Source organism: Verrucosispora sp. WMMD703, from assembly GCF_049178935.1.
Lineage (GTDB): Bacteria > Actinomycetota > Actinomycetes > Mycobacteriales > Micromonosporaceae > Micromonospora > Micromonospora sediminimaris.
This window is the reverse complement of record NZ_JBMHMM010000004.1, coordinates 3,647,983-3,704,444: the sequence shown is the minus strand read 5'-3', so window position 1 is coordinate 3,704,444 and position 56,462 is coordinate 3,647,983. Positions and strand designations below refer to the sequence as shown.

The 56,462-nt window shown below is 72.0% G+C and carries 53 protein-coding genes (2 of these 53 only partly in view); 28 read left to right on the top strand and 25 right to left on the bottom strand.

Annotated elements, in window-relative coordinates; translation table 11 throughout:
- Window positions 1–1,055: the 3' portion of a WD40/YVTN/BNR-like repeat-containing protein gene (locus ACN26Z_RS17515; protein WP_421462354.1), read on the top strand. 61 nt of this gene lie to the left of the window's left edge; only the last 1,055 of its 1,116 coding nucleotides appear in the window; its start codon lies beyond the left edge, outside the window; it ends in the stop codon at window positions 1,053–1,055.
- On the top strand, window positions 1,052–1,354 hold the full coding sequence (locus ACN26Z_RS17510) for a MoaD/ThiS family protein (protein WP_282238364.1): 303 nt from the start codon (window positions 1,052–1,054) through the stop codon (window positions 1,352–1,354). The genes ACN26Z_RS17515 and ACN26Z_RS17510 overlap by 4 nt, the downstream gene beginning before the upstream one ends.
- A gap of 6 nt (window positions 1,355–1,360) precedes the next feature.
- On the opposite strand, the gene ACN26Z_RS17505 is transcribed toward ACN26Z_RS17510, so the two are convergent.
- From ACN26Z_RS17505 to ACN26Z_RS17490, 4 genes are read right to left on the bottom strand one after another with little or no spacing between them, the layout of a single operon-like run.
- Window positions 1,361–1,987 (bottom strand): response regulator transcription factor, encoded by a 627-nt coding sequence (locus ACN26Z_RS17505; protein ID WP_396885160.1) that lies wholly within the window; start codon window positions 1,985–1,987, stop codon window positions 1,361–1,363.
- Window positions 1,984–3,174 (bottom strand): sensor histidine kinase, encoded by a 1,191-nt coding sequence (locus tag ACN26Z_RS17500; protein ID WP_421462351.1) that lies wholly within the window; start codon window positions 3,172–3,174, stop codon window positions 1,984–1,986. Before ACN26Z_RS17500 ends, ACN26Z_RS17505 begins: the two co-directional genes overlap by 4 nt.
- A 4-nt stretch (window positions 3,175–3,178) precedes the next feature.
- Window positions 3,179–3,634, bottom strand: coding sequence for an ABA4-like family protein (locus ACN26Z_RS17495; protein ID WP_421462349.1), 456 nt, complete (start codon window positions 3,632–3,634; stop codon window positions 3,179–3,181).
- Window positions 3,631–4,644, bottom strand: a complete 1,014-nt coding sequence (locus ACN26Z_RS17490; protein ID WP_282238368.1) for a hypothetical protein — start codon at window positions 4,642–4,644, stop codon at window positions 3,631–3,633. Before ACN26Z_RS17490 ends, ACN26Z_RS17495 begins: the two co-directional genes overlap by 4 nt.
- A 466-nt stretch (window positions 4,645–5,110) precedes the next feature.
- On the opposite strand from ACN26Z_RS17490, the gene ACN26Z_RS17485 reads away from it, so the two are divergent.
- The 3 genes from ACN26Z_RS17485 (at window position 5,111) to sigJ (ending at window position 8,227) form a co-directional block, all read left to right on the top strand.
- A complete protein-coding gene (locus ACN26Z_RS17485) occupies window positions 5,111–6,160 on the top strand; it encodes a cellulose binding domain-containing protein (RefSeq protein ID WP_421462347.1) in 1,050 nt (349 codons plus the stop codon).
- A 108-nt stretch (window positions 6,161–6,268) separates the two neighbouring features.
- A complete protein-coding gene (locus ACN26Z_RS17480) occupies window positions 6,269–7,228 on the top strand; it encodes a CehA/McbA family metallohydrolase (RefSeq protein WP_421462345.1) in 960 nt (319 codons plus the stop codon).
- A 114-nt stretch (window positions 7,229–7,342) separates the two neighbouring features.
- Entirely contained in the window at window positions 7,343–8,227 is an 885-nt protein-coding gene (sigJ, locus tag ACN26Z_RS17475; RefSeq protein ID WP_421462343.1) for an RNA polymerase sigma factor SigJ, read from the top strand.
- 45 nt (window positions 8,228–8,272) lie between these two features.
- On the opposite strand, the gene ACN26Z_RS17470 is transcribed toward sigJ, so the two are convergent.
- Window positions 8,273–8,890: a CG0192-related protein gene (locus tag ACN26Z_RS17470; RefSeq protein ID WP_282238371.1), complete on the bottom strand. Its 618-nt coding sequence runs from the start codon at window positions 8,888–8,890 to the stop codon at window positions 8,273–8,275.
- A 234-nt stretch (window positions 8,891–9,124) separates the two neighbouring features.
- Between ACN26Z_RS17470 and manD the strand changes: the two genes are divergently transcribed.
- On the top strand, window positions 9,125–10,354 hold the full coding sequence (gene manD, locus ACN26Z_RS17465; RefSeq protein WP_421462340.1) for a D-mannonate dehydratase ManD: 1,230 nt from the start codon (window positions 9,125–9,127) through the stop codon (window positions 10,352–10,354).
- A 252-nt stretch (window positions 10,355–10,606) separates the two neighbouring features.
- Complete coding sequence (locus tag ACN26Z_RS17460; RefSeq protein WP_421462338.1) at window positions 10,607–12,436, top strand: AMP-dependent synthetase/ligase; 1,830 nt, start codon at window positions 10,607–10,609, stop codon at window positions 12,434–12,436.
- Here ACN26Z_RS17460 and ACN26Z_RS17455 read toward each other — a convergent pair.
- Genes ACN26Z_RS17455 through ACN26Z_RS17445 form a run of 3 tightly spaced genes read right to left on the bottom strand, consistent with a single transcriptional unit; the run spans window position 12,433 to window position 14,641 of the window.
- Entirely contained in the window at window positions 12,433–13,104 is a 672-nt protein-coding gene (locus ACN26Z_RS17455; protein WP_282238373.1) for a lysoplasmalogenase, read from the bottom strand. The two genes, ACN26Z_RS17460 and ACN26Z_RS17455, sit on opposite strands and share 4 nt — an antisense overlap.
- On the bottom strand, window positions 13,101–13,928 hold the full coding sequence (locus ACN26Z_RS17450) for a sterol desaturase family protein (protein ID WP_421462336.1): 828 nt from the start codon (window positions 13,926–13,928) through the stop codon (window positions 13,101–13,103). Before ACN26Z_RS17450 ends, ACN26Z_RS17455 begins: the two co-directional genes overlap by 4 nt.
- On the bottom strand, window positions 13,925–14,641 hold the full coding sequence (locus tag ACN26Z_RS17445) for a FadR/GntR family transcriptional regulator (protein ID WP_282238375.1): 717 nt from the start codon (window positions 14,639–14,641) through the stop codon (window positions 13,925–13,927). Before ACN26Z_RS17445 ends, ACN26Z_RS17450 begins: the two co-directional genes overlap by 4 nt.
- Window positions 14,642–15,228: 587 nt before the next feature.
- Between ACN26Z_RS17445 and ACN26Z_RS17440 the strand changes: the two genes are divergently transcribed.
- Window positions 15,229–15,987, top strand: coding sequence for a hypothetical protein (locus ACN26Z_RS17440; RefSeq protein ID WP_421462334.1), 759 nt, complete (start codon window positions 15,229–15,231; stop codon window positions 15,985–15,987).
- A gap of 161 nt (window positions 15,988–16,148) precedes the next feature.
- Window positions 16,149–16,844, top strand: coding sequence for a hypothetical protein (locus tag ACN26Z_RS17435; protein ID WP_421462332.1), 696 nt, complete (start codon window positions 16,149–16,151; stop codon window positions 16,842–16,844).
- A gap of 122 nt (window positions 16,845–16,966) precedes the next feature.
- Here the strand turns inward: ACN26Z_RS17435 and ACN26Z_RS17430 are convergent, their stop codons facing one another.
- Window positions 16,967–18,541: a glutamate synthase-related protein gene (locus ACN26Z_RS17430; RefSeq protein ID WP_421462330.1), complete on the bottom strand. Its 1,575-nt coding sequence runs from the start codon at window positions 18,539–18,541 to the stop codon at window positions 16,967–16,969.
- A 239-nt stretch (window positions 18,542–18,780) separates the two neighbouring features.
- On the opposite strand from ACN26Z_RS17430, the gene ACN26Z_RS17425 reads away from it, so the two are divergent.
- From ACN26Z_RS17425 to ACN26Z_RS17415, 3 genes are all read left to right on the top strand, one after another.
- A complete protein-coding gene (locus ACN26Z_RS17425) occupies window positions 18,781–20,466 on the top strand; it encodes a protein kinase domain-containing protein (RefSeq protein WP_421462328.1) in 1,686 nt (561 codons plus the stop codon).
- A 48-nt stretch (window positions 20,467–20,514) separates the two neighbouring features.
- Window positions 20,515–21,243, top strand: a complete 729-nt coding sequence (locus ACN26Z_RS17420; RefSeq protein WP_421462326.1) for a hypothetical protein — start codon at window positions 20,515–20,517, stop codon at window positions 21,241–21,243.
- Window positions 21,244–21,807: 564 nt separating this feature from the next.
- Entirely contained in the window at window positions 21,808–22,401 is a 594-nt protein-coding gene (locus ACN26Z_RS17415) for a lytic polysaccharide monooxygenase auxiliary activity family 9 protein (protein WP_332906494.1), read from the top strand.
- A gap of 97 nt (window positions 22,402–22,498) precedes the next feature.
- Here ACN26Z_RS17415 and ACN26Z_RS17410 read toward each other — a convergent pair whose 3' ends face one another.
- On the bottom strand, window positions 22,499–23,683 hold the full coding sequence (locus ACN26Z_RS17410; protein WP_421462323.1) for a PucR family transcriptional regulator: 1,185 nt from the start codon (window positions 23,681–23,683) through the stop codon (window positions 22,499–22,501).
- Window positions 23,684–23,925: 242 nt separating this feature from the next.
- Here ACN26Z_RS17410 and ACN26Z_RS17405 point away from each other — a divergent pair, with 242 nt between their 5' ends.
- From ACN26Z_RS17405 to ACN26Z_RS17390, 4 genes are all read left to right on the top strand, one after another.
- Window positions 23,926–24,717, top strand: a complete 792-nt coding sequence (locus ACN26Z_RS17405; protein ID WP_421462321.1) for a hypothetical protein — start codon at window positions 23,926–23,928, stop codon at window positions 24,715–24,717.
- Window positions 24,714–25,538 (top strand): hypothetical protein, encoded by an 825-nt coding sequence (locus tag ACN26Z_RS17400; RefSeq protein WP_282238383.1) that lies wholly within the window; start codon window positions 24,714–24,716, stop codon window positions 25,536–25,538. The genes ACN26Z_RS17405 and ACN26Z_RS17400 overlap by 4 nt, the downstream gene beginning before the upstream one ends.
- A gap of 84 nt (window positions 25,539–25,622) precedes the next feature.
- Window positions 25,623–26,663, top strand: coding sequence for a mechanosensitive ion channel family protein (locus ACN26Z_RS17395; protein ID WP_421462319.1), 1,041 nt, complete (start codon window positions 25,623–25,625; stop codon window positions 26,661–26,663).
- A 199-nt stretch (window positions 26,664–26,862) separates the two neighbouring features.
- Window positions 26,863–28,254 (top strand): MFS transporter, encoded by a 1,392-nt coding sequence (locus ACN26Z_RS17390; protein ID WP_421462317.1) that lies wholly within the window; start codon window positions 26,863–26,865, stop codon window positions 28,252–28,254.
- Window positions 28,255–28,259: 5 nt separating this feature from the next.
- Here the strand turns inward: ACN26Z_RS17390 and ACN26Z_RS17385 are convergent, their stop codons facing one another.
- The 4 genes from ACN26Z_RS17385 to ACN26Z_RS17370 all read right to left on the bottom strand — a co-directional run bounded on the left by ACN26Z_RS17385 (window position 28,260) and on the right by ACN26Z_RS17370 (window position 30,514).
- On the bottom strand, window positions 28,260–28,679 hold the full coding sequence (locus ACN26Z_RS17385) for a YchJ family protein (protein WP_282238385.1): 420 nt from the start codon (window positions 28,677–28,679) through the stop codon (window positions 28,260–28,262).
- 68 nt (window positions 28,680–28,747) lie between these two features.
- The gene (locus tag ACN26Z_RS17380; RefSeq protein WP_421462315.1) at window positions 28,748–29,218 is read right to left on the bottom strand and encodes a hypothetical protein; all 471 of its coding nucleotides are present in this window, start codon (window positions 29,216–29,218) and stop codon (window positions 28,748–28,750) included.
- A gap of 66 nt (window positions 29,219–29,284) precedes the next feature.
- The gene (locus tag ACN26Z_RS17375) at window positions 29,285–29,899 is read right to left on the bottom strand and encodes a class F sortase (protein ID WP_421462313.1); all 615 of its coding nucleotides are present in this window, start codon (window positions 29,897–29,899) and stop codon (window positions 29,285–29,287) included.
- A gap of 126 nt (window positions 29,900–30,025) precedes the next feature.
- Window positions 30,026–30,514, bottom strand: coding sequence for a hypothetical protein (locus ACN26Z_RS17370; protein ID WP_093405611.1), 489 nt, complete (start codon window positions 30,512–30,514; stop codon window positions 30,026–30,028).
- 582 nt (window positions 30,515–31,096) lie between these two features.
- Between ACN26Z_RS17370 and ACN26Z_RS17365 the strand changes: the two genes are divergently transcribed.
- Window positions 31,097–31,696 carry a hypothetical protein gene (locus tag ACN26Z_RS17365; RefSeq protein ID WP_421462311.1) on the top strand — a complete coding sequence of 200 codons (600 nt, stop codon included), beginning with the start codon at window positions 31,097–31,099 and terminating at the stop codon, window positions 31,694–31,696.
- A gap of 164 nt (window positions 31,697–31,860) precedes the next feature.
- Entirely contained in the window at window positions 31,861–33,135 is a 1,275-nt protein-coding gene (locus ACN26Z_RS17360; RefSeq protein WP_282238389.1) for a lycopene cyclase family protein, read from the top strand.
- On the opposite strand, the gene ACN26Z_RS17355 is transcribed toward ACN26Z_RS17360, so the two are convergent.
- The gene (locus tag ACN26Z_RS17355) at window positions 33,129–33,665 is read right to left on the bottom strand and encodes a GNAT family N-acetyltransferase (protein ID WP_282238390.1); all 537 of its coding nucleotides are present in this window, start codon (window positions 33,663–33,665) and stop codon (window positions 33,129–33,131) included. The two genes, ACN26Z_RS17360 and ACN26Z_RS17355, sit on opposite strands and share 7 nt — an antisense overlap.
- Before the next feature lie 62 nt (window positions 33,666–33,727).
- Between ACN26Z_RS17355 and rnhA the strand changes: the two genes are divergently transcribed.
- Window positions 33,728–34,207, top strand: coding sequence for a ribonuclease HI (rnhA, locus tag ACN26Z_RS17350; protein WP_093405601.1), 480 nt, complete (start codon window positions 33,728–33,730; stop codon window positions 34,205–34,207).
- 84 nt (window positions 34,208–34,291) lie between these two features.
- Here the strand turns inward: rnhA and ACN26Z_RS17345 are convergent, their stop codons facing one another.
- Entirely contained in the window at window positions 34,292–35,179 is an 888-nt protein-coding gene (locus ACN26Z_RS17345; protein WP_421462308.1) for a pentapeptide repeat-containing protein, read from the bottom strand.
- 154 nt (window positions 35,180–35,333) lie between these two features.
- Here ACN26Z_RS17345 and ACN26Z_RS17340 point away from each other — a divergent pair, with 154 nt between their 5' ends.
- The 5 genes from ACN26Z_RS17340 (at window position 35,334) to ACN26Z_RS17320 (ending at window position 42,316) form a co-directional block, all read left to right on the top strand.
- A complete protein-coding gene (locus ACN26Z_RS17340; RefSeq protein WP_421462306.1) occupies window positions 35,334–38,123 on the top strand; it encodes a WD40/YVTN/BNR-like repeat-containing protein in 2,790 nt (929 codons plus the stop codon).
- 26 nt (window positions 38,124–38,149) lie between these two features.
- Complete coding sequence (locus ACN26Z_RS17335; RefSeq protein WP_282238393.1) at window positions 38,150–39,001, top strand: carbohydrate ABC transporter permease; 852 nt, start codon at window positions 38,150–38,152, stop codon at window positions 38,999–39,001.
- Entirely contained in the window at window positions 38,998–40,329 is a 1,332-nt protein-coding gene (locus tag ACN26Z_RS17330) for an ABC transporter substrate-binding protein (RefSeq protein WP_421462303.1), read from the top strand. Before ACN26Z_RS17335 ends, ACN26Z_RS17330 begins: the two co-directional genes overlap by 4 nt.
- Entirely contained in the window at window positions 40,326–41,363 is a 1,038-nt protein-coding gene (locus ACN26Z_RS17325; protein ID WP_421462301.1) for an ABC transporter ATP-binding protein, read from the top strand. The genes ACN26Z_RS17330 and ACN26Z_RS17325 overlap by 4 nt, the downstream gene beginning before the upstream one ends.
- 83 nt (window positions 41,364–41,446) lie before the next feature.
- Window positions 41,447–42,316 (top strand): carbohydrate ABC transporter permease, encoded by an 870-nt coding sequence (locus ACN26Z_RS17320; protein ID WP_093406082.1) that lies wholly within the window; start codon window positions 41,447–41,449, stop codon window positions 42,314–42,316.
- Here the strand turns inward: ACN26Z_RS17320 and ACN26Z_RS17315 are convergent.
- The gene (locus tag ACN26Z_RS17315) at window positions 42,282–42,833 is read right to left on the bottom strand and encodes a DUF1772 domain-containing protein (protein ID WP_421462299.1); all 552 of its coding nucleotides are present in this window, start codon (window positions 42,831–42,833) and stop codon (window positions 42,282–42,284) included. The two genes, ACN26Z_RS17320 and ACN26Z_RS17315, sit on opposite strands and share 35 nt — an antisense overlap.
- Before the next feature lie 205 nt (window positions 42,834–43,038).
- Here ACN26Z_RS17315 and ACN26Z_RS17310 point away from each other — a divergent pair, with 205 nt between their 5' ends.
- Window positions 43,039–44,457, top strand: coding sequence for an RtcB family protein (locus ACN26Z_RS17310; RefSeq protein WP_421462297.1), 1,419 nt, complete (start codon window positions 43,039–43,041; stop codon window positions 44,455–44,457).
- Between the two features lie 48 nt (window positions 44,458–44,505).
- On the opposite strand, the gene ACN26Z_RS17305 is transcribed toward ACN26Z_RS17310, so the two are convergent.
- Both ACN26Z_RS17305 and ACN26Z_RS17300 read right to left on the bottom strand, forming a co-directional pair.
- Window positions 44,506–44,928, bottom strand: coding sequence for an archease (locus ACN26Z_RS17305; RefSeq protein WP_421462295.1), 423 nt, complete (start codon window positions 44,926–44,928; stop codon window positions 44,506–44,508).
- Window positions 44,929–44,941: 13 nt separating this feature from the next.
- On the bottom strand, window positions 44,942–46,555 hold the full coding sequence (locus ACN26Z_RS17300) for an LLM class flavin-dependent oxidoreductase (RefSeq protein WP_421462293.1): 1,614 nt from the start codon (window positions 46,553–46,555) through the stop codon (window positions 44,942–44,944).
- 108 nt (window positions 46,556–46,663) lie between these two features.
- On the opposite strand from ACN26Z_RS17300, the gene ACN26Z_RS17295 reads away from it, so the two are divergent.
- Complete coding sequence (locus ACN26Z_RS17295) at window positions 46,664–47,200, top strand: MarR family winged helix-turn-helix transcriptional regulator (protein WP_421462291.1); 537 nt, start codon at window positions 46,664–46,666, stop codon at window positions 47,198–47,200.
- 92 nt (window positions 47,201–47,292) lie between these two features.
- Window positions 47,293–47,895 (top strand): MBL fold metallo-hydrolase, encoded by a 603-nt coding sequence (locus tag ACN26Z_RS17290; RefSeq protein WP_421462289.1) that lies wholly within the window; start codon window positions 47,293–47,295, stop codon window positions 47,893–47,895.
- Between the two features lie 61 nt (window positions 47,896–47,956).
- On the opposite strand, the gene ACN26Z_RS17285 is transcribed toward ACN26Z_RS17290, so the two are convergent.
- Window positions 47,957–48,649: a B3/4 domain-containing protein gene (locus ACN26Z_RS17285; RefSeq protein ID WP_282238401.1), complete on the bottom strand. Its 693-nt coding sequence runs from the start codon at window positions 48,647–48,649 to the stop codon at window positions 47,957–47,959.
- A gap of 18 nt (window positions 48,650–48,667) precedes the next feature.
- Window positions 48,668–49,279 (bottom strand): LysE family translocator, encoded by a 612-nt coding sequence (locus ACN26Z_RS17280; RefSeq protein ID WP_421462286.1) that lies wholly within the window; start codon window positions 49,277–49,279, stop codon window positions 48,668–48,670.
- A gap of 58 nt (window positions 49,280–49,337) precedes the next feature.
- Between ACN26Z_RS17280 and ACN26Z_RS17275 the strand changes: the two genes are divergently transcribed.
- Window positions 49,338–50,900: a PLP-dependent aminotransferase family protein gene (locus ACN26Z_RS17275; RefSeq protein ID WP_421462284.1), complete on the top strand. Its 1,563-nt coding sequence runs from the start codon at window positions 49,338–49,340 to the stop codon at window positions 50,898–50,900.
- Window positions 50,901–50,909: 9 nt separating this feature from the next.
- Here ACN26Z_RS17275 and ACN26Z_RS17270 read toward each other — a convergent pair whose 3' ends face one another.
- The 4 genes in view from ACN26Z_RS17270 to ACN26Z_RS17255 are tightly spaced (each overlapping or abutting the next) and all read right to left on the bottom strand, a layout consistent with a single transcriptional unit that may run on beyond the window.
- Window positions 50,910–53,294, bottom strand: coding sequence for a tetratricopeptide repeat protein (locus tag ACN26Z_RS17270; RefSeq protein ID WP_421462282.1), 2,385 nt, complete (start codon window positions 53,292–53,294; stop codon window positions 50,910–50,912).
- Window positions 53,291–55,054, bottom strand: coding sequence for an ABC transporter permease subunit (locus ACN26Z_RS17265; RefSeq protein ID WP_421462280.1), 1,764 nt, complete (start codon window positions 55,052–55,054; stop codon window positions 53,291–53,293). Before ACN26Z_RS17265 ends, ACN26Z_RS17270 begins: the two co-directional genes overlap by 4 nt.
- On the bottom strand, window positions 55,051–56,331 hold the full coding sequence (locus ACN26Z_RS17260; protein ID WP_421462278.1) for an extracellular solute-binding protein: 1,281 nt from the start codon (window positions 56,329–56,331) through the stop codon (window positions 55,051–55,053). Before ACN26Z_RS17260 ends, ACN26Z_RS17265 begins: the two co-directional genes overlap by 4 nt.
- A protein-coding gene (locus ACN26Z_RS17255) for an ATP-binding cassette domain-containing protein (RefSeq protein ID WP_421462276.1) crosses the window boundary here: on the bottom strand, window positions 56,328–56,462 show its final stretch. The gene runs 495 nt beyond the window's last position; only the last 135 of its 630 coding nucleotides appear in the window; the start codon falls outside the window, past its right edge; the stop codon is at window positions 56,328–56,330. Before ACN26Z_RS17255 ends, ACN26Z_RS17260 begins: the two co-directional genes overlap by 4 nt.

Sequence of the window (56,462 nt, the reverse complement as noted above, 5' to 3'; positions counted from 1 at the left end):
ACAGACGCGACAGCTGGACGGTCGACGGGCCGCACTTCGGCGGCTGGGAGATCTACCACCTAATCGGATCGCCGGCCGATCCGGACCGGCTCTACGCCTCCCAGTCCGGCGGCTGGTTCGGGCAGTTGATCCAGCGCTCCGACGACGGCGGACGGACCTGGACCACTGTCGACAACGACTTCGCCTACGCCGGCGACGTCGGCGACCACCTCTGGTACGACGGAACCCCGCGGCCCTGGGAGTTCAAGCGCATCTGGCACCTCGAGCCGTCCCGTGACGATCCCGACACCGTGTACGCGGGCGCGGAGGACGCGGCGCTCTACGTGTCCAACGACGGCGGCGGCAAGTGGACGGAGCTGACCGCCCTGCGTACCCACCCGAGCGGGCCGTCGTGGCAGCCCGGCGCGGGTGGCCTGTGCCTGCACACGATCATCCTGGATCCGGTCCACCAGGGTCGGATCTACACCGCCATCTCGGCGGCCGGCGCGTTCCGCAGCGACGACGGCGGCATCAGCTGGCTGCCGATCAACAAGGGCCTGCGGTCGGGGGAGATTCCCGACCAGGACTCCGAGGTCGGCCACTGCGTGCACCACATCACCCAGCACCCGTCGCGCCCCGACACGCTGTACATGCAGAAACACTGGGACGTGATGCGCAGCGACGACGCCGGCGCGAACTGGCGCGAGGTCAGCGGCAACCTGCCGTCGGACTTCGGCTTCCCGATCGCGGTGCACGCCCACGAGCCGGAGACCATCTACGTGGTGCCGATCAAGAGTGACTCCGAGCACTACCCGCCGGAGGGCAAGCTGCGCGTCTACCGCAGCCGCACCGGCGGCGACGAGTGGGAGCCGCTGACTGACGGGCTGCCGCAGTCCGACTGCTACGTCAACGTGCTGCGCGACGCGATGGCCGTCGACACGCTCGACCCCTGCGGCATCTACTTCGGTACCAGCGGCGGCCAGGTCTACCGCTCCGCCGACGGCGGCGACAGCTGGGCGCCGATCGTCCGGGACCTGCCGCCGGTGCTCTCCGTGGAAGTCCAGGTACTGCCGTGATCCGGGTCGTCCTCCCGGCTCACCTGAAGACCCTCGCCGGGGTGACCGGTGAGGTGCGGGTCGAGGTGGCCGGCCCCGGGCCGGCCACCCAGCGCCTGGTGCTCGACGCCGTCGAGGCGCGGTACCCGATGCTGCTCGGCACCATCCGCGACCGGCACAGCGGTGAGCGCCGCGCCTTCGTCCGCTTCTACGCCTGCGAGGAGGACCTCTCCAACTGCTCACCCGACACGCCCCTGCCCGAGCGGGTCGTCGCCGGGCAGGAGCCGTTCATCGTCCTCGGCGCGATGGCCGGCGGTTGACTCGGCTCACAGGCCGCGGGCGAACAGCGCCAGGCGTACCCGGTTGGGGCTGCCCGTTTTGGTCATCAGGCTGGTGATGTGGGACTTGACGGTGGTGACGCCGATGTGGAGCCGCTCGGCGATCTCGCCGTTGGACAGCCCGTCGGCGACCAGCTCCAACACCTGCTGTTCCCGGGCGGTCAGCCCGGTGACCGGCGACGGCGTCCCGGTGCGGGCGTGCACCGCGCGCTGCACCAACCGGCGCAGCACCTCCTGGCTGAACGGGCTGTCGCCCGTCGCGGCCCGGCGCACACCGTCCAGCAGCTCGGTCGGCGGTGCGTCCTTGAGCAGGAAGCCGCAGGCGCCGGCCGTCAACGCCGGATAGAGGTGGTCGTCGTCGCCGAACGTGGTCAGCACCAGGACGCGGGCACCGGGACGCTCGGCGATGATCCGGCTGGTGGCGGAGATCCCGTCGACGCCGGGCATGCGCAGGTCCATCACCACCACGTCGGGCACCAGCCGGGCGGCCAGGGTGATCGCGTCGCGGCCGTTGTCGGCCTCGCCGACGACCTCGATGTCGGGTTGGGCTTCGCAGAGCATGCGCAGGCCGGCGCGGATGAGGTGCTGGTCGTCGACCAGCAGTACCCGGATCACGCGCGCTCCGTCGCGCGTGGACCGGCGCGGGTTCCGGCCAGCACGGTGGCCACCCGCCACCCCGCGCCGGTCGGGCCGGCCGTCAACTGTCCACCGAGTACCTCGACCCGTTCGCGCATGCCGGTGATGCCGTGACCGCCGCCGGCCGGCACGGTGGCGGGCACCGAGCCGCGACCGTCGTCGACCACCTCCCAGTGGACGGCCCCGTCGACCAAGCTGACCGAAAGCCGCGCCACCGCAGCGGTACCGGCGTGCTTGGCCACGTTCGTCAACGCCTCCTGGCTGAGCCGAAGCACCGCGAGGCCCCGCACCGCGTCGAGGGTGCCGACCGCCGGGTCGATGTCGGCGACCACTGTGACACCGGCCTGACGGGCCCGGTCCACCGCGGCGCCGAGCGCGGCCGGCAGCGCTGACGGTTCGATCGCGGTCAGTGCGGCGTCGCCGCGTACGCCGTCGGGGTCGCGTAGCACCGCGACCAGCCGGCGCAGGTCGGCAAGGGCTGCTGTGCCGGTGCCGTGGACGTCGTCGAAGACCTCGCCGACCCGTGGATCCAGGTCGGTCAGCACGTGCCGGGCCACCCCGACGCGCAGCACCATCGACGCCACGTGGTGCGCCACCACGTCGTGCAGTTCCCGGGCGATGGCGCTGCGCTCGTCAGCACGCGCGGCACGGCTCTCCGACTCGCGTCGCCGCTGCTCCTCCTCGGCCCGCTGCCGCGACTGCTGCCCGAGTTCCCGGGTGGTCCGGATGACCAGCCCGAGCAGCAGCGGAACGCCGACCTCCGGCAGCAGCCCGAACACACCGGAGAGCAGACGCGCCAGCGGATCGCCGATCGAGTCGGTCAGGTCGACCACGGCCAGCAGCCCCGCCGCCAGCCAGATGGTCCGCCCCCGGCGGGCGGCCATGGTCAGTTCGAGCAGCGCCCAACTGGCACCCACCTGGTTGATCATGAAGTCGTCGACCAGCCAGATCGCCACCGCCAGCAGCGCGGTCTGGATCAGCATGCTGGCCAGCGGCCGGTGGTGCAGCGACAGCCCGACCGCGAAGGCGAGCACCGCGAGAATCCACTGGGTGGTGGTCGGTGCGGACAGGGCACCGAAGAACAGGTAGCCCAGGCCGGAGAGGATGAGCAGCACCATCCGCACCAGGCTGTCGCGCGCGTCGAACAGCCGTCCCACCCAGCTCACGGCCTCAGCCTAGGCGGTGCTCGTCGGGGCCGGCAGCGGTCGTCGGGTCAGCCCATCGGGTGCGTACGACCAGATAGGCGGCCAGACCGATCGGGCCCAGCAGGATCGTCAGCAGCAGCACCGGCGCCATCACCAGCGGTGGAACTGCCCGTTCCCGGCTGTCGAGCCAGGCCCAGCGGCCCACGAACAGGTCGAAGGCGATGAAGTGTGCCCAGGCCGCCGCGGCACCGTCAGCAGTGCCCAACAACTCCCGTACGCCGTCGAGGGTGGGGTCGATCACCGCCGGCAGGACCTCTGCGAACGCCGGGACCACCAGGATCGCGTAGATCGCCACGACCGGCACCACGATCAGCGGTGATCGGATGATCCGGTGGGTCATCGTCCAGTTCGGCAGCAGGATCATCAGCGCCCAGAAGGGTGCCGCCACCGCGAAGGTCAAGGAGAACAACGTGGCGCTCACACGGTCACCTCCGTCCGCTCGTCACCCGCGACCCGCCCGTCGCGCGGACCCGCCGCCCGCCGCTCACCCGGACCCGCCGGCCGATGTTCGACTGTGGTCGCCGAAAACCGGTGTCGGGCCAGCACCGCGCCGGCAGCGGCTACGGTCGCCACCGCCAGCGCCGCCGCAGCGGCCAGGGTGAGCGTGTCCGGCCGGAGCAGCGGCTGCCCGCGCAGCGCCTGCCAGGTCAGCAGTACGGTCGCCGCACCGTAACCGGCGCCTACGACGAGCAGCAACCGTGCCCGGGTGCGCTCGTCCAACGCACCACCGGTGAACCGGCTCAGCAGCAGAGCCAGGACCGGCAACACCTGCATTCCGTGCAGCCCCACGAAGTGCCCGATCCGCAGATCCCCACCGGTCGTGCTCCAGCCGACCAGCGGCAGCCCCGGCCCGCCGTCGGGCACGCCCACACTGTGCGCCCCGGCGACGCCCTCGATCACCGAAGCCTGATCCGGCAGGGTCATCGGTACCGCCACCAGCATGCCGAGTGCCGCCAGCCCGAGCCCCAGACCGATCGCGTAGCGGCCGGCGCGGCCGGCGATCGGCTGCCGTAGCACCGCGACACCGACGACGACGTGCGCGACGAACAGCACCATGATCGCTGCACCCATCAGCTGCCACAGCAAAGCGTTGACCGGGCTGGTCTCGTTGTAGTGGCTGGTGGTGCCGCGGAGCACCTGTCCGACGATGATGCACATCTCCACCACACCCATGGCGACCATCACGGTCACCGCCCACTCCGCGACCCGGCTACGGCGACGTAGCAGGGAGAGCAGCCAGACCAGGGTGCCGCCGTACAGGACGAACGACACCGAGAACTTGAACGGCTTGAGCCAGATCGGCACGCCGGTCAGGACCCGCTGGTCGGCCACGACGCCGACCGCACAGACGACGGCGAGCACCGCCATCGCCGAGACGAAGACCATCAGGGGGCGGTGCCGGTACGCCCGCCGCGACAGGTTGTCAGTCATGTCTGTAGATGCTGGTTCGAGCGACTGCCCGCCGCGCCCGACCAGGAGCCTCAGCTGTGGCCACTGGGCGGACCTCCACCTCCTCCCTGGGTAGGGGGTCGCCGGTGGGGGTCCTGTCACAGGCCCTACCGACCGAGCGGCAGCCGATCGGCGTCTGTCACTGCATTGTGGGGGAAGAGCTGGTCGGATCTTGTCCGTGCAGAGGTCCTTCGGCTAGCCTCCCTATGGGAGTTCGGGCAGCTCCGAGCGCATGGATTGGCTGCGTTCGGGCGCGACGCATCTCGGCGTGTCGACCGGTCCGTCCGGCCAGCGCGATGGTCGGCCTCCGCCGTGAGCGCATTCGTGGCACCGTCAGTGGATGGATCGTGGGCACGACCGTCCTCCGCAGCCATCGTCACCACGCATGACGCGCCAACGGCCGTGGCGACTCGACCAACCGCAACGGATCAGATCGGGGAATGTGCCCATGCTACGGAGATTGAAAGTGTCGGCGATCTTCGCCGCCCTTGCCGCCGTCGTGGCCACCACGGCCATCGCCACCAGCCCGACCAACGCCGCAGCCGACGCCGCAGTACGGGTGATGCCGCTCGGCGACTCGATCACCGACGGGTTCAATGTGCCCGGCGGTTACCGGATCGACCTCTGGCAGAAGCTGGTGGCCGGCGGCCATCAGGTCGACTTCGTCGGCTCCATGTCCAACGGCCCGAGCAGTCTGGGTGACCGCAACCACGAGGGCCACTCGGGGTGGACTATCGCGCAGATCGACGCCAACGTGGTCAATTGGCTGCGGGCCACCACACCCCGCACGGTGATGCTGCACATCGGGACCAACGACATGTTCGGCAACTCGTCCGGCGCACCGTCCCGGCTGTCCACGCTGATCGACAAGATCACCGCCACCGCGCCGGCGGCCGATGTGTTCGTCGCCACCATCGTGCCGCTGTCCGGAGCGGACAGTCAGGTGCGCACGTTCAACGCGGCGATACCCGGAATCGTGCAGAGCAAGGTTGACGCCGGGCGTCGCGTGCACCTGGTGGACATGTACAACGCGTTGACGCTGGCGGACCTGGCGGACGGCGTACACCCCAACGCTCGTGGCTACAGCAAGATGGCCGCCGTCTGGTACGACGCCCTGCGGGCGGTCCCGGGTGCGATCGGCGGCGATACTCCGCCTCCGACGACCGCGCCTCCGACGACCGCGCCGCCCACCACTCCGCCGCCGGCGGCGGGTTGCACCACGTCGGTGTCGCTGAACCAGTGGAACGGTGGTTTTGTAGCCACGATCCGGGTGACCCCGACGGGATCGTCGATCGATGGTTGGACGGTGACCGTCGCCCTGCCGTCCGGCGCCACCGTCACCAACGCGTGGAACGCCAACCGCAGTGGCAACACCGGAACGGTCCAGTTCGCCAATGTCAGCTACAACGGCTCCGTGGCCGCTGGTCAGTCGACTGAGTTCGGTTTCCAGGGCACCGGGTCAGGGGCGGGCCTGGCCCCGGTTTGCTCCGTCACATAGCGCGCGGAGGTGGTCCGATCCGTTACGGCACCCGCTGCCGCAGTGGTGCACCACCCCGGTCAGGTGAGCTGGCCACGCACGTCGGCCTCACGGGGAAAGAGCGAGCCGGTGTGCTCGAAGCCCGGCTGGTATCGGGGCGACGTCCACCTGCACACGACGCTCTCCGCCGGCGGCGAACTCACCCCGGGGCAGCTCGCCGCCGCCGCCCGCGAGATCGGCCTTGACTTCGTCGCCACCACCGAGCACAACACCACGGCCGGGCACCATGAGTGGAGCCGGTACGCGGGCGATGACCTGCTGGTCATCCTCGGTCAGGAGGTCACCACTCACACCGGTCACTGGCTCGCCCTCGGCCTCGACCCCGGGCATCCGGTCGAGTGGCGGTACGGGGTCCGCGACGACGCCATCGACCGGCAACTGGCCCGGGTACGCCGAGGGGGCGGGATCTGCGTGGCCGCCCACCCGTACGCGCCGTACGAGTCGGGGACGTTGGCCTATCCGTACCGGTGCTTCGACGCGGTGGAGGTGTGGAACGGACAGTGGCGCTCGGACCTGCCGTGGAACGCGGACAACGAGGCGGCGCTGGCCGAGTGGGGACGCAACCTCGGCCACGACATCCATCGGGGACGGTGGTGGCCGGCGGTCGGCAACAGCGACGCTCACCTCGCCGGTCAGCTCGGCACCCCGCACACCGTGGTCTTCGCCGAGGAACTGGGCGTCGACGCGGTCCTCGCCGGCCTGCGGACCGGCCGGAGCTGGATCGCCGGCTCCGCCGCCGTCGACCTGGCGTTCACCGCCGCGAGCGGTGATCGCGTGGTCGGTGTCGGTGAACGCCTGGACTCCGGCGGCGAGCCGATCGAGGTGCGGTTGCGGGTGTCCGGGGTGCCGTCCGGCGTCGTCGGTCTGCACACCGAACGCGGCACCGTGCTCCGCGAGCGACTTCCCGCCGACGGGACGGGCACGGTCCGCTGGCGCACCGTCGCGCGGGAGGGCGGCTTCGTCCGGGCCGAGGTACGCCACCCGGATCGGCGGATGGCGGCCCTGACCAACCCCGTCATCCTGGCCTGACCGGCGGCACCCGTCCCGCCGGGCGCTGGCACCCTCGGCACATCCAGACCGGTGCTCGTCACATTCAGGCTCCGGCCGGGGTCGGGTGGGTGAACCTTCAGGAAGGGGAGTGGCGTGGGCGAGTCCGCCTGGTTGGCCGAGCGGTTCGAGCAGCAACGGCCGTACCTGCATTCGGTGGCCTACCGGATGCTCGGATCGCTCGGCGAGGCGGATGACGCCGTGCAGGAGACGTGGCTACGGCTCTCCCGCGCCGACCACGACGAGGTGGACAACCTCGCCGCCTGGCTGACCACTGTGGTCTCCCGCGTGTGCCTGAACATCCTGCGCAGCCGGCAGCGGCGGCGCGAGGAGCCGTGGGACGTCCGGGTGCCGGACCCGGTGATCACGCCCGCCGGACCCGACGATCCCGAGCAGGCCGCCATGCTGGCCGACTCGGTGGGGCTGGCGCTGTTGGTGGTGCTCGACACGCTGACGCCCGCCGAACGTCTCACGTTCGTGCTGCACGACATGTTCGGGGTGCCCTTCGACGAGATCGCCCCGATGATCGACAGGTCGCCGGCCACCGCACGGCAGCTGGCCAGCCGAGCCCGCCGTCGGGTACGCGGACAGGCCCCGCCGACCGACCGTGACCTCGCCCGGCAGCGCGCGCTGGTTGACGCGTTCCTCGCCGCAGCCCGGGACGGTGACCTCGAGGGACTCGTCGCCGTGCTGCACCCGGACGTGGTGCTTCGTGCCGATGGTGGCACCACCCGCACCCGCCACACCACCGTGATCACCAGCGCTCCGGCGGTGGCCGCCCGGGCCACGACGTTCGGACGATTCTCGCCGTTCGCGCGGCCCGCGTTGATCAACGGTGCCGCCGGGGTGGTCGTCATGGCGTCGGACCGCCCACTGTCGGTGATGGCGTTCAGCATCCGCGACGGTCGCATCGTCGAGATCGACGTGATCGCCGACCCGGACCGCCTGACCCGGTTCGACCTGTCCGCCTTCACCGACTGACGCGCACATGGCGCGGCGCGGGGCCGTCGCGGTGTCCGTGCCGGTTCAGCGCGGCGCGGCGTACGCCAGCGAGAGCCGGACGTCGTCCCAGCTGCCGGTCAAGGTGGCACCGGCGGGGGCGGCGGTGGATCCGGGGCGGCGGATCACCCCCAGCTCGACGGTGTCGGTGACGATGAGCGTCGGGTCGCCGTCGACCACCCGGAGCACCGCGCCGACCGCAGGCACGGCGACGGCGGGAGCGTCGCTGGTGATGGCCATGCTGGGCGGGCGTACCTCGCGCCGGCCGTCAACCTCGAAGTACTCCTCGGCCTGTCCCGTGCCGGCCAGGACGGCCTCGGCCAGAGCAGCCGCGTACACCGGGTCGCCGACCGCGTCGTAGACCCAGCGCCGACCCAGCACCGAGTGCTCGGTGGTGCCCACCAGCCACTCGTCGGCACCGTCCAGCGGCGCCCCACGGTAGGTCAACGGCACCTGGTGCACCGGCCCGTCGCCGCCGGCGACGAGGAGCGTCTCGATGCCCACCTGCCCGGCCGGGTCGTCGAACCGGTACCCGGCCACGCGTCTCACGTCGACGCCGCCTTCGTACCAGTCGCGGGTCGGCAGCCAGGCCGCCAACAGTTCCAGCTTGGTGGGACGGATGTCCGCTCGGTGCAACAACGCCATGTGCCGCATCGTACGCACCACCCGGACGGGAGCCGGCGTGCCGGGTGGAAGGGGTGGCGCTGGGCCACATCGGGCAGGCGGTCGGCCGAGGGAGCTTCCCGGCCGCGGGATGGCGGCGCGGTGGCGTTGTGGCCTAGCATCTCGGGCCAGTACAAAGTCGAGCTCAACGCGGGTTCCCCCGACTCGCCGCCGGTGCCGCCGCCGGGTTAACGGCCCGCGGGAAAGGCACCCCTCGTGAAGATCGTGGCCGCCGACGTCATCGTCACCAGCCCGGATCGCAACTTCGTCACCCTGAGGATCACCACCGAGGACGGCATCACCGGCCTCGGTGACGGCACGCTCAACGGGCGTGAACTCTCCGTCGCCTCGTACCTGCGCGACCACGTCGTGCCGTTGCTGCTCGGGCGCGACGCGCACCGTATCGAGGACACCTGGCAGTTTCTGTACCGCTCGGCGTACTGGCGGCGCGGGCCGGTCACCATGGCGGCCATCGCCGCGGTCGACGTCGCGCTCTGGGACATCAAGGCAAAGGCCGCGGGGATGCCGCTCTACCAGTTGCTCGGCGGCGCGTCCCGCACCGGCATCATGGCGTACGGCCACGCCTCCGGGCGGGACCTGCCGGAGCTGTTCGACTCCATCCGGGCCCACCTCGACCTCGGCTTCCGGTCCATCCGGGTGCAGACCTCGGTGCCCGGCATCAACGCCGTGTACGGGGTGGCCACCCAGCCCAGCGCCGACGGTAAGCGCTACGACTACGAGCCGGCGCAGCGCACCCCGTTGCCGGCCGAGGAGGACTGGGACACCCGGGCGTACCTGCGCCACCTGCCCAGCGTCTTCGAGGCGGTCCGCAACGAGTTCGGGCCCGAGTTGCCGCTGCTGCACGACGGGCATCACCGGATGACCCCGATCCAGGCCGCGAGGCTGGGCAAGGCCCTGGAACCGTACGACCTGTTCTGGCTGGAGGACTGCACCCCGGCGGAGAACCAGGACGCGCTGCGGCTGGTCCGTCAGCACACCATCACCCCGCTGGCGATCGGCGAGGTGTTCAACACTGTCTGGGACTACCAGACCCTGATCCGGGAACAGTTGATCGACTACGTGCGTTCCGCGGTCACCCACACCGGCGGCATCACCGCGATGCGCAAGCTGCTCGACTTCGCCGCGCAGTACCAGATCAAGTCCGGCATCCACGGGCCGACCGACATCTCGCCGGTCGGCATGGCCGCCGCGCTCCACCTTGACCTGGCCATCCACAACTTCGGCATCCAGGAGTACATGCGGCACGGCGCCCTCACCGACGAGGTGTTCCGCCAGTCGTTCACCTTCACCGACGGCTACCTGCACCCGGGTGAGCAGCCGGGTCTCGGCGTCGAACTGGACGAGGAGGCCGCCGCCCGGTTCCCGTACCAACCGGCGTACCTGCCGTTCAACCGGCTCCAGGACGGCACCGTCCATGACTGGTGACCGCCCCCGCCCAGCTCTCGTCGATTTTGCACTTTTTGTCCCCGCGAAAGCCACGAAAGGGTTGTTTCGCCGACCGGAACTGCAAGATCGACGAAGTGGGGTGGGTGCGGCGGTGGGGTGGGGGTGTCGGGGGTAGCACGAGGTGGGATGGCGCGGGGTGGATTCGGGGGTTCTCAGGGCGCGGCGCGTGGGGGGAGTTCAGCATCTGTTCGGGTGGCCTTGGCTGGGTGACGCGACGGCAGGTGAGCGGGCATGCGGGAGACAGCGGTCGAGCCGATCGTCAGCGGCGAGGACACGACTCTGGCGGAGCAGGTGTGGCGCAACGCGGCCGAGGACCCGGACGCGGTGCAGTTCGTCCGGCCCGACCCGGATCCCCGGTCGTGGCCGGTGCGCCGCTCCGGGCGGGGCGGCGCCCTGCCGGTGACCTGCCGGCAGTTCCGCGATGACGTGGTCGCGGTGGCCCGCGGTTTCGTCGCTGCCGGGGTCGCGCACGGCGACCGGGTCGGGTTGCTCAGCCGCACCCGGTACGAGTGGACGCTCGTGGACTATGCGCTCTGGTCGATCGGCGCGGTGACCGTGCCGATCTACGACACCTCCAGCCCGGAACAGATCCGCTGGATGCTCGGCGACTCCGGTGCGGTCGGCTGCGTGCTGGAGACCGCGGACCACGCCTTCAGCGTGGCCGATCTGCGTTCGGAGCTGCCCGAGTTGCGGCAGACCTGGCGTATCGACGCCGGTGATCTCATCGAGCTGGTGGCGCGGGGCCGCGCCATCGACGCCACCGAGGTGGATGCGCGTCGAGCCGCCGTGACCGGCGCCGACATCGCCACCATCGTCTACACCAGCGGCACCACCGGCCCGCCGAAGGGCTGCGTGCTGGCGCACCGCAATCTCGCCGCCGACATCGGCAACGCCACCGCGGTGCTGCCCCAGTTGCTGCATGCGGGTGCGACGACTGTGCTGTTCCTGCCGCTGGCGCACGCCTTCGCCCGACTGATCCAGATCGGCATGGTGCACAACCGCGCCACCATGGTGCACAGCGCCGACATCTCCGGGGTGCTCGACCAGTTGCGCCGGTTCAAGCCCACCTTCATCCTCGCCGTGCCCCGGATGTTCGAGAAGCTGCACGACCAGGCCCGGCACACCGCCGAGGACGCGCACCGGGGATGGCTCTTCGGCCTCGCCGAGCGGGCGGCCGTGCGGTACAGCCGCGCGCTGGACACGTCACGTGGCCCCGGAAGGCTGCTCCGCCTGGCGCACCTGGTGTTCGACCTCGCCGCGTACCGCCGGTTGCGCGCCGCACTCGGCGGACGGTGCCGGATGGCCATCGTGGGCGGCGCGCCGCTGGGGGAGCGGCTGGGTCACTTCTTCCGGGGCACCGGAATCACCGTGCTGGAGGGGTACGGGTTGACCGAGACCTCCCCCGCGCTTACCGCGAACCTGCCGACGGCGATGCGGATCGGCACGGTCGGGAAACCACTGCCGGGGGTACGGATCCGCATCGCCGACGACGGCGAGATCCACGCCCGGGGCGAGGTGGTGTTCGGCGGCTACTGGAACAACCCGGAGGCCACCCGGGCGGCGTTGACCGACGACGGGTGGCTGCGTACCGGCGACCTCGGCACGATCGACGACGACGGTTTCCTGCGGATCACCGGACGGACGAAGGACATCATGGTCACGGCCGCCGGCAAGAACATCGCGCCCGCGCCGATCGAGGAGCGGATCCGAGCGCATCCACTGATCAGTCAGGTGATGCTGGTCGCCGACGGTCGCCCCTACGTCGCCGCGCTGGTGACGGTGGACCCGCAGGCGTGGACGCGCTGGCGGGAGCAGCACGGCCACCCCGGGGCGTCGGTGTCCGCGTTGCGGGACGATCCGGCGTTACGTGGCGAGATCCAGATGGCGATCGACCGGGCCAACCGCAGCATCTCCCGGGCCGAACAGGTCAAGACCTTCCGGATCCTGCACCGGGATCTCACCGAGGTGGACGGGGAACTCACCCCCACGCTCAAGATCAAGCGGGAGGCGGTGCAGGATCATTTCGCCGACGAGGTCGCCGCCCTCTACCAGGGCCATTAGGGTCGGTGCCGGCTCGCCGCTGCCCAGCCGGTGCTGATCAGGAACAGTGCGGCGCTGTAGGTCGCCATCACCAGCACGCTGTGTCCGGGCACCGTCGTACCGGCCGCACCGAGGCCGATCAACAGGTCCGAGAAGAGGAACAGCGCGCCGCCGAGCGCGACCCGCAGACCGAGCGCGGTCGCGGTCGCCGCCATCAGGCACAGCGCCAGGCTGTACCCGAGCACCGGCAGCCGCAGCTCGCCCAGCCGCGGCCACAGCAGCGCGTTCGCCACCACCCACAGCGCCAGGTACCCGGCCAGCGCCGCCGGTCGGGCCCGGCGGTGACCCACGAACGCGGTGACGAGCGCCAACTGGGTGCCGAGGAAACAGCCCATCCCGACCAGGAACGCGGCGTCCGACGGCATCAGCAGCGCGACGTCTCCGGCGGTGGCGAGCAGCAGGCCGACCGCGATCGGGGCGTTCGCCGCGCGGACCCGCCACAGCCAGGCCAGCAACAGCGGCGCCAGCAGCGGCTTGGCCAACCACTGCACCGCGAGCACGTCGGTGGCGACGGCGACCAGTTCGACGGCCGCCACGACGGCGAACGCCCAGAGCAACACCCCATCCCGGTCCGGCCGCCGCAGCCGCGTGTCCACCAGCCTCCGGCCGGTGCCGGTCGCGGTGTTCATCGGGCCGGCTGCCAGCCCGGGCGGCGCAGCAGGTACCCGAGCCGCTCCCGCCAGGACCTGGCGGTGCGCAGGTCCCGCCAGATGGCCGCGTACTCGTGGGTCGCCACCCGCAGCGGGTTGTAGGTGCCGATGTTCTTGGTCAGGCCGTACCGGACCGCGTCGCCCTCAGCCTGGAAGGTCCCGAAGAGTCGATCCCAGATGATCAGAATGCCGCCGTAGTTGCGGTCCAGGTACTCGTCGTTCGAGCCGTGGTGCACCCGGTGATGTGAGGGGGTGTTGAACAGCAACTCGATCGGTCGGGGCAGCAGGTTGATCCGCTCGGTGTGCAGGAAGAACTGGTAGAGCAGGCTGATCGACTGCTGAAGGAAGATCATCCACGGTGGAATGCCGAGCAGGGCCAGGCCCAGCCAGAAGGGCAGCGAGGTCATCGGTGTCCAGCTCTGCCGCAGCGCGGTGGAGAAGTTGAAGAACACGCTGGAGTGGTGCACCACGTGTCCCGCCCACAGCAGTCGCACCTCGTGGTGGGCCCGGTGGAACCAGTAGTAGGCGAAGTCGTCGGCGAAGAACAACAACACCCAGACCCACCAGTCGCCGGGGGAGAGACTGAACGGCGAGATCGTGTAGGCGGCGGCGTACAGGCCGATCGTGAGCAGCTTCCACGGCACGCCGATCACCTGGCTGCCGGCCCCCATGGTCAGGCTGGTGGCGGTGTCCCGGGCCTCGTAACCCCGTTCGGCGTCGTCGGGCGCGAACCGGTACGACAGCGCCTCGACGGTGATGAGCAGGAGGAACGCGGGGATGGCGTAGAGCACGGCGGGGATCATGCCCGGCTGTCCTTTCTGGTCGGGGCGGTGAGCGCGGCGGTGAGCAGCGATCGGGCCTCTTCGGCGGCCTCGACGTCCCGGCCGTCGGCGATTGCCGACGCCAGCCGGCGGTGCCCGGTGACGTCGAGCAGTTCGGTGGCGCGCCGTTGGGGCGGCACCTCGGCCACCGCCAGGGCGCCGGCCACCAGGCTGTTGAAGGCCAGCAGGTACGCGGTGTTGCCGCAGCCGTCCAGGATCAACCGCCAGACGGCGATGTTGGCCTCACCCATCGCGGTCAGATCGGGTGCGAGGTCGGCGAACTCCTCCACCGCGCGGACGATCCGTCGCCGCGCCGCGTCGTCGGCCCGGCGGGCGCAGAGCCGGGCCGCGTCGACGCCGATGCAGGCCCGCATGTCCATCATGTCGCGGACCAGGGTGGCGACCGGCAGTACGTCGCCGGAGCGCACCAGCGACAGCGCGAGATCCAGACCGGCGTGCACCCGCCAGTCCAGCACCCGGGTGGCCCCGCCCTGGCTGATCCGGACCAGGCCGAGTTGCTGCAACCGACGCAGCGCCTCCCGGACCGCATGTCGGTTCACCTGGAAGGTCGTCGCCAGCTCCCGTTCGCCGGGCAGCGTGTCGTCGGTGCGGTAGGTGCCACTGACGATGGCGTCGCGCAACTGTCCGAAGACCAGGTCGGAGACGGAGGCCCGGGTGACGGGGACGAATGCCATGCCCGGCAGTGTGGCCCAGGGTACATCAACCCGTCAACTGGTTGGACCAGTTGGGAACCTGGCGGATCGACACGCCCGTGGCTCGTGACCGTGCTGTCGCAGTGAGTTAGGGTGCGTTCGCAGCGGGTGGCGGTCGGGCACGGGAGGCGCCGGTGACGAGACGACGGCGTGGCCTCGCCCGCGCGGTCCTACGACTCGGTTTCCTGACCGCGGTCGCCGGGGCGGCATGGTGCGCCTACGACGTCGCCTCGGCCGATTCCGCCCGGGCCGCCGGGGAGCCGCCGGCCGTCACTCAGGGCGGAGCAACGCCCCGCGTCGGCGACCTCGTTCGAGGTCTGCTCGCCCCGGCACTCACGTCGGATCCGCCCGCCCCGGAGCCCCCGCCGCCGGCCCCATCGCCGCCGGCCCCACCGCCCAGGTCCGATCCGCCCCGACCGCTTCCGCCCGACGAGCCCGAACCATCCGCCGACGCCAGGCCGGCGGAACCGCCGTCACCACCTGCCGGTGGGCGACCACCGCAGGACACCGCGCCACCGGCTGACCCGGCGCCACCGGCTGGGTATGCGCCACCGTCGACCGACCCGAGCATGTCGAGACCGAGGCCGAGCGCACCTCGGGTCGCTGCCCACCCGGCGGGTGCGGCACCGGCAGCGCAGCGGACGGCCGGGTCGCCAGCTGCGAGCCGGCCCCACAGCCGATCGGCGGAGCCGCTGGCGCGACTGCCCGAGGCGGTACGCGACGAGGTGGCCGTCGTGGTCGCCGAGGCCGGGACGCTCGCAGCGCCGCTCATCGCCGCCCTTGTGGAGCTGCTGGATGCCGAGTTGCCGCTGCTGGACTCCGTAGTGGTGGGGCTGGAGCCGGTGCTCGACGTGCTGGATCCGGTCGTCGAGCTGCCCCAACCCGCTCCGGCACCGGTGGACCCGACCCCCCGACCCGATCCGGATCCCGCCATGCTACCGGCACCGGAAGCCGAACCCGCGCTACCGGCCAGGCCGGACCGGGCCGACGCCGGCGCGGACAGCGCCCGGCAGATCGGCTCCGTCCACCACGTCATCCGTCACCGGTCCGGCCACCCGGCGGCTTCGCTGCCGCACAGCGGCGAGGAGATCGTCGACGGTGGACTGCACGAGCGGGACGGGCAGGCCGACCGTACGCCGGGTCCGCCGCCCTCGTCGCCGGCTCCCGGCACCAGCGGCGCCGAGTCGGCACCGACGTCGCACAGCGGCCCGGTCGACATGGCCGTGGCCGGCTGGTCGCCGCCAGCGGTCAGCGGCCGGGTGACCCGGCTGGCGCGTACCCGGAGACGCCCCTCCCGCTCGCCACGCCCGCGCAGCCGGCCCGCCTGACCGCTCGCTGCCACCTCCGCGCCGCCACGTCGGTCGTGGCCGCGCGACGCGACACCTGACGGCGGTCTACACCGTCGACCGTCCCGGGCCTGCCGGCGTGTGACTGCCTGGCACCGGCCCATCACCTACTTTTCCGACTTCATGCCTCACCAGGAGTAACCATGCACGTCACCCTGCCGGTCAACCGTGCCCGATGGTGCGACGTCGACTGGATCGTCGACCTGCTCACCGCCACGATCGTCCCCACGTCCCTCGGCGCGTGGCTCGTGCCCGATGAGCGGCGCCGTGCCGCCGTGATCGCCGCCGTGGCCCGCATCTGGACCGAGCACGCCCTGCTGTTCGGCGACGCGTTCCTGCTCAAGGACGGGACCGCCGCCACCGTCTGGTTCCACCGCTATCGCCCGATCCCGCCGCCACCCCGCTACGACGAGCGACTCGACGACGCCAGCGGCGAACACGCCGTGCGCTTCCGTCGCGTCGACCATCTCCTTGCCGCGCGGCGGCCCGCCGAGGCACACAACCACCTCGCGTTCCTCGCCGCACCCCCGGACGCCGACCGGGCTCGTCAGGCCGCCGCCGTCCTCGCCGGCAGCCACCGGTACATGGACAACCTCGGCCTGCCCGCGTACGCGGAGGTGCACGACGACGACCTGCGTCTCTATCGCCGGCTCGGCTACCGGGGCCGGCAACGTCTGTCGGGTCCCGGCGGCACTACCGTCAACCTGCTCTGGCGGCCGGTCCCGTCGGTCCGGATCAGTCACTCGACCGTTCCGACGCGTCGGGTACCACCCGCCCTACAGGCGACGCCGCCCAGGACGGTGATGACGGTCGACGCCGGAGGAGGGGCCTGCCGCTGATCCGTGCTGAGATGGCACGAACGTGATCCGTCCTTTGGCGACCCGGACGCGCGCGGGTCGGCCCCGGTCGACCCGCGCGGGGCTCGAAACCACCGTCGGCGGCTGGTGTGAAACGTCGGGCGTCAACGCTGGGCGGTCGGTGACGGGGGAGCGCTGCCGCCCTGGGGTGCCTCGGTGGACATCAGCTCCACGACCGCCTTGCGGTCGGCCGCCGACGGTAGGCCCCAGCCAGGTTGGTACCCGTACACCTCGCGCAGCGGAGTGGCGCTGGTCCGCCCGCCGAGTATCTCCACGGCGTCGGTGCCGATCAGCCCTGGATGCTCCACCCCGCACGCCTCGGCGACCTTCATCAGGTCCCGCCGCAGCGTCTTGATGTAGTGCGCCGCCCGGACCGACTTCGATGCCGGGTCCAGCCCCCGGGTCAGCCAGGCGTTCTGGGTGGCCACTCCGGTGGGGCAGGTGTCGGTGTGGCACTTCTGCGCCTGGATGCAGCCGATCGCCAGCATCGCCTCCCGGCCCACGGCCACCAGGTCGCAGCCGAGCGCGAACGCGACCACCGCGTTGTCGGGCAGGCCGAGCTTGCCGGAGCCGACGAAGACGACCTGCTCGTGCAGGTCACGTTCGGCGAAGATGGGATAGATCCGGGCGAAGCCCTGCTGGAACGGCAGCGACACGGAGTCGGTGAAGATCAGTGGCGCGGCCCCGGTGCCGCCCTCGCCGCCGTCGATGGTGACGAAGTCGACGCCTCGGCCGGTGTCGCGCATCAGGTCGGCCAGCTCGGTCCAGAAATCGAGGTCGCCCACGGCCGATTTGATACCGACCGGCAGACCGGTCTCGGTGGCCAGGAGTTCCACCCAGTCGAGCAGGCTGTCGCAGTCTGCGAACTCCGCGTGCCGCGAGGGGCTGACACAGTCCCGTCCGACCGGGATTCCCCGGGTCGCGGCGATCTCCGCCGACACCTTCGCCCCCGGCAGCAGGCCACCCAGGCTGGGCTTGGCCCCCTGACTGAGCTTGATCTCCAGCGCCCGCACCGGTGCGCCGGCGACCACGTCCTTGAGCCGGGCCAGGTCGAACCGGCCCCGATCGTCGCGGCAGCCGAAGTACGCGGTACCCAGTTGCAGGATCAGCTCGCCGCCGTTGCGGTGATACGGGGACAGCCCGCCCTCGCCGGTGTTGTGCAGGCAGCCGGCGAGCGCCGCGCCCCGGTTCAACGCCTCGACAGCGGGGCCGGACAGGGAGCCGAAGCTCATCCCGGAGATGGTCACCACCGATGCGGGGCGGAACGCGTGGGTGCGGCGTCGCGCGCCTCCGAGCACCTTCGCCGACGGCAGCCGCACCTCGTGCCCGGTAGTCGGCGTCGACGGCGGTACCGCCCGACCGAAGGTGCGGTGCTTGATGACCGGATATCCCGGGCTGTACTCGATGTCGTTGTCGGTGCCGAACCCGAAGTAGTTGTTCTGCCGCTTCGCCGACGCGTACACCCAGCGGCGTTGGTCCCGGGTGAACGGACGTTCCTCGTTGTTGCCGGCCACGATGTACTGCCGCAGCTCCGGCCCGAGCGATTCGAGCAGGTAGCGGGCGCGACCCAGCAGCGGGAAGTTGCGCCTCAGCGCGTGCTCGCGTTGCAGCAGGTCACGGGCGGCGAGCGCGGCGAGGGCGGTGACGGCGGCGGGTACGGCGTGACGGGCCCATCTCATCCCGCCACACTTTCCGTCGCCGAGCCCGGTCAAACGTCGGGGCGGTGCAGCTCAGCGCCGGTCGGCGGCACCAGGCGCAGCGGGTAGGCCGCCGACCGTGCCCACCGGACGACTCACCAGTTGGCCACCCGGTGGGGTCGGTGCACCCGCCGGGCCGATGGCGTCACTGGCGGCGGTGGCGATAATGATCGCGTGTTCAGCGGCACCGTTCACTTGCGCGTGGCACGGATAGTGGCGACATGAACGGTTGGCAGGTCTCCGGCTACACCCCGGTCCGTCGGCTCGGTGCCGGTGCCTCCGGCAGCGTCGATCTCGCCGTGCACGACGCCACCGGCACCGCGGTGGCGATCAAGTATCTGACCACCGGGCCCGACGACGAGCTGTTGCGGGCCGACTTCCGGGACGAGGCGCGGCGGCTTGCCGACATTGACGACCCGCACATCTGTCGCCTCTACGAGTACGTCGAGGCGCCCGGCGGGGCGGCGATCGTGATGGAGTTGGTCAACGGCGTGTCGCTGCGCCAGATGCTGCGTGCGCAGGGCCCCACCACACCGGAGTCGGCGCTCTGCGTGCTCAAGGGTTCCCTGGCCGGGCTCGGTGCGGCGCACGCGCGCGGCGTGGTACATCGTGACTACAAACCCGAGAACGTGCTGGTGACTGCCGAGGGCGCGAGCAAGCTCGCCGACTTCGGCATCGCCATGCCGGTCGGTGCCGCCTCCGGTGGCACTGTCACCGGCACCCCCCGCTACATGGCTCCCGAGCAGTGGTCCGGTGCGCCGGCCAGCCCGGCCTGCGACATCTACGCCGCCACCGCCACCTTCTTCGAATGCCTCACCGGCCACCCGCCGTTCGACGGGCGGGATCTGGCCACGCTGCGCCGGCAGCACATCCGGGCGCCGATCCCCACCGATCGGGCGCCGCGCCCGGTGCACGGCCTGCTGCGCGACGGGATGGCCAAGCGGCCCGACGACCGTCCACAGCCCGCGCAGGTCTTCCTCGCCAGCCTGGAGGAGGTAGCCGCCGGTGCCTACGGGGACGACTGGGAGGAACGCGGGTGGCGCGAGCTGGCTCGCCGGGCAGCGCTGCTGGCGGCGCTGTTTCCGTTCCCGGACGGCAGCGGGGGCGGCATCAGCGTGGCCAGCACGGCGGTCGGCACCTATGCGCCGACATCGGTGGGCGAGGCCGCCGACGGATCCGTACCTCGGCGGACCGGACGGTCCCGGGCGGCGCTGGTCGGGTCCGGCCTGGTGGCGGCGATGCTGGTCGGCGTTGCCGGACTCAGCTACGCCGGGAAGGACGAGCCACCGTCGGTCGGTGCGGCGGCGGCCACCGAGGCCCGCACGGATCTGACCGCCGGGACCGTCCCGACCGTCGGAGTTCCGGCCGCACAGCAGCCGACGCCGACGTCCGACGTGCCGACGGTCGGCACCACCGGTTCACCCACCCCGACCGGTACGGGGACCGTCCCGACGGGCGGCACCACGGTCGAGCCGAGCCGGTCGGTGCGTCCCCCGGGCGGCTCACAGCCCGCGACGCCGGTGCCCACGTCGTCCACCAGTCCCGCACCGCCGTCGGACACCACCGCGCCCACCGTTGACCGGGTCACCGCGAGTCCGACCGAACTTGATCCGGCGGGCTGCCCGTTCGGGCCGACCGCGAGCACGGTCACCGCGCTCGTCGCCGACGACCGTACCGACTCGGGTGAACTGCGGGTCCGTCTGCGCTACACGCTCGAGAAGCGGTCCTACGAGCAGAACATGGCTCAGCTGCGTGGCGGCCAGTTCCGGGGCGTGCTCGGCGACCTGCCCAGGCCCGGAGCGACCACGCGGATCCCGGTCGCGGTCCTGGCCACCGATGCCGCCGGTAACACCACCACCGGTGCGACGGTGCACGTGACGCTCTACTCCTTCTGCACGCCCGGCTGACCAGCCGCCCCCGCACCCAGGCCCGCGACGAACGCAGGAGACGACAGCGTGAATCAGCCGGACGACGACGCCACGGAGGCCCTGCCCACCCAACGGGTACCGGCCGAGCCGACCGTCACTCTGCCCGCACACCCACCGTCCGTGACCGCACCTAAGCCGTCGCTCGACGCTGCGGAGCCGACGCTGTCGCTGGCTGGGACCGGGGGAGACACGATGGCCGCGAATGTCACGGTCGGTACGCGTACCGGCGGCACGGCCCTGCCCGCGCCCACCGCCGGGCCCGGCGGCGAGCTGCGGTTCGGTCCCGGCGTGCCGGTCGCCCCGCCAGCGGCACCGGCCTGGCCGGCACCCGCGCCGCCGCGCCGGCCGTCGCTCTGGCGTCGCTTGACCACCGTGCTCTCCGCGCTGCTGAGCCTTGCGCTGCTGACCGCGGTGGGGTTGTGGATCTGGCAGCGACTCAGCCCGCTGGAGATCGCCGATGTCACCGCGAGCGTGCCCCGACCGGCCGAGGCACGCTGCGACGTCACCGTCGACGTGGTCGCCACCGTGCGGACCAACGGCCGCGCGGGCGTGATCGAGTATCAGTGGCTGCGGACCGGCAGTGCGCCTGGTGCTCTGCTCACCGAGCGCGTCGGTCGGGGACAGCGTAGCGTCACGCTGACGTTGCGCTGGTCGTTCACCGGGGTCGGCAGCACCACGGAGACCGCGACGGTGAACATCCTGTCGCCGGCGCCGGCGCAGGCAGCGACCGAGGTCAGCTACGCCTGTCCAGGCTGACTCCGACGGGCCGGTGGTCGGGATGCGTCTGCGGCTGGGACGCCTACCGGCCCCCGGGATGCAGCGGCCCCATCCTGATCGCCCACGCCGTGGAACCGGGTAGCGCCGTGGAACCGGGCAGCGCCGCCGCCGAGCGGCTGCCGCTGCTCGCTGCGGACGCGACTTGACGACCTCTGCCGGCCACACCGACATCCGCCTCTGGTACGAGCCGGCCTGACGGCGCTCTCGTACTATGAATCGCGAGCCGTCAACAACCGAAAGTTTCGATCCGGGACGTCGTTCGGGTGATCGGGTGGGTGGCGGAGTGGGCCATCGTCGCAGCACAGATGGGGCATTGGTGCCCTTCACGGTGACTCGGGCCGGCTCGGGACACAGTGGCACCAATTAAGATCATAATTGACATTTATGCGACTCGATGCTTGTCTGGCGTTGGAAGCGCTCCCATCCACCGACACCACCGAGGAACGGAGGACGCACATGCGTTCACGCAGGCCTGATCAGAGCGGCGGACGGTCCCGGTCAGCCGTCCGCCAGCCCCTTCGGGTGTTTGCCGTGCTACTCGCGATGATCGTTGGCGTGCTGCCCTGGGCCACCCCGGCCCAGGCGCACGGCACCATCATCAACCCGGCCTCCCGCGCCTACCAGTGCTGGCAGAGCTGGGGCAGCCAGCACACCAACCCGGCCATGCAGCAGCAGGACCCCATGTGTTGGCAGGCGTTCCAGGCCAACCCCGACACCATGTGGAACTGGATGAGCGCGCTGCGGGACGGTCTGGGCGGCAACTTCCAGGGCCGCACCCCCGACGGGCAGCTGTGCAGCAACGGGCTGTCCAGGAACAACAGCCTGAACCAGCCTGGCGCGTGGCGGACGACGAACGTGAGCCGCAACTTCACGGTCCAGCTCTACGACCAGGCCAGCCACGGCGCCGACTTCTTCCGCGTCTACGTCAGCAAGCAGGGGTTCGACCCCACCACCCAGCGGCTCGGCTGGGGCAACCTCGACTTCATCACGCAGACCGGCAGGTACGCGCCTGCGCAGAACATCTCGTTCAACGTCTCGACCTCCGGCTACACCGGACGCCACATCGTCTTCGTCATCTGGCAGGCTTCGCACCTCGACCAGGCGTACATGTGGTGCAGTGACGTGAACTTCGTCTGATCGACCAGCTCCATCGCTCCGGCCCAGGGTTGCCGTCCTGGGCCGGAGCGGCTCGTCGAGGCGGCCGCGACGCTGCGGCGGACCGGCACCGGCCGGCTCACTGCGTCCGGTCGGCCCGAGCACGGGCGATGCCGGCACCGATCAGGCGTACGCCTCGGGCCGTCGCGGGGTGAAAGCCGAGCAGTTCGTGGGCCCGGCGGATGCGATAGTCGAGCGTGCGCGGATGGATGTTGAGGGCCGCCGCGGTACGAAGGCGGTTCATGTCGTTGTCGTAGTAGGCAGCGAGCGTCTCGATAAGATCGGGGCCGGCGGAGAGACGGCGGGTGAGGTCGTCGAGCCAGCGGTCGACCGCGGGCAGTTGTGCGACAGCGAGTTCGATCATGACGTCGGCGACCGTGTGCAGGCACTCCGGCCTCGGCTGCGCGGGCGCGACGCAGCTGACCCGGCGGGCCAGGTCGGCGGTCTCGGCCAGGCTGCCGGTGGGGCCGGCGGCGGTGCCGATCGACAGCGGACGGCCGACGGTGTCGGCGAGACCGCGGATCACCGCGAGAGCGATCTGATGCTCCGTGGCGACGAGCGTTCCGACCGCCTCCGACACGGGGGTAAGCAGGACGAACTCCGACGGCTTGCGCCACATCATCGGCGTGCGGCGCACGCGCAGCAGCGTTTCGATGGTTCTGGCGCGCACCTTGGCGGTCAGGCGTCGCGTGTCGCCTCGGATGGTGACGACCGTGACCAGGTACGGCCCGTGGTGGGACAGGGCGAGGTCACCGGCGAGCTGACCGGCGGCGGGGTCGTCGTGAAGCAGCGCCAGCGTGAGGTGTTGTATCCGCGCTGCGAACGGCACGCTGCGGTGCTGCCCGGCGAGGAAACCCCGGGTGTACGCGGCCTGGGCGACCGCGCCCTGCGGGCCCAGCCACCGCAGCATTCGCATCACGTCCTCGATGTCGTCCGGCCCGGCCGCCTCGCGGATCTCCTGAAGTGTCAGCGTCGAGTGCAGCGTCAGCACCTGGCGTTGGGCTCCGGCGGAGATGCCGCGTTCGCCGCGCTCCTGGCCGACCGACTCCATGTGCCGCAGATCGTCGTCGGTGAAAGGCTGCTCGTCGGCCGCGAGCGCAGCGGTGCGGCGGCGGAGCAGCACCGCGAAATCCATCATCGCGGCGAGCCCGTGGCTGGACACATCGACCCGCCGAAACTCGGGCAGCTCGCGTTGGTACACCCGAACAGCCCGTCGGGCGTTGCGGTCGACCTGCTTGCTGAGCTGGTGGAACAGGTCTCCCATTGAAGCCCCTGCCTCGAAGGTCCAGCCGTTCCCGCGTCACCTCAACCTCAGAGATTAGTGCCCCCGCCCGAGTAATAACCAGCGCTCCGCGAAGGGTGGCACCGCGTTCGATCGGGTCACCACAAGTGACAAGCGGCGTTGCCCGATCGCGCATCCGGGTTGTCACCGATGACGAAGACAAGCCGGTGCCGCACGGTCCACGCTATTCGCGTCCGTCGATAACAGGGCGAAGGAGAATCGCCATGGGACGTCAACCGGTACGTACGCTCGTCGCCGCCACGCTGGCGGTCGCCCTGGCTGTTCCGGCTACGGCGGCGCCGGCGCACGCCGCCGACGGCACGGTGCCCGTGCAGAAGATCGGCACCACTGTCATCCAGCTGCTGAACCTGTTCAGTGACGGCGGGCTCAGCCCCGAGGAGATCGCCCAGCTGGTGACCGACACCGTCCTGGCTGTCGACGATGCCGAGTCGGTGGTGCTCACGCACATGGACGCCCTCGCCGCGGCGCCGTGGCTCGGTGCGGCACGGGCGCACATCGTGGAGTTCAACGACATAGAGATCTTTGAGGAGGAGACGCTCTGGGACTGGGCGATGGCCGTCACCCGCGACGCCGACATGGCGGCGAGCGTCTTCAACGCGATGACGGACCCCAAGTCCCGCAACGACCTCGGGTACGCGATCCACACGCTCTACCCGATGGCGCTGGCCGCCCGGGCCAAGGCCGGGTTCGGCACGACCACGCTGATGCGCCACTACCGGGAGGCACTGGAGTCGATCGTGGAGAACCTCAAGCCGGTCTGCGCACCCCCCGCGCAAGGTGACCTGGACCCGCACCCGTCGATCTACCACGTCGTGCACGTCTGCACCGCGCCCGACGGTCGGCGACTGGAATTCCAGGACTACGAGTACTTCGGCGACTGGCGGGAGGGCCCGTACTCGCCGGAGTCGCTGTTGGAGGCCGCCGGGGCGGGCACGAGTTGGGCGGTGGCCCGGGCGGTCCTACAAACCATGGATAACCAGGGAGGCGATCGGTGACAAGACTACGTAAGCGATTCGCTACCGGCATGGCGGCTGTGGTGCTGGCCACCGGGCTCGTCGTGCCGGGCGGAGCCCGACCGGCACAGGCGGCCGTGGACCCGACGACGGTGGCGGCCATCATCCAGTTCGCTGCTGCGGCCTACTCGTACTTCAACAGTTCCCAGAACGGCGGACTCACTCTCGAACAGGCGACCAGCCAGATCATCGGCGCGGTAAACGCCTCGCGGGACGCGATCAACGCACACGCCGACGCCTTGGCGGTGGCGGAGGCGACCGGCTGCGTACGGCACCATGTGCTCGAGTTCGCCGACATCGCCGAGTTCCCGCTCAGCCTCAAGCAGCGCTGGGCGCAGGACGTGACAAGCTGCGTGACGCTCATCGACGCGCTGTGGAACGCGGTCACCAACGCCTCGGCGAAGAACCAGCTCGGCATCCTGCTCGGCGCCATCGGGCCGATCGCCCTGATCGCCCGGGCCCAGGCCCGCTTCAGCGTCACCGAGCTGAGGTCGTTGCTTGTCAACGCGTTCACCCGGGTGCAGACCCAGTGGCAGCCGTACTGCATGGGAACTCCGTACGGTGTCAACGAGGAATTCTGGATGAACTACCACGATCCGATCTGGCTCGACGGCGGCTTCTTCTGTTCCGGCCCGTACGACACCGTCACCCGTACGCACGTGGCCCGAGCATCCGCCGGCGGCATGGGGCTCTTCCAGTACGGAGCACTCATCCAGTACGACTTCAGCCCGCTGATCGACGCGGTGTCGAAGCAGTACGCGCACGGGGTCGCGGTCGCCTCACTGGCCCAACTGCGTCCGTAGGTCGTCTCCTCCACTGGTTTCTGCGCAGGGGCAGGCGGGTAGGTCGGGCCGGACGAACCACCTGCCCCTGTGGAGGACCATCCGATGCGAGACGACTTTGGTGACGCGGTGGGGGACACCCTCCGCTCGATACTTCTCTTCCTGCCCAAGGCGCTCGCCTTCGTGGCCATTCTGGTGGTCGGCTGGCTGCTGGCCAAGGCGGCGCTGAAGCTGGTCAACCGGCTGCTCGAGAGGGTCGGCTTCGACCGTGCGGTCGAGCGCGGCGGCATCCGCCGGGCCCTGGCCCGATCCCGCTACGACGCCAGTGACATCGTCGCCCGGCTCGCCTACTACGGGATCCTGCTGCTCACCCTCTACCTGGCCTTCGGGGTCTGGGGGCCGAACCCGATCTCCGACCTGATCGGCGGGGTCATCGCCTGGCTGCCCCGCGCCTTCGTGGCGATCGTCATCGTGGTTGTCGCCGCCGCCATCGCCAGTGCGGTGAAGGACATCATCTCCGGCGCGCTCGGCGGGTTGTCCTACGGCCGGCTGCTGGCCACCGCCGCCTCGGCGTTCATCCTCGGACTCGGCATCATCGCCGCGCTCAACCAGATCGGTGTGGCGACCACGGTGACCACGCCGGTGCTGATCGCCGTGCTGGCCACGATCGGCGGCATCCTCGTGGTCGGGGTCGGTGGCGGGCTGGTGCGTCCGATGCAGAGCCGCTGGGAGTCGTGGCTCGCCCGGGCCGAGCAGGAGTCGCGGACCATCGCCGAGCACGCGCGGGCCTACTCCGCCGGCCGGCGCGAGGCCGACGAACGTCCCGCCGACCCCGCCGCCAGCGCGTCCACCCATGCGTCGGACGTCGCCACGCCCAGCACCTCCCACCCGGTCAACGCAGAGCCCACCTCCACCGGTGACGACCCGGAGGCGACCCAGGTCGTCACCGGCCCCGCCATCGATCCCGACGCGACCACGCCGCTACCGCGCCAGGACCCGGCCCCGACGCAGCCCTCGGCGTCGCCGGAGAGCGACCCGGACACCACCCAGGTGGTCACTCCGAATCCGCCGCAGGCGCCGGCACCGCGCGACTCCGCCGACAGCGACTCGACAATCGTGCTGCCGAAGACCGGCGAGCAGCGTTGACCGTCGGGCGGGACGGGACCGGTACCGGTCCCGTCCCGCCCGGGCCGTTGGCCATGCCCGAATCACCCGTGCGGAACCGCCGGGTGGGGCGTTAGCATCAGCGCCATGACCTGGCGACATTGATCCGTCATCCGAGGCCGTGGGCCGCCACGAACGCCGTGACACCGGCGTCCGTGACCCGTCCACCTGAAAGGCCCCGATGACCCCGACCTCGCCGCGTGCCCGCCGCCTGGCCGGCACGCTTTACGCGTACGCGTTCCTCACCGACCTGGTGCTGCTCTACCCGGTGTACGCGCTGCTGTTCGCAGACACCGGCCTGTCGGTCGGGCAGATCTCCTCGTTGTTCGTCATCTGGTCGCTGGCCAGCATCGCGCTGGAGGTGCCCTCCGGCGCCTGGGCCGATGCGACCTCCCGACGGCGGATGCTCTGCCTCGCGCCGCTGTGCACGGCCGCCGGCTTCGCCCTCTGGATCCTCGCGCCGTCCTATCCGGCGTTCGCCGCCGGGTTCGTCCTCTGGGGGGCCGGCGGCGCGCTCGCCTCCGGCGCGACGGAGGCTCTGGTCTTCGACGAACTAGACCGGCTCGGTGCCGCCGACCGGTACGCCCGCGTCATCGGCCGGGCGCGCACCGCCGGCACCCTCGGTGTGCTGGCGTCGATCGTGCTGGCTGCTCCCGTGCTCGCGTTCGGTGGCTACCCAGCGGTTGGCGCGGCCAGTATCGCGGTGTGCCTGCTCGCCGCGGCCGTCGCCGTCCGCTTCCCCGAACACCACCAGGCCACCCGCCCGGCCGGCGTCGCCTCCGCCCCGCCGGGCGGCCTCGACGTCGATCGCGCCGTGCCGCGTGGCGTCGATCGCGCCGCGTCGGCTGACCTCGACGCCGACCTCGCCGTGCCGGCCGTGGGCAGGGCGGCCCCAACCGTGGTCAGTGGGCCGGCGGACACCGTGACGGCCGCCGACCCGGACGGGGACGAACTCGGTTGGTGGCAGGGGCTGCGCGCGGGAGTCGTTGAGGCCCGAGGTCACCGGTCGGTGCGCCGGGCGGTGCTGCTCGTCGCCGGGGTCGGTGCCGTCTGGGGCGCACTCGACGAGTACACGCCGCTGCTGGCCCGCGACACCGGCGTCGCGCTGACCACCGTGCCGTTGCTGCTCCTGATCGTCACGCTCGGGCAGGTCGTCGGTGGTCTGCTCGCCCCGGTCGGTCAGCGGTTCGGCAGTCGTGGCTTTGCGCTGCTGCTGGCCGGCTCGGCGTTGGCCCTGGCCGGGGGCGCACTGTCGGGTCACCCGGCCGCGTTCGGGCTGGTGGCAGTGGCGTTCTGTGGTCTTCAACTGGCCTCTGTGCTGGCCGACGCGCGACTACAGGCCCGGATCACCGGGCCGGGGCGGGCCACCGTCACCTCGCTTGCCGGGATGGCCACCGACCTGACGATCATCGTCGTGTACGGCGGGTACGGCCTGGTCGCTACCGTGGCGGGCAATCGGGTGGCGTTCGCGGTCGCCGCCGTGCCGTACCTGCTGATCGCGGTGGCACTGGCGATCCGGCCGTCCGATGACCGGAGACCGCTCGCGTCGGTGGGGGTGGCCCGGGGTGGTTAACGGCTTCAGCCCAGGTCGTCGTCGAGGTAGACCCAGCGGCCGTCCTCACGGACGAAGCGGCTGCGTTCGGTCACCGTGCCCGGATCGCGTCCCTCCCGGTAGTGGGCGCGGAACTCCACGGTGCCGGTGCTGTCGAACAGGCCACCGCCGTCGGTGTCGAGCACCTCCAACCCGGTCCAGCGCTGGGCGGGGTCGAGGTGCAGCCGTGGCGGCCGGGTACCGGAGTGCCAGCTGCGCAGCAGATAGTCCGGGTCGCCCACGGCGAAGGCCGCGTACCGGGACCGCATCAGCGCCTCGGCCGTGGGCGCGTCGGCCTCACCCCGGTGCAGCCGTCCGCAGCAGTCCGCGTACGGCAGGCCCTGCCCGCACGGGCACGTCCCGGTCACCTCGGGTCCGCTGGCTGGTCGTCTGTCTCGCTTGGCCACGTCGCCATCCTTCCGGTCGCGGCGTCGGCCACGGCCACCGGGGCGCGTCGGCCTTGCGGACGCGCCGGTCAGCGGGATCCCGAGCGGGGGCTCCGCCGGTTGCCGAACGACTCCATCGTGGTGGCCCGCTTCGCCGGTGCCGGGGCGGCCGAGCGGGACCGGGATGCGGCGGCCTGGGAGGCGGAGGTCTTCCTGGTCGGTGCCCGCTTCGTACCCGTGGCCTTCCCCGCCGGTGCCGTCGTGCCGGGCGCTCTCGCCGCCGTCGCCTTCTTCGCGGATGCCTTCTTGACCGGGGCGGACTTCTTCGCCGCGGTTGCCTTGGCAGTGGGGCGGCGGGCCGGGGTGGCGGTGGCGGTGACTGCCTTCTTACGGGCGACGCGGGAACTCGTCGGGGTGGGCTTCGTCTCGGGCGTCTTCGCGGCGGTGGCCCCGGTGGCCCGCTTCGCCGCCGTGGCCGCCTTCTTCGCCGCCACCTTCCGCGGCGGCGGGCCACCCTTCTCCGCGCCGGTCCGTTTGCTGGCCCGTGCTGCCTGCGCCATCGTCGCTCCTTGCGAATCTGCCGTGGGCGACAGTTCTTCCCGGCGCCCCGACGGTCAAACGCGGGTTCACGCTGCCCGGGTGGCGAAAACGATCACGTTGTCGACGTACTCGTCGGTGTCCCGGTCGAACCGACCGCCGCAGGTGATCAGTCGGAGGCCGGCCGCTTCGCCCGGGCCGTAGACCAGGTCCGTGGGGAACCGGTCCTTCGGATACGCCTCGACGTCGTGCACGGCGAAGCGCACCATCCGGGCGTCGGTCCGGACGATCTCGATGGTGTCGCCGGGACGCAGCCGTCCCAGGTGGAAGAAGACGGCTGGCCCGCCGGGGGAGTCCACGTGCCCCACCAGCACCGCGTTGCCGGTCTCGCCGGGGCTGACTCCGGGCCGGTACCAGCCCGCGACACCCGGGCGGTCCAGCGGTGGCACCTCCAGCGCCCCGGCGGCGTCGGCGGCGACGGAGATCAGCGGTGCGCGGATGCCGACGGCGGGGATGCGAACCTCCACAGGGTCGGCCCGGGGCAGCGGCGACAGGTGCGGTGCCGGAACCGTCCGGTGCGGCGCCGTCGCGCCGTCGGGTTGCGGTGGTCGCGCCGGTAGCCGCGTCAGACCCGTGCCGACCAGCGCGAGGCCGGCCACCGCGAGCGCCGCGATCAGTAACCGGATCACCTGGTACGCCCGCACGGGAACCTCCGTTCGCGGTGCCCGCGAGGGGCGTGGGATCTTCGTCTGCCGGTGCCACCTCGGGTGCCCGCACCGTCGAGCACGGTGCGGGCACCCGTCGCAGGATGGGATGGGGTGAGTCGTGGATCAGTGGGTCGCGGCGGTGACGGCGTGGCGACGCCGCCGGGCCAGAATGACGGCACCGCCGAGCGCGGTGGCCAACAGGGTGGCGCCGGTGGCCAGGGTCCCGGCACCGTCGTCGTCACGGCCGCCGGCCTCGGCACCGCCGATCGGGGTGACCGTGAAGGTCGCACTGCCGTCGGCCGTACCGTCGCCGCAGGTGGCGGAGACCGTGTAGGTGCCGAGGGTGAAACCGGCGGTGAACAACTCCGCGCTCAACCCGCCACCGGCGGCTGCCGTGGTGGAGCGAACGTTCTGGTCGCGGTCAGGCCCGGTGACGCGGAAGATCGCGTCGCCTGATTTCGGGTTGCAGCCCGTCGCGGTCAGTACGACGGTTCCGCCGACCGGCGTGGTGGACGGCGACACGGTCGTGTCGGCCAGCGCGGTGCCGGGCAGCAACAGCGCGCCGAGAGCGATGCCACCTGCCGCCGGTATGAGAACTCTTCTTGCCTTCATACGCGTCTTCCCTCACTTTTCGTCCGCTGACTGCGTGGGACGTCGTTCGGGTGGCCAACTCCGTGACTAGCACCGGTGTGCCCAACACTAGGTGGCCTTGAGACTCGATCCGGTGAAAATGAGAAATCCTCGTTGCCGTCCGGTGTTCTCCCGGACGCCGTAGGCGTCGCGGAAGGGGCGGTCGGGGTACGCCGTGTCCGGCTGCTGGGGTTGTGGGCGCGATGCCCAGGTGGCCTACACCCGCGCCCCAGCCTGCGAGCGCCCTCCCAATGGTCCCGGGGGGTTTGGGGTGGGGTGTCGGGTTCCGGGGGAGGGGGTTGGGGAATGGTGGGGACCGGCCGGTCGTTGAACACTCGCGAACGGCCGTGAAAGACTGCCCGCCACGGCGGGTGGCCCCGGGAATGATGGCGGGCCGGCGGTCGTTGGACATGGTCGCGGCGATGCGGAGCGGCCCCTCGGGCCCCGCGTCCCGGAGATCCTTTCCCCCTTCTGTTTTGAGCGCCTTTTGTGCTGGTGCTTGCGTGCGCGTGTCTGCTGTCCCCCGGCGGATTGTGTGCGTTGACCCCCGATTGGAGCTTTGTCATGAACTCGATGCTGCGGAAGAGCGTGCTGGGTATCGCGGGTGTGGCGTTCACCGGTGGTCTGTTCGCTGGTCCGGTGGCCGCTCACGCCGATGTCACCCCGGTGAAGACCGTCCCGGTCGCGGCGGTGCAGGCCGATGTGCGGGCTGACAAGCCGGACATGGGTAAGCTGTTGCCGCACGGCGCCCCGGCCAACCAGTCGATGATCGAGTTGAACGATGAGCAGGTCGGCAATGTGAAGGCGATCATCGCGGCGACGAAGAAGGCCGGGATGGACGAGCGGGCCGCGGTCGTGTCGATCGCCACGGCGTTGCAGGAGTCGAAGTTGGAGAACCTGGGTCACCTGGGTGACCGCAACGACCACGACTCGCAGGGCCTGTTCCAGCAGCGCCCGTCGTCGGGTTGGGGCACGGTGGAGCAGATCACCGACCCCGAGTACTCGACCCTGGCGTTCCTGAAGGGGTTGAAGCAGGTCGACGGCTGGCAGGACATGCCCCTCACCCAGGCAGCGCAGACCGTGCAGGTGTCGGCCTACCCGGACCACTACGCCCAGTGGGAGCAGCAGGCCGCCGACCTCGTCGCCGAGCACTGGACCAGCTGACCCCCACCACGGTCAGACAACAACCGAAGACATTCCTCCACAGGGGGAGCAGAAAGCCGCTGGCCGGCACCCGACACCCCGGGTGCCGGTCAGCGGGCTTTGCGGCGTTCGAGGACCGGCCCAAGAAGTCGGCACCGCCCCCTGCGCATCCGACCGGCCTGCGGATGTGGCAGCGTGATCGGATGGACTCCCCGCCGGTTGACGTCGATCTCGCCCTGGTGGGCGGGGGTGGGGCGGCGTCGCTGGTGCTGGCCGCGTTGGCTCGGCACCGCGTACGCGACGTGCGGATCGCGGTCGTCGATCCGGTGCACCGACGTGGGCAGGACCGCACCTGGGCGTTCTGGGGCCGGCCCGGCAATGACCTGGACGAGTTGCTAAGCGCCAGCTGGTCACGCGTCGAGGTGGTCACGCCCGACACGCAGCACGCCCTGGATCTGACTCCGCTGCGGTACGCGATGCTGCGCTCCGGCCCGATCTACGAGCGGGCCGCAGCGGCGGAGCGACGCCTGGGCGTGACCCGGATCGTCGCCGCTGCCGGAAGCGTCGACGACGATGGTGAACGGGTGCTGGTGCGTACCGCCGAGGGTCGACCGCTGCTGCGGGCCGGCTGGCTGCTGGACTCCCGGCCGCGGCCACCGCACCGGCCCGGCCGCACCAACTGGTTGCAGCACTTCCGGGGCTGGTGGTTGAGAGCCGACCGACCGGTCTTCGACCCGGCGCGGGCGGTCCTGATGGACTTTCGCACCCCGCAGCCTGCCCGGGGGGTCTCGTTCGGCTACGTGCTGCCCGTCGACAGTCGGTACGCCCTGGTCGAGTACACCGAGTTCTCACCCCACCTGCTGACCGGAGCGGCGTACGACGCGGCGCTGGCCGGATACCGCGACCTGCTCGGTCTCGACCCGGCCCGGCTCACGGTCGCCGAGGTCGAGAACGGCGTCATCCCGATGACCGACGGCCCGTTCGTGGTACGGCCCACGCCGCGAGTGGTACGGCTCGGCACGGCGGGCGGTGCCACCCGGCCCTCGACCGGCTTCACCTTTTCGGCGATGCACCGTCAGGCCGAACAGGTGGCCCGGGCCGTCGCCGCCGGGCGGCCACCGGTGCCGGCGTCCGCGTACCCCGACCGGCACCGGTGGATGGATGCGGTCGCGCTGCGGGCGCTGAACGGTGGCCTGGTCGACGGTCCGGAGTTCTTCGGCCGCCTCTTCGAGCGCAACCCGGCCAGCCGGGTGCTGCGCTTCCTCGACGGTGACACCACCGTGGCCGAGGACCTGGCGGTGATGCGCTCCACCCGTCTCCGACCGATGGTCACCGCGACCGTCGCCGATGCCGTCGGTCGGCTACGCGACCGGCTCGCGCCGTCGCGCCAGCCGGCGTGGACCGTGCCGCCGCCCGTCGTCGACAGCGAGTCGCCGAACGTCGACGCCCCAGGTCACTGAGCCACAGCGGAGTCGGCCTCGGACCGGTGGTGGTCGGCGGCGAGCGCCCGCAGCTGCGGGCCGTCCAGCCGAAGCACGTCGATCTCGTCGACGGTGCGGGCGTGCAGCCGTCGGTAGAAGCGCAGCGCCGGATCGTTGGTACGCAGCACCCACCACTCCAGGCGGGCGCAACCGCGTGCCACGGCCAGCCTCGCCAGGTGGGCCAGCAACGCCCGACCGACGCCGTCGCCGCGATGCTCCGGCCGGACGTACAGGTCCTCGAGGTGGATGCCGGGCCGGCCGGCCACGGTGCTGTAGGTGGGGTAGTAGAGCGCGAAACCGACCGGGTCACCGGCGATGTCGGCCACCACCGCCTCGGCCACCGGCCGGTCGCCGAACAGCGCGTTCGCCACGTCCGCCGGCTGTGCCGCCACCTCGCCGGGATACTGCTCGGCCTCGGTCAGCTCGACGATGAAACGGTGCAGCATCTGCGCGTCAACCGGCTCCGCCGGGCGGATCAGCAGCCGACTTTCGGTCACGACATCACTCACTCCGCCGACCCTAACGGCCCGTCGAGCGACCCGGGGGCCCGCGGACGGTAGGGTCTGCCGCCATGGTGGACGAGACGGCCGGCCGGGTGGTGCGGATCTGGACCGACGGGGCGTGCAGCGGCAACCCCGGCCCGGGCGGCTGGGGCGCGGTGCTGCGCTACGGCTCCCACGAGCGTGAGCTGCGCGGCGGGGAAGCGGACCCGACCACCAACAACCGGATGGAGCTGACCGCCGCCATCGAGGCGCTGGAGAGCCTGACCCGCCCGGTCACCGTCGAACTGCACACCGACAGCACGTACGTGCGCAACGGCATCACCAGCTGGCTGGCGTCGTGGAAACGCAACGGTTGGCTGACCGCCGCCAAGCAGCCGGTGAAGAACGCCGACCTGTGGCAGCGGCTGGAAGCGGCCTGCGCCCGGCACCAGATCACCTGGCTGTGGGTGAAGGGCCACAACGGGCACCCGGAGAACGAGCGGGCTGACGCGCTGGCCAACCAGGGCATGAACGAGGCGCGGAAGGCCGCCGCGCCAGTTCGCCGCTGACCGATCGCACCGGGCCGCGCCGGGGCCGGGCTGGGCCGGGGCCGCGCCGCGCCGGGGCCGCGCCGGGTCGCCGTCTCGTACCGGTCAGCGGCGCCGGCCGCGCCGCGACGCTCTCGGCGAGGCGAGCGGCAGGTGTGACCAGTGGGCCGGGCGGCTGATCCGTCCCGGCAACCGGGTCCGCAGGTCGCCCCGGGCAGCGTCGACCTGCGACCGGTGCAGGAAGAGAGCACCGGACAGGTCGGCCCCGCGCACGTCGGCCCCGCGCAGGTCCGCGCCGGTCAGGTCGGCTCGGGCCAGGTCCACGCCACGCAGGTCGGCGCCGACCAGCGCGGCACCCCGCAGGTTCGCCCCGCGCAGGGTGGTGCGGCGCAGGTCGCGGCCGACCAGCGTGGCGCCACGCAGGTCGGCGCCAGCTCCGCCCCGGGCGCGGGCCAGCTCGGCAGTACGCGAGAGCAGCGAGTTGACCGCCGCCCGATGCGTGTCGACGTCGGTGGCGAGCAACGTCTCCGGGTCGCCACCGGTCAACCGCTCGGTCTCCGCGAGCGCAGCTGCCAGCCCCGCCCGCAGGTCGGCTGGGGGACTCAACCGCAGCGCCTCGCTGAGCAACCACAGCAGCTCGTGCAGCGGGCGCATCACCGCGAACACGTCGAACATCTGCCGTGCGCGTCGCGGCTCCTCGCGCCAGTCCCGACCGCCGAAGGTGACCTGGGCGACCCGCTGACCCGCGCCGAAGCAGTCGAAGACGGTGCAGCCGGGAAAACCCCGTTCGCGAAGCTCGGCGTGGATGGTGCAGCCGAAATCCGCTCCCAGGTTGCGGCACGGCTGGCCGGCGGGCTTGTCGAGCGCGAAGTCGCTCGACGCGGCGAAGGCGGGGGCGACGCAGCACAGGCCGAAGCAGCGGGCACAGTCGGCCCGTAGCTCGTCCCCGGCCGGCCCACCCTCCTCGGACACCGGCCCACCCTCCTCGGACATCCGGTCCATCCCTCCTGGCGGCGGTTGGATAACGTCTGACAGCTCTATTGCCTGGGGTGGATCTCTCTGACATATTCCTGCGTGGACGCTGCCAGCGACGGTCGCCAATCCGGATGCCGCGCTGCGGTGACGCCGTCATGCCGGAGGAACCCTCGTGAAGCGTAGACGTCGCCATCTTCTTGTTGGCCTGGCGGTCGGTGCCCTGGTGGCGTCGACGGGTCTGGTCGGAATTCACTTCGCCGGCGCCGAGGTGCCGGCACCCGTCGCGGTCGGCGGGGAGATGCCCAACGCGCTCGGCACCCACCTGGAGCGGCTGCGCCGCGCCGTTCCGGGCGACAGCGGAATGTCCCCCGACGGGCCGGGCGGCGCCGCCCAGCAGGCGTTCCTGGAGCGGGCCTACCCCGCGGACGCGATCACCATTGCCCAGTTGGACCGGTCCAAGTCGGCCTTCAAGGCCGCCGACAAGCGGTTCAAGGGCAGCCGGCAGTGGACAAACATCGGCCCGAGCGAGGCGCTCTACCCGTTCACCGAGTACCGCAACGCCTTCAACTACGTGCCCAACGAGTACGTCGCGGGCGGTCGGGTCACCTCGATCGACATCAGCCCCGACTGCTCCAAGCTGCTCTGCCGGGCGTACGTCACCCCGGCCGGCGGCGGCGTCTGGGGCACCCTGAACATCCTCGCCGCCGAACCGAAGTGGTTCTACCTGGGCGGCCCGCTGGGCATCAACGCCGCCGGCGCGGTGACCATCGACCGCAACGACCGCACCGGCCTGACCATCTACGTCGGCACCGGCGAGGCCAACACCTGCGGCTCCGGCTGTGTCGCCGGCGTCGGCCTGTACCGGTCCACCAACGGTGGCCTGACCTGGTCCGGCCCGCTCGGCAAGGACGTCCTCGGCGGCAAGGGCATCGGTGAGATCACCATCAAGCCCGGCGACCCCAAGACGCTCTACGTGGCCACCACCACGGCGCTGCGCGGCATGTCCAGCTCCTGCTGCACCGGGGTCACCCGGCCGGTGCCGGACGCCGAGAAGTGGGGCCTGTACAAGTCCACGAACGGCGGCAAGAGCTGGAAGTTCATCCACAACGGCTCGGCCGACGCCACCGCCTGCACCGGCAGCGCCGCCGAGTACAACAACACCGCCACCTGCTCGCCGCGCGGCGTACGCCAGGTCAAGCTCGACCCGCGCGACGCCAACATCGTCTACGCCAGCTCGTACGCCCGGGGGGTGTGGCGCTCGTCCGACGCCGGGGCGACCTGGACGCAGATCAAGCCGTCGCTGAACGCCGCGATGTTCCAGACCCGGCCGGCGATCGACGTGACCGCCCTGCCCGGCGGCAAGACCCGGATGTACGTCTACGAGGGCAACACGGGCACCCCGTACTCGCGGCTGTTCCGCAGCGACGACGTGGCCGCCGGATCGCCGACGTTCACCGACCTGACCAGCTCCAACCCGGCCGATCCGGGCTTCGCCACCTACAACCAGTGCACCGGCCAGTGCTGGTACGACGTGTTCGTGCACACCCCGGCGGGGCACCCCGACATCGTCTACACCGGCGGCTCCTACGTGTACGGCGAGACGGTGGCCAACAAGCGGGCCGTGATCCTCTCCACCGACGCCGGGGTCAGCGGCACCGACATGACCTACGACGGCACCGACGAGTTGCACCCCAACGGCCTGCACCCCGACCAGCACGACCTGGTCACCAACCCGCGCAACCCGTACCAGTTCTTCGAGGCCAGCGACGGCGGCGTGATGCGCTCCAGCGGTGAGTTCGTCGACCGCTCGTCGTGGTGCGACAACCCGGACCGCAACCTGACCAAGCCGGGCCAGCAGGACCGCTGCCGGCAGATGCTGTCGAAGATCCCGTCGAAGCTGGACGGCGTCAACAAGGGCATGAACACCCTGCAGTTCATCAGCCTCTCGGCCAGCCCGCACGACGTGAACCTGTTGCAGGGCGGTACCCAGGACAACGGCACCTGGGAGAACAAGGGCCAGCGGCAGCGCTGGGTCAACACGATGATCGGTGACGGCGGGGCCTCCGGCTGGGACGTCGCCCGTCCCGAGTTCCGGTTCCACACCTACTACGACGTCTCGCCCGAGGTGAGCTTCGCCAACGGTGACATCGCGAGCTGGATCTGGACCGCCGACCCGATCTACGGTCAGCCGGGCAGCCTGTTCTACGCCCCGGTGATCAGCGACCCGAAGGTCAGCGGCACCATGTTCGCCGGCACCGGACTGTCCGCGTACCGCACCAAGACCTTCGGCCTGGGCGACCGCAGCCTGGCCGAGGCCGACCGGATCTGCAACTCCTGGACCGGCACCTACGAGGAGGACTGCGGTGACTGGGAGCCGCTGGGCACCACCAACCTGACCGGTACCGGCTGGGGCGACCGGGCCGGCGGCGCGGTGTCGGTCATCCAGCGGGTCGACTCCGACAGCTCCACCGCCTGGGCGGCCACCAGCACCGGCCGGGTCTTCGTCAGCCGCAACGTCGACGCGGAACCGGCCGCCGCGGTGACCTGGACCCGGGTGGACACCGCCGCCACGCCGAATCGCTTCGTCACCAGCATCCACATCGACCCGGCCGATCCGGCCCGGGCGTGGATCTCCTACAGCGGGTACGGCTCCAACACGCCGACCACCCCCGGCCACGCCTTCGAGGTGACGGCCACGGCCGACGGGGCGACCTGGAGCGACAGGTCGTACGACTTCGGGGACCAGCCGATCACCGACCTGGTCCGCGACGACGTCACCGGCGACCTGTACGCCTCCACCGACTTCGGGGTGCTGCTGCTGCCCAAGGGCAAGAAGTCCTGGACCAAGGCGGCTCGCGGCATGCCGAACGTCGAGGTGGCCGGCCTGACCATCGTGCCCGGCGAGCGGATCCTCTACGCTGCCTCGCACGGTCTCGGCGCCTGGAAAATGACCTTGAAGTAAGGAACACGATCATCGGCACAACATTGGTGAGGGGTCGCGCTCGCGGCCCCTCACCGCTGCCCGAACGGGCCGCCCGGCTGTGGCGTACGCTCGGCGCGGTCTTCGTCCTCTTGGTTTTCGTTCCGCCCCTGCTGCTGTTGGTCTCCGGCTCCCTCACCGAGCCCGGCCTGCCACCGTCCCCGACGCCGCAGCTGGTGCCCGAACCGCTCTCCACGACCGGCTACGAGCGCGCCCTCGACCTCGGCGGCCTGCTGCGCGCCTCGCTCAACTCGCTGCTCGTCGCCGTGGTGGCGGTGCCGCTGAGCGTGCTGGTCGCCGCACTTGCCGGCTTCGCGTTGGCCAGAATCGCGCCGCGCGTCACCGCCGTGGTGGTGGCCGCCTCGCTTGTCGCGCTGATGGTGCCGGCGACCGCCCTGCTGGTGCCCCGCTTTGCGATCTTCCGGCTGCTCGGGCTGACCGACACCCTCGTACCTCTGATCGCCCCGGCGCTGCTTGGCACCTCGCCGCTCTACGTGCTGGTCTACTACCTGGCCTTCCGGGCCCTGCCGGCCGACCTGTACGACGCCTGCCTGGTGGAGGACCTGTCACCGCTGCGGACCTGGTGGCGGGTCGCGCTGCCGCTGGTGCGCCCGGTGACCGCCGGGCTGACCGCGCTGACCTTCGTGCTGACCTGGTCGAACTTTCTCGACCCGCTGATCTACATCTACGACCGTGAGCTGTTCACCCTGCCGCTGGCGCTGCGGTCGCTGTCCCTGCTGGACCCGACCAACTTTCCCGTCTTCCTGGCGGGGGCGGTGATCGCCACGGTGCCCGCGCTTGTGGTCTTCGCGCTGGCGCAGCGGCGTTTCCTGCACCACGACGACCGATCCGGGGGATGACCATCGTGCGAATCAGATCCCTGTCCGCCCTCGCGTTGAGCACCCTGCTCGCCCTCACCGGCTGCGGCTCCGGCGGCGGGTCGTCCTCAGGTGATCCGGTCAAGCTGCTGGTGTTCGGCGCCCCGGAGGAACTCGGCGCGTACCGCACCCTGATCGAGGCGTACCAGCAGGCCCGGTCCGGCGAGCGGATCCAGCTGATCGAGGCCAGCGACCGCAAGGACCTGCTGGCCCGACTCGCCACCTCGGTGGCCGGCGGCGCACCACCGGACCTGTTCCTGATGAACTACCGCTTCTACGGCCAGTTCGCGGCCAAGGGGGTGGTGGAGCCGCTGGACGAGCGGATCGCCGGCTCCTCGGTGCTCGACCCGGCCGACTACTACCCGGTGGCGATGGAGGCGTTCCGGTGGGACGACGCCCAACTGTGCCTGCCGCAGAACGTCTCCAGCCTCGCCGTCTACTACAACCGCACCCTGTTCACCGAGTACGGGGTGCCCGAGCCGACGGCCGGCTGGACCTGGAACGACCTGGTCACCACCGCCACCCTGATGACCCGCGACGACCGGGGGCTGGTGATCAAGGGCACCGAGGCCGAGGGAGCGGCTCGGCTGCCCGCCGTGCACGGGCTCGGCGTGGAGCCGTCGATCATCCGGCTGGCCCCGCTGGTCTGGTCCAATGGCGGTGAGATCGTCGACAACCCCGAGCGGCCGACCCGGCTCACCCTGGACAGCCCGGCCGCCCGCGAGGCGCTGCGGAACCTGATCGACCTGCGGCAGGCGTACGGGGTGGTGCCCAGCGACGCCGAGGTGGAGGCGGAGGACGACGAGTCACGCTTCCTCAACGGCCGGCTCGCCATGCTGATGACCTCCCGCCGAGCCACCACCAACTTCCGCACCATCACCGGCTTCGAGTGGGATGTCGCACCGTTGCCGGTCTACCGGCAGCCGGTGGGGGTGCTGCATTCCGACGCGTACTGCATGACCCGCGGGTCACGGAACAAGGACGCCGCGTGGCGGTTCATGGAGTACGCGATGTCTGAGGAGGGACAGCGGATCATCGCCGCGACCGGGCGTACCGTGCCGTCGCACATGGAGGTGTCCCGCTCACCCGCGTTCCTGGACCCGGATCAGCCGCCCCGTAACTCGCAGGTCTTCCTCGACGCCATCCCCACCGTCCGGGCCCTGCCGACCGTCTCCACCTGGCCCGAGATCGAGGACCTCAGCTACGGCATCCTGGAGAACGCCATGCATCGGGGCGACAAGCTCGACGACGTGATCCGCGAGCTGGACGCCAAGAGCCGGCCGATGTTCGCCCGGGGAGAGAACGGGTGAGCGACGGGCTCGTCCTCGACGGGGTCAGTGCCGCCTACCGCGACACCACCGTGCTGCACGAGGTGGACCTCAGCGTCGCCCGGGGTGAGCTGTTGGTGGTGCTCGGCCCCTCCGGCGCCGGCAAGTCGACGGTGCTGCGGGTGGTCGCCGGGCTGGAACCGGTCACCGCCGGTCGGGTCCGCATCGCCGGCCGCGACGTCACCGAGGAGCGACCCGGCCGCCGCAACGTGTCGATGGTCTTCCAGTCGTACGCCCTGTTTCCGCACCTGACCGTGGTCGAGAACATCGCCTTCGGGCTGGAGGTCCGCGACATTCCGCGCCGGCTGGCGCGTGAACGGGCCCGGGTGGCGGCTGAGACGGTGGGCTGCGCCGGGCTGCTCGACCGCCGGCCCGGGCAGCTCTCCGGTGGGGAACGTCAACGGGTCGCCCTGGCCCGGGCGCTGGTCCGCGAACCGGACGTGTTCCTGCTCGACGAGCCGCTGTCCAACCTGGATTTGGCGTTGCGCGCCGAGATGCGGACCGAACTGCGGGCCCTGCACGACCGGATCGGGGCGACAATGGTGCACGTCACCCACGACCAGACCGAGGCGCTGGTGCTCGCCGACCGGATGGCGGTGCTGCGCGACGGACGGGTCGAGCAGGTGGGCACCCCGGACGAGATCTGGCGCACCCCGGCGAGCAGCTTCGTGGCCCGGTTCGTCGGCTCACCGGCGATGAACCTGCTGCCGGCGGACGGCCCGCTGCGACCGCGAGGCGACGCGCCCACGCTCACGGACGAGGCACTGCTGGAGATCGGGTTCCGACCGGAGGCCGTGGCGCTCGACTCGACCGAGGGCACCCCCGCCACCGTCGACCGGGTCGAGGTGATCGGCGAGGACGCCTTCGCGTACCTCCGCCTCGCCGCCGGACAACAGGTGGTCGCCCGGGTGCCGGCGGCCCGCCGGCCCGACCGGGGCGCGACGGTACGCCTCGACGTACGGTGGGCGGACACGCACCTGTTCCACGCCGCCACCGGTCGCCGGTACCAGCCGTGAGCGCCAGTGGTGCGGCGCCGGGCCGGCGGGCGGCCCGGCCGGTGCGCAGCCCGGACACCAGGGCGCGGCGGCAGCTGGCGTTGATGCTGACGCCGTACCTGATCGGGCTGGTCGGTTTGGTGCTGGTGCCGGCCCTGGTCACGCTCGGCATGTCGGTCACCGACTACGACCTGCTGCGTCCGCCGACCTGGGCCGGGCTGGACAACTTCGCCGCCCTGCTGGACGACCCGATCTTCCGGGTGGCGCTGCTCAACTCGGTGGTCTTCGCGCTGGTGGCCGTGCCGCTGCGGGTGCTGCTGGCGCTGGGACTGGCGCTGCTGCTGCACCGCCGGGCGGCCGGCGTCGGCACTGCCCGCACCGCCACGCTGCTGCCCACAGCCGTACCGGAGATCGCGTACGGGCTGCTCTGGCTCTGGCTGTTCAACCCGCTGTACGGGCCGATCAACCAACTGCTGCGGGTGGGCGGGGAGAACGGGCTGACCGTGCTGGGCCGTACCCCGCCGCAGTGGTTGACCGACCCGACAAGCGCCCGCGCCGGGATCATCCTGATGAGCCTGTTCACCATGGGGGAGACCTTCGTGGTGCTGCTGGCCGCCCGGCGGGCGCTGCCCCGCGACGTGTACGAGATGGCCGCCATCGAGGACGCCACCGGCTGGGACGTCTTCCGCCGGATCACCCTGCCGCTGATGGCTCCGGTGCTCGCCCTGCTGGCGGTCCGCGACGCCGTGGCCAGCCTGCACTTCACCTTCGTGCCGGCGTTCGTGGTGACCGACGGCGGCCCCCCGCCGTACGCCACCACCTACCTGTCGCTCTTCGTCTACCAGACCGGATTCGAGTACCTGCGGTACGGCTACGCGGCGGCGGCGACTCTGGTGATGATGCTGCTGACCGTCGCGGCGGTGCTCGTGCAGTGGCGGCTCATCCGCCGCTACCGTCGCTTCTACCAGGTGTGACCGTGGCGCGGGGCCCCTGCTCTCCAGCGACGTTACGGGCCCAGCGCAGCAGAGCGGTGAAGGCCAGCGCGGCGGTCACCGCGCCACCGGCGACCCGCACCCGGTGCCCGGCGACGAACTCCTCCGCCACCTGGCGCAGGTACTGCGGTGAGTGGGTGCCCACCGGGTCGACGAACATGATCTCGTTGCGGGGCCAGAAGAAGACGACCGAGAAGAGGAACTCGCAGGCGACGAAGACCATGGTTGCGGCGGCGACCCACCACCGCAGTCGGCGATCTCGCCAGGTGAGCACCGTGGTGGCGACGCCGAGCAGCACCACCGAGGCGCCCAGCGGCGGGAAGTAGTCGCTCGGGCCGCTGACGCTCAGGAAGTCGCGGGCGCGCTCCAGCGATGCCGGGGCGTCGTGGAAGATGTTCGGGTAGAGCATCACGGTCTCGGCCGCCACGCCGCCGAACGACATCATCGCCGCCCAGGTCAGCGCGATCAGGCCGAGCCAGGTCAGTCTGCTGCGAGACACCGGTCCTCCTACCGGTTCGGCGCCCGTCCGGGCGCGGTCGGTCCGTTGCGCTACGAACGCTAGGTCGGCGACTGTGGGTCAGCTGCCGTCCGGCGACGCGAATGAGGGTCGCCTTTCGACGTACCGCCGCGACTGTCCGGCACGTCCCTGGGCGATGGTCGGCCGCCGCAGGTGTAGGGGCGGCGAACACGGGTAGCTGCCCTCGATGGAGGTGGTCGAGGAGTCGCCGTACCGGTTCCGGATCGAACGGCGTGACCCGATGCGGGTGCCCGGAGTGGTCTTCGCGTCCCGGTCCCTGCTGCCCGACCCGGCGGCGGACCGGTCGCTGGAACAGGTCGCCAACGTGGCCACCCTGCCCGGCATCGTCGACGCCTCGTACGCGATGCCGGACCTGCACTGGGGCTACGGCTTCCCGATCGGCGGGGTCGCCGCCACCGACGTCGAGGCGGGTGGGGTGGTCTCGCCGGGCGGTGTCGGATTCGACATCTCGTGCGGGGTCCGGCTGCTCGCCGCCGACCTGGGCCGCGACGAACTACGCCCGCACCTGGACGCGGTGATGGACGGGCTCGGCGCGGCCACCCCCCGGGGCATGGGCAGCGGGGCGGTGTGGCAGCTGACCAGCCGCGACGAACTGGACGCGGTGCTGCGCGGCGGCTCCCGGTACGCGGTGCGGCGTGGCTTCGGCGTGGAGCGGGACCTGGACCGGTGCGAGGACCACGGCGCGGTGGACGAGGCCGACCCGACCCAGGTCAGCGAGCGGGCGATCGAGCGCGGCGCGCGCCAGGTGGGCAGTCTCGGCTCCGGCAACCACTTTCTGGAGGTACAGGCCGTCGAGCAGGTGTACGACGAGCCGGTGGCCGAGGCGTTCGGGCTGCGTACCGGCCAGGTCTGCGTGATGATCCACTGCGGTTCGCGGGGCCTGGGCCACCAGATCTGCACCGATCACGTGCGGATCATGGAGCGGGTGATGGACCGGCACGGCATCCGGGTACCGGACCGGCAGCTCGCCTGTGCGCCGGTCGCCTCCGCCGAAGGACGTGCCTACCTGGGCGCGATGGCCGCGGCGGCCAACTACGCTCGGGCCAACCGGCAGTTACTAGCCCACGCGGCGGGGCAGATCTTCAGGCGGCAGACCGGTCGGCGACTCGACCTGGTCTACGACGTCTCGCACAACCTCGCCAAGATCGAGGAACATGTCGTGGCGGGGGTCGCGGGCCGGCTGTGCGTCCACCGCAAGGGGGCCACCCGTGCCTTGCCGCCGGGGCACCCCGAGTTGCCCGAGGACCTGCGCGACGCCGGCCAGCCGGTGCTCATCCCCGGCTCGATGGGCACCGGCTCGTACGTGCTGACCGGGGTGAGCGGTTCGCCCGCCTGGGCCTCCACCTGCCACGGGGCGGGCCGGGTGCGCAGTCGCAAGCAGGCCGTCTCCGCCGGGCGCGGCACCGACCCGCGCGGCCAGTTGGAGGCGCAGGACATCGCGGTACGCGGAGCGTCGCGGCGCGGCCTGGCCGAGGAGATGCCGTCGGCGTACAAGGACATCACGGCTGTGGTCGAGGCCGCCGAGGGCGCCGGCCTGTGCCGCAAGGTGGCCCGATTGGTCCCGCTCGGCGTGGTGAAGGGCTGAGCGGCACCTGCCCGACGGTTCGTGGCCGGTGTCGGCCAGCGGGTGACGTCACACGTCCAGCGTCACCGCACAGGACCAGCCGGTTCCGTCCGGACCGAAGCGCAGCTCGTGCAGCGAGACCGCCTTGGGTACCGCGCCGGTGAGCTCCAGGTCGGTGGTGGCGCAGGTGTGCCAGCGCACCAGCAGCCCGTCGACTCCGTCGTCGATCACCTCGGTCGCCAGCGGCAGCTCGTCGGTCGTCTCCATCCGGAAGATCACCTCGTCGAGGACAGCCACCAGCAGGTCACCGTCGGCAGCGGGCGGCGCGTGGAACACCCGTTCGGCACGGGGACGGGCCGCGCCGGGGTCGGTGAACGACCCGACCAGCGCGGCGACCGCCTCGGCGACACAACCGGCCCGGTCCGGTGCCCACGCCTCGATCCGCACGTCGGCGGTGTGCGGTACGCACCGGTGTCCCCGAGCTGGCTGCATTGCTCGATGATGCCTAGTGCGCGCCGAGCCGGGCGATCGGTTCGACCAGTTCGCGTTCCTCGTAGGACAGGTGAGACAGCAGCGTGTCGCTGAGCAGGTCCACCGCGGCGCGCAGGTCGGCCATCCCGTCCGGGGTGGCCACGAAGGCGACAAGCGCCCGGTCGACGCCCTCCAGCACGTCGTGGATGGCGTGGTGTTCCTCCTCGAGCCGGTCGATGACCGGTGCGAGTCGTGGGTCGGCCCGCCGCAGGTGCGGAAAGAGCGACCGGTCCTCGATCGTGTGGTGGGTGGTGACCACCCGGCAGTACGACTCGCAGTAGGTGCCCAACGTCCACTTGTTCTGCCGCATGGTCATCGTGTTGATGTGCGAGCGGGCCGTACCCACGTCGATCAGACCGGCCGCGACCTGCTCGATCAGGTCGTGGATCTGGGCCAGCTCGGCGCGTAGACCGTCGTGCACGTCGATCAGGTGCTGCGCGCCCGCCTGGTCGTGCGCCGTGTAGGTGCGCTGCGGGTCCGGGGCTGGTCCGGCCGGTCGGGCGGCCTCGTCCCACACCCGCACGTCGCTGCGGCGTACGCCGTCATCGGGTGTCGGCACCACGGCGAACGGTGCCGCACCGACCGGGGCCGGGCGGCCGGTCGGCCCGGCCGACGTGGTGTGGCGGCGCGTGCCGCCGGTGGCGCCGGCCGGGTCGGCCCCGGTGCGGGTCCGGTCGGTCGGGGCACCGGTCGGGGGGTCGGCGCGTTCGGCGGCGACCAGTTCCCGGGTGGCCGGTGCCACCTCGGCGGCGAACCGCCGCAGATCGTCCGGATCATCGCTGGCCAGGATGAACGTGCTGATCCCCTCGGTGAGGGCCAGGTCGGCGAGTTCCTCGGCCCACTGCTCGGTCGGACCGTCCAGCGGGCCACGTCCGGTGGCCGCGAACCGTCCGTTGACGTTGAGCAGTCGCCGCACGTCGGCGGGGGAGCGTCCGGCGTCCGCGGCGGCCTCGTCGATGATGGTGTTGCCCCGGGCCAGATCGCCGGGTTGCAGGTAGGCCAGCGACGGTAGCCAGCCGTCCGCCCGCCGCCCGGTCAACGCCAGCATGCGCGGCTTGTAGGCGCCGAGCCAGATACCGACGTCGTGGGCCGGGGCCGGCCCGCGTTTGGCGCCGACCGCCCGGTGGAACTCGCCGGGAACCCGGACGCCGCCCGGGGCGTCGACGTTCCAGATCTGGCGGATGATCTCGATCGCCTCCTCCAGGGCGCGTACCCCCTGACCGGGAGAGAGGCGTCGGCCCCCCATCGCCTCGATGGCGTCCCAGAACGCGCCAGCGCCGAGGCCGAGTTCCATCCGGCCGCCGCTGAGCAGGTCGAGGCTGGCCACGCCCCGGGCGAGCACGGCCGGCGGGCGCAACGGCAAATTGGTGACGTTGGCGGACAGGCGTACCCGTTCGGTGCGAGCCGCGACGAAGCTGAGCAGTGTCCAGGTGTCCAGGAACGCCGGCTGGTACGGGTGGTCCTGAAACGTCACCAGGTCGAGCCCGACCTGCTCGGAGAGCATGGCCAGGCCGACCGGCCGGGTCGGGTCGGCGTTGCCGGGCGTGAGAAACGACCCGAAGGTCAGTGGGTGCCCGTAGTCGCTCATCTCGGCCGTCCTTCCGGTCCTGCGGCGCGGACCCGCGCCGAGACAAATGTTATGTCGCACAGAACATCATTGCTCAAGAAAATATGTGATCTACGCTATCGTGGGCCGATGAGCGGCGCCCAGGCCAGTGATCCGATCAACGACGACCTCGGTTGGATGCTCGGTGTCGTATTTCGCGCCTACCTCCGCGCCGCCGACCATGCCGTCGGTGACCTGCCCGGCGGGCCCCGCGGATACCAGGTGCTCACCTCGGCGGACCGGGAACCGGCCCGCAACCAGGGCACCATCGCCGAGGAGCTGGGCATCGACCGCACGGTGCTGACGTACCTGATCGACGACCTGGAACAGGCCGGGCTGGTGGTCCGCCGACCCGACCCGGCGGACCGGCGCAGCCGCCTGGTCACCCTCACCGAGACCGGGCGGACGGCTGCTCGGCACCGTCGCGAAGCCCTCGCCGCAGTCGAGGCGCGCTTGTTGCGGGAGTTGTCGCCGGAGCAGGCTGGCACCCTGCGTGACCTGCTGCAACGGGTGGCCTGCGCGGCGCAGGCGGACGACCCGCTGACCGACCTGTGTCAGGTGGCCGAGGCGGCGGCGGAGCGGCCGCCAGCCGGTCGCGCGGGCCGGCGGCGTTCGACCCAGAGCTGAAGCCGCACGTCACCGGGCGCGTCGGCCGGCAACGGCACGTACGCCCCCGGGCGGGGCACCCGGCGGCTGGTTGCTCGGCGTACCGTCCCGGAATGCGGCTCACGAAGTACACGCACTCCTGCATCCGACTCGAACACGACGGCGTCGTGCTCGTCATCGACCCGGGCACCTGGAGCGAGCCGCGGGCTCTGGTCGGCGCGGACGCCGTACTTGTCAGCCACGAGCACACCGACCACATCGACGTGCTCCGGCTCGCCGGCCTCGGTGTGCCGGTCTTCGCGCCGGAGGGGGCCGTGCTGCCGGACCTGGCGCCGCTGACGGTGACCCGGGTGCGCCCGGGTCAGCGCTTCACCGCCGCCGGCCTCGACGTCACCGCAGTCGGCGGACGGCACGCCACCATCCACGGCGGGCAACCCGACTGCCCGAACCTCGGTTACCTCGTGGCCGACACGGTCTACCACCCGGGCGACTCGCTGGCCCCACCGGACCGGCCGGTGCGGACCCTGCTGGTGCCGGCGCAGGCGTCCTGGCTGAAACTGACCGAGGCGATCGACTTCGCGGTCGGGGTCGGTGCGGCCGAGGTCCTGCCGATCCACGACGCCCAACTCAACGAGCGTGGCCTGGCCAGCGTCAACGGCTGGTTCGGCGAGACCGTGCCCGGCTACCGCTACCTCGCACCGGGCGAGACCCGCTGACCCATGCGGACCCGGGACGGCCGCCCCGTGCCGGCCGCCCCGTGCCCAGCGTGACCGGCAGCTACGCCTCGAACCGAGGCGCGTCCGGGCTCAACATGCTGGTGCGTGCCGAGACGCCCCAGCCGTGCCGCAACCCGGCGGCGAGCGCGTCGAGCACCGCAGGCACATCGCGGTCCGCCTGGTGGTGCATCGCCTCCACCACCACCAGGACGGTGCGGGTGTCGTCGCGCACCGCCGACCACCCGCTCTGCCGATTGGTCCACCGGCGCGCGTGGGCCCGGCCGAGCGGATCCGTGAAGATCACCTCACCGGGCTCGGGGTGCTCCTCGACCCCACCGAAGGTCAGATAGCGCTCGTCGCCCCGGGCCGGGCGTACCTCGATGCCGCCACCACACCTGTCGACGTCGAGGATCCCCACCGGCACGGCGTACGCGGCCGAGACGGCGTTGCCGAGGTCCACCAGCGGGCTCACCCTCGGCAGGTCGCCGGCCGTGCGCAGCCGCCGCAGCAGCGATTCCGCCGCGCACCGGTACTTCGTGGGAGCCAGGCCCATCCGCGTGAAGGCCCGCCGCCACGCCTGGATCTCCGCGAACGTCGCCTCGGTGCTCCCGTCGAGCCTGCGCCGGGCCGTCCCGAGCAACTCGGCCAGCGGCAGCTCGGCGCGGGGCTTCCCGGCGACGCCCTCGGCGTACAGCACGCCGGCGACGAGCGAGGGGTGCTGCGCCCACACCTGTGGTGAGTGCTGGAAGAACATGTTCGGCTCCTCGTCCACTCACGCCTCGGCGCGGGCCAGCAGCAGCCCGAGCCCCAGGAACGACCCGGCGAAGCACCGGCGCAACCAGTCGGCCACCCGAGGGCGGTCGAGCACCCGCCGGCGTACGGCGGCGGCGCCGAGCCCGTAGCCGACGAAGACCACAAGCGTCGTCGCGGTGAAGACCGCACCCAGGCCGAGCATCCGGCCGAGCGCACCCGGGCTGCCGGGCTCAACGAACTGCGGCAGGAACGCGACGAAGAAGATCGTCAACTTCGGGTTGAGCAGGTTCATCGCCACCGCCGAGCCGATGATCCGGCCGGCCGGCGGGGCGGGGCCGTGGTCGTCAACGGTGAACGCGCCCCGCTCGCGTACCGTCGCCACCGCCAGCCAGAGCAGGTAGCCCACGCCCAGGTACTTGATCAGGTCGAAGGCCAGCGCGCTGGAGTGCAGCAGCGCGGCGAGCCCGGTCACCGCCGCCAGCAGGTGCGGCAACGTGGCCAACGTGCCACTCACGGCGGCGAGCAGCGCGGCCCGGTGCCCACCGGTCAGCCCGGCGGAGAGGGTGAACAGCACCCCGGCGCCCGGGGTCACGACGACCACCAGCGTGGTCAGCAGGAATGCGATGGTCACGAGAACTGCTTCCTGGTCGGTGATGGGTTCACCACCACCCTGCCGGCAGAATGGTCCGATGGGCAGTGCCAAAGACATGTCCGTCGACAGGTCCATAACGGTCGGAGCGTATCGGGGCCGGACGCCTCGCCCGGCAGCGGAGCCGACCCTCAACGCCGGGGCGGACTTCCTGCACCTGGACGTCGGGCAGGCGCCACCCGGAGGCCGGGCAACCTGGCTCACGGACCGGCTGCGCCGGGCGATCGCCGACGGCGTGATCCCCATCGGATCCCGGCTGCCGGCCACCCGCACCCTCGCCGCCGACCTGGGCGTGTCGCGGGGCGTGGTGGTCGAGGCGTACCAGCGCCTGATGGAGGACGGGCACGTCGCCGGCCGAGGCCGCGCCGGCACGACGGTCGTGGCCAGCGCCCTCACCGCGACCAACGCCGTCGCCGAGCCGGCCGGGCCGCCGGGCGACGCGTCGCCGGCCCGGGTGGTCGATCCGGCCGCCGTGTTCCGGCTCGCACCCGGCACCGACGTCTTCGACACGGTACGCACCATCCCGGCCCACATCGACCTCACGCCCGGCGTACCCGATCTCGCGGCGTTTCCCCGCGCGGACTGGCTGCGGGCCGAGAAGGCGGTGCTCGGCCGGTTGGTCGCCGCCGACCTCGGCTACGGCGACCCGTGCGGCACGCCGGCCCTGCGCCGGGCCGTCGCCGGATGGCTGGCCCGCAACCGGGGCATCACCGTCGACCCGGCCGAGGTCATCGTCACCACCGGAGTCTCCCAGGCGCTCGGCCTGCTGGCCCAGGCGCTGCGCGACGACGGCGTGACCACGGTCGGCGTGGAGGACCCGGGCTCGCTCGGCGTCCGTCAGCACCTCGACAACTGGCGGCTGACCACCGTGCCGATCCCGGTGGACGCTGCCGGGGTGCGGGTGGACGAGCTGACGGCCAGCGGAGTGCCGGCGGTGATGCTCACCCCGGCGCACCAGTTCCCGACCGGCGCGGTGCTCGACGGCGAACGGCGTCGCCAACTCGCCGGCTGGACCCGCGCGGGCGGGCTGGTCATCGAGGACGACTACGACGCCGAGCACCGCTACGACCGCCCGCCGGTGCCCGCGCTGCGGGCCATCCTGCCCGAGCGGGTGTGCTACGCCGGCAGCGTGTCGAAGCTGCTCGCCCCGGCACTGCGGATCGGCTGGCTGCTGGTGCCCCGCCGCTACCGGGACGCGGTGGTGGCGGCCAAACGCAACGCCGACCTGGGAAACGCCGTGCTGCCCCAACTCGTGCTCGCCGAGCTGATCACCAGCGGGGCGTTCGAACGGCAACTGCGGTTGCTGCGTCGGCGGCACGTACGCCGCCGGGACGCGATGACCGCCGCGCTGGCCCGGCACCTGCCGGAGGCGACCGTCCACGGCGCGGCGGCCGGGCTGCACCTGACGGTCACCCTGGACAGCGACGTGGTCGACACGGAACTCGCGGCGGCGGCGCTGGCACGTGGGGTGAAGGTGCAGCCGTTGTCCTGGCACTGCCTGCGGCCCTACCGGCCCGGCCTGGTGCTGGGCTACGCGGCCAACACCGCCTCGGCCATCGACGCGGGCATCGCCACCGTCGCGGCGGCGCAGCACGGCGGGTAGCCGCCACGATCACCCCGGGCGGGGCTCGGCCGGGTGCTCACCGCCCAGTCGGGCGTCGGCCGCCTGCTGGCCGTCGTCGTCCCCGGCCACCTCGCAGATCGCCGCCGCGTCCGCCCAGTGCCCACGGGCCTCCTCGTGGTCGCCGAGCGCGGCCGCCGCGTCGCCCAGGTGCAACAGCGTCCGGCCCAACCCGGCGTCCGGGCGGCCACCCTCGCGCAGCCGCCAACTCTCGGCCAGCAACTCGTACGCCTGACGGGCCTGTCCCGGCGCCACGCCGAGCAACGCCACGCCCGCGTTGAGCAGCGCCACCGCCCGGTTGGTCGGGTCACCGAGCGACTCGTACTCGCGCAGCGCGGCCCGCCACGCCTGCGCCGCGTCGAGGTGCTCACCCATCGCCGAGTGGACCAGCACCAGATTGGTCAACGCCGCCGCGTAGCCGCGTGCGTCGCCGAGCGACCGGAACGAGTTTGCCGCCCGTACCAGCAGGTCGTGCGCGGTCTCCAGCTCGTGCCGCGCCAGCCGCGCCGCCCCCAGCCCGAGGTCGCTGAGCGCCCGACCGGCGCGGTCGGCGCTGGCCCGGTGTCGCCGCGACAGCTCCAGATGCTCCACCGCCTCGTCGGTGCGGCCGAGGTCGAGCAGGGCCAGCCCGAGATTCATCCGCGCCTGGGCAGTGCCCCGGCGGCCCTGCCCGGCTACCGCCAGACTGAGCGCGGCCACCGCACCGTACGGGTCGTGCCGGCGACGACGCAGCACACCCAGCTCGTTGTGGGCCCAACCGGCGATCTCCGGCCGGTCCTGGGCGGTGGGGTTGGCCAGCACGGTCCGGCAGACGTCCTCCCACTCGTCGAGCCGTTCGGTGTGGGCGAGCCAGCCGCACAGCGCCACGGCCAGCCGGAACCACCAGTCCCGCACCCGACCCGGCAGGGTCTCCACCGCGCCGGCCGGCACCTTGACCACCGCCAGCAGCAACTCCTGATGCAGGTCGAACCAGCCGTACGGATCGTCGTCGGGCAGCCGCTGGCCGCGGTCGAGAGCACCGGTCGCCAGGGCGGCCACCTGCTGCTCGGCCCGGCGGGCCAGATGCCGGGTCAGCCGCGCCTGCACGGTGACCCGCCGGTGCACCGGCTCGGCCTCCCGCAGATGCATCCGGGCGTACCCGGCGAGCAGCGGACGGATCTCGTACCGGTCGCCGGGCGCGCCGACGACGAAGGCACCGTCAGCCAGCTCGTCCAACAGGGCGGCGACCCGGTGTGGTCGGCGTCCGGCGAGCGCGGCGATGGTCGCCCGGTCCAGCGGTACCCGGCTCAGCGACAGCAACCGCCACAGCCGGCGAGCCTCGCCGCTGAGCGCGTGGTAAGCGGTGTCGCGAGCGGTGACCAACCCCGTCACCGGTGACACACCCACCCGCTGGTGCGGCGGTGTGTCGACGGCGCGGTGCAGCGCGTGCAGCACGTCGGCGGGCCGCCAGCCGTGCTGTGCGCTGCGTCGTCCCAGCTCGGTCACCGTGCGCGGCTGTCGTCCGCACAGCTCGACGATGGTCCGTACCGCCGGGTCGGAACGCGGGTCCGGGCGGTGCGGGCGGGCCACCGCGGTGGCCGCTCCGGCGTCGGCGAACATCTCCACCGCATCGTCGACGTCCGGCTCGGCCAGCCAGTACGCCACCACCCCGTCGACGGCGGCGAGCCGGCCGGTGCCGGCCAGCAGCAGCCGGCAGGCCCGAGCGGTCGGCGGTAGCAGCGGCCGGACCTGCGCCGGTGAGTCCACGTTGTCGAGCACCAGCAGCACCTTGCGGCCGTCCAACTGGCCGCGCAGCTCGTCGGCGGCGTCGGCCAGGTCGTCCGGCCGACCGGACCGGGGCGCCCGGGTGCCGACGATGCGGGCCAGCGCGGCCAGCACCTCCCGGGGCGAGCGGGCCCGACCACCTCGGCGCAGGTCGAGGTAGTACTGCCCGTCGGGGAAGTCCGCACGGCTCAGGTTCGCCGCCTGGATCGCGCACCAGGACGTACCGACGGCGCGCCGGCCCACCACCGCCACCGCGTGTTCCGGGGCGAGCATGGCCACCACCGCCTCCGCCTGGCCCTGCCGACCGGTGTACCCGGCCGGCCAGGGCAGCGTCGGTGCGCTGCTGCCCGCCTGCGCCTCGGCCTCGTCGCCGGCCAGTAGCTGCTCGCGTTGCCGCCGCCGCCACTCCACCACGAAGGAGGCGGCCACCCCGAGCGCCGCCAGGCCCAGGCTCGCCGAGCCGAGGACGGTCAGCGACAACTCGGAGAGCAGGTTGCCGGTGACGTTGCCGAGCACGGCGCTTACCCCGGCGCCCACCACCCCGCCGGCGGCCAGCAGCACGCTCAACAGCCGGGACCGCCGGCCCGCCCGCCGGGGCGGGGCCCCGGTCACCGCACACCCCCGGCGACCAACCCGGCCACCACCTGCCGGCGGGCCAGCACGAACACCAGCACCGGCAGGATCGAGGCGAGTACACAACCGGCGGCGAGCGTGCCGCTGCCGGCCACGAAGCCGCGGGTCTGCCCGGCGAGGAACAGCCCGAGCGGGGCGGCGTCCGGACCGCTGAACAGCAGACCCACCACCAGGTCGTTCCACACCTGCACGAACTCCAGGACCGCCACCGCCACCAGCGCGGTGCGGTTGTGCCGGGCCAACCGGCGCAACGTGCCCCACCAGTGCCGCCCGCCGATCCGGGCGCCACGGACCTGCTCGGCGGGCAGGTCGGCGAAGGAGTTGCGCAGTACCAGCACCGCGAACGGAACACCCAGGGCGATGTGCACCAGGGCCACGCCCCGGGCCGTGCCGGAGGACAACGCCAGCCCGAGCACCTCGTTGAGCGGGCCGGCGATCACCTGCACCGGGACCACCACCGCGGCCATCAGCACCAGCCCGGTGAGCTGGGCGGCCGGCCCGGTCAGCCAGGCCAGCGGATAGGCGGCGAGCAGCGCGACGCCCAGCACCGCGGCGGTGACGACGACGGCGAGCACCAGCGTGAAGCCGAGGCTGCGCCACAGCTCCGCGCCGCTGAGCACAGCCCGGTAGGAGTCCAGACCTGGCGGGCCGGACCACCAGCCGCCGGTGGCCGCTCGTACCGGATTCTGCAACGACGTGGCGGCCAACACCCCGAGCGGCAGCAGCCAGGCGATCGCCGCGCCCGCGGCGAGCAGCCGGACCAGCCGGCGCGGTGGCCGCGCGGTCACCGCGCCGCTCGCCGGCTGCTGCGGCGGCGGCCACGCCTGCCGGACGAACAGGGCCACCACCAGCATGCCGGCGGTCACCGCGACCAGCCAGACGACGCCCAGGGCGGCGCCCTCGCCGGTGGTCGTCGCACCGGACGTCTGCCAGATCCGCAGCGACAGCACCGCGGCCTCGTCGCGTACCGAGCCCGGGGTCATCACCAGGATCAGGTCGAAGGTGCGGCTGGTGCCGATCGCGACCAGGGCGAAGACCACCGCGACGGTACGCAGTAGCAGCGGTCGCCACTGCGCATCCCAGAGCACGTCGCGGCGGGTGCCGCCGAAGGCCCGGACCGCGTCGATGAGCCCGGTCGGCACCGCGTCGAGAGCGGCCCGGAACACCAGCATCGCCAGCCCGACCCAGGCCCACACGAACGCCGACATCACCGCCACGGTGACCAGGTCCGGCCCGAGCAGTTGGGGCAGCTGCTCCGGGTCGCGTCCGGTCACCCGGGCCAGCAGCAGGGTGGCCAGCCCGCGCCCCGGGTCGGGGTCGTAGAGCAGCCGGAAGGTCACGCCGGTGACCACCAGCGGCAGCGCGGTCGGCACCACCAGGATGAGCCGGACCAGCCAGCCCTCCTGGGAACGGCGGGAGGCCACGGCGAGCAGATAGCCCAGGACGGTGACCACCGTCGGTACCAGCAGCGCCCACAGCAGGGTGCGCCCGATCACCGCGGCGGTGCCGGGGGCGGCGAGGGCGGCCCGGTAGTGTTCGCCGCCCACCCAGCGGCCGTCGGTGGTGACGCTGGCGTGCACGGTACGCAGCACCGGCCAGGCCAGCAGGCCGCCGAGCAGCAGCACCGCCGGTGCCAGCAGCGCCCAGCCGACGCCGGCCGCCGGATAGGCCCGGCCGCGTCGAGGCGGCCCGACATCGTCGAGCACCGCCAGCTCGCCAAGCAGCGGGCCCCGGCTCACCTGCCGCCCCCCGCCGCCGCCCGGGCCGCCTCCGCCAGCTGTCCGGTGGCCCGGCCGACCGCCTCCCGGGCCGGCACCCCGTCGGTCACGTTCATGAAGAAGTCCTGCATGATCCGCCAGATCCCCACCCCGTCGGTGCCGGTGAAGGTGCCGGGCAGCTGGTCGGAGAGGTCGAACTGCACGCTGTCGGCGGCGCGCAGCTCGCTGGCGAGGCGCCGGCGCAACGGGTCGCGGTAGCTGGCCACCGGCACGGCGAGGTTGGGGGAGAGGTAACCCCCGGCGTCGAGCCAGGGCAGGAAGGCCACCGCGTCGCTGAGCCAGCGCACCAGCTCCGCCCCGCCGTCGGAGCCGGCGAACGCCACCGCCGCGTCGCCACCGACGATCAGCGGCTGGTCGGCCACCCGGGCGCCGGGGAAACGGAACGTGGCAAGCGGCTCGGTGCCCCGGCGGAACCGGCCGACCACCGCGTCGACGAAGTCGGCCTCGAACACCATGGTCGCCTCGCGGTGGTGCACCACCTGAATGATCGACTCCTCGAACTGGGTGAGCAGGGCCCGCCGCCCGCCGCCCGGGAACGCCCCAGCCACACTCCACAGCTCGGCGAGCCGCTCCAACGCGTACCGCACCGGCCGGCCCCGCCAGTCGGCCTCACCACGGGCCAGCGCCGCGTACAGGTCCACGTCGGCGACGTCGCCGAGCACGTTCTCGAACCAGTCGGTGAGCACCCAGCCGTCGGCGGCACCGATCGCCAACGGGGCCGGGCCCGCACCCGCCCGGTGCCGTTCGCCGAGCCGGCGGGTCAACCGCACAAGCGCGTCCCAGGACCTGGGCGGCTCGGCCAGCATCGACGGGAAGTGCCAGAACAACGACTTGTGGGCCGCCTTGACCCAGACGCCGTAGCGACGCCCGTCGACGCTGAGCAGGTCGCGCATCCCCACCGGGGCGGTGTAGCTGACCGCCGGGGTCACCTCGCTGAGCCAGCCCCGCCGGGCGTACTCGACGACCAGACCGGGTCGGGGCAGGATCGCCACGTCGGGACTGGTGCCGGCGGCGCGGCGCGCGGTCAGAAACGCGTCGATGTCGTTGCCCACGCTGACCACCTGCACGGTCGTCGGGTAGCCGGCGACCACCTCGCGGAACCGGCCCAACTCGCCGCCGGCCCAGACGACCGCCACCTGCACCGACCGGTGCCCCTGCCCACAGCCACCGGCCATCGCGCCGGTGGCCGCCGCGGCGGCGCCCAGCAGCGTACGGCGACGCAACCCGGCCCCGGTCATGCCCGCACCGCCGGCTGGACCGGGCCGGGCGGGACGTCGTCGACGAGTGGCACCCGCTCGGTCACGCCGGCCAGCACCTCCTCCTCGGCTGAGCAGAGCAGCACCGTCACGCCCGGGGCGTCCGGTGGGGC

Coding starts and splice junctions, on each gene's coding strand:
- ACN26Z_RS17370 (WP_093405611.1), bottom strand. CDS start 30,514: ATGAAGGCAAGAAGAGTTCTCATACCGGCGGCAGGTGGCATCGCTCTC.
- ACN26Z_RS17490 (WP_282238368.1), bottom strand. CDS start 4,644: ATGACTGACAACCTGTCGCGGCGGGCGTACCGGCACCGCCCCCTGATG.
- ACN26Z_RS17390 (WP_421462317.1), top strand. CDS start 26,863: ATGACCCCGACCTCGCCGCGTGCCCGCCGCCTGGCCGGCACGCTTTAC.
- ACN26Z_RS17305 (WP_421462295.1), bottom strand. CDS start 44,928: ATGCAGCCAGCTCGGGGACACCGGTGCGTACCGCACACCGCCGACGTG.
- ACN26Z_RS17380 (WP_421462315.1), bottom strand. CDS start 29,218: ATGGCGCAGGCAGCACGGGCCAGCAAACGGACCGGCGCGGAGAAGGGT.
- ACN26Z_RS17440 (WP_421462334.1), top strand. CDS start 15,229: ATGTCGAGACCGAGGCCGAGCGCACCTCGGGTCGCTGCCCACCCGGCG.
- ACN26Z_RS17450 (WP_421462336.1), bottom strand. CDS start 13,928: ATGATCCCCGCCGTGCTCTACGCCATCCCCGCGTTCCTCCTGCTCATC.
- ACN26Z_RS17285 (WP_282238401.1), bottom strand. CDS start 48,649: ATGTTCTTCCAGCACTCACCACAGGTGTGGGCGCAGCACCCCTCGCTC.
- ACN26Z_RS17320 (WP_093406082.1), top strand. CDS start 41,447: ATGCTGACGCCGTACCTGATCGGGCTGGTCGGTTTGGTGCTGGTGCCG.
- ACN26Z_RS17410 (WP_421462323.1), bottom strand. CDS start 23,683: ATGGGAGACCTGTTCCACCAGCTCAGCAAGCAGGTCGACCGCAACGCC.
- ACN26Z_RS17360 (WP_282238389.1), top strand. CDS start 31,861: ATGTGGCAGCGTGATCGGATGGACTCCCCGCCGGTTGACGTCGATCTC.
- ACN26Z_RS17470 (WP_282238371.1), bottom strand. CDS start 8,890: ATGGCGTTGTTGCACCGAGCGGACATCCGTCCCACCAAGCTGGAACTG.
- ACN26Z_RS17405 (WP_421462321.1), top strand. CDS start 23,926: ATGGGACGTCAACCGGTACGTACGCTCGTCGCCGCCACGCTGGCGGTC.
- ACN26Z_RS17395 (WP_421462319.1), top strand. CDS start 25,623: ATGCGAGACGACTTTGGTGACGCGGTGGGGGACACCCTCCGCTCGATA.
- ACN26Z_RS17445 (WP_282238375.1), bottom strand. CDS start 14,641: ATGGCATTCGTCCCCGTCACCCGGGCCTCCGTCTCCGACCTGGTCTTC.
- ACN26Z_RS17300 (WP_421462293.1), bottom strand. CDS start 46,555: ATGAGCGACTACGGGCACCCACTGACCTTCGGGTCGTTTCTCACGCCC.
- rnhA (WP_093405601.1), top strand. CDS start 33,728: ATGGTGGACGAGACGGCCGGCCGGGTGGTGCGGATCTGGACCGACGGG.
- ACN26Z_RS17295 (WP_421462291.1), top strand. CDS start 46,664: ATGAGCGGCGCCCAGGCCAGTGATCCGATCAACGACGACCTCGGTTGG.
- ACN26Z_RS17460 (WP_421462338.1), top strand. CDS start 10,607: ATGCGGGAGACAGCGGTCGAGCCGATCGTCAGCGGCGAGGACACGACT.
- ACN26Z_RS17415 (WP_332906494.1), top strand. CDS start 21,808: ATGATCGTTGGCGTGCTGCCCTGGGCCACCCCGGCCCAGGCGCACGGC.
- ACN26Z_RS17425 (WP_421462328.1), top strand. CDS start 18,781: ATGAACGGTTGGCAGGTCTCCGGCTACACCCCGGTCCGTCGGCTCGGT.
- ACN26Z_RS17485 (WP_421462347.1), top strand. CDS start 5,111: ATGCTACGGAGATTGAAAGTGTCGGCGATCTTCGCCGCCCTTGCCGCC.
- ACN26Z_RS17455 (WP_282238373.1), bottom strand. CDS start 13,104: ATGAACACCGCGACCGGCACCGGCCGGAGGCTGGTGGACACGCGGCTG.
- ACN26Z_RS17435 (WP_421462332.1), top strand. CDS start 16,149: ATGCACGTCACCCTGCCGGTCAACCGTGCCCGATGGTGCGACGTCGAC.
- ACN26Z_RS17330 (WP_421462303.1), top strand. CDS start 38,998: ATGACCATCGTGCGAATCAGATCCCTGTCCGCCCTCGCGTTGAGCACC.
- ACN26Z_RS17430 (WP_421462330.1), bottom strand. CDS start 18,541: ATGAGATGGGCCCGTCACGCCGTACCCGCCGCCGTCACCGCCCTCGCC.
- ACN26Z_RS17275 (WP_421462284.1), top strand. CDS start 49,338: ATGGGCAGTGCCAAAGACATGTCCGTCGACAGGTCCATAACGGTCGGA.
- ACN26Z_RS17290 (WP_421462289.1), top strand. CDS start 47,293: ATGCGGCTCACGAAGTACACGCACTCCTGCATCCGACTCGAACACGAC.
- ACN26Z_RS17345 (WP_421462308.1), bottom strand. CDS start 35,179: ATGTCCGAGGAGGGTGGGCCGGTGTCCGAGGAGGGTGGGCCGGCCGGG.
- ACN26Z_RS17365 (WP_421462311.1), top strand. CDS start 31,097: ATGAACTCGATGCTGCGGAAGAGCGTGCTGGGTATCGCGGGTGTGGCG.
- ACN26Z_RS17260 (WP_421462278.1), bottom strand. CDS start 56,331: ATGACCGGGGCCGGGTTGCGTCGCCGTACGCTGCTGGGCGCCGCCGCG.
- ACN26Z_RS17310 (WP_421462297.1), top strand. CDS start 43,039: ATGGAGGTGGTCGAGGAGTCGCCGTACCGGTTCCGGATCGAACGGCGT.